Here is a 54,519-nt window from a genome sequence, read left to right as displayed (position 1 = left end):
TGTTCCCCGATCACCGCCGAGATCAGCCCGGCGGTCAGCATGCCATGGGCGATGCGCCCCTCGAATATCGTCTCGCGGGCATAGTCGTCATCCAGATGCACCGGGTTGCGGTCGGTCGAGACCTGCGCGAAAAGTTCGATATCCATATCGGTCACGACCTTGCGCAGATGGCGCGACATGCCGACTTCGATATCTTCGATGCAGATCGTCCCGCGTAGCATATTGTCCAACATGACGGCTCCCTGGTAACAAAGTGACGCTAGTCTGCGCCGAGTTGCAACTTTATTGCTTCGCAGCCGCAGAAAATCAACCTCTTTCTGGGTTAGCGCAGGAACCCGATGGCATAGGTCGGGGCCGATGCTTCGCGGTCGAGATAGGCGCGGAGTTTGGCTTCGTCTGGCTGCTCGGTCGTGGCGGTTTCCGCCGCGGCCAGCCCCCCGGTGATGAAGAGCGAATCGATTCCTTCGTCCATCGCGCCTTTGACATCTGTCTGAATGCCGTCGCCGATAGCGAGGATGCGACTGTCGGGGATGTCGACCTCAAGCGCGGCAAGGCGGCGGCGGGCGAGGTCATAGATCGGGGCGTGGGGCTTGCCGAAATAGAGGCTTTCGCCCCCCATTTCCGTATAGAGCTTGGCCAGCGCCCCGGCGCACCATTCGCGCACCTCGCCCCGGTCGACCACGATATCGGGGTTGGCGCAGAGCAGCTTCAGCCCGCGGGCGATGGCCTGCTCAAACTCGGGGCGCATAACCTCCGGATCGGCCATGGCATCGACGGGGCCGGTGCAGACGATGCCCTCGGCCTGCGCCAGCGGGACGGTCTCGATCTCGATCGGGTCTTTCAGAATGGTCAGCGGTTCGAAAAACTTGCGCTCTCCGGGATGGCCGATGAACCAGACCTTTTCGCCCACGGCCCCCCGGAACATCGCCGAGCGCGCGGAATCGCCGGAGGTGGCGATGCTGTCCCATGCGTCTTGCGGCACGCCGAATTGCTGCAACTGTTTCTCCACGCCCCCGCGGGGGCGGGGGGAGTTGGTGACCAAGACGACCTTGCCGCCGGTCTTGCGATAGGCCTGCAAGGCCGCCACCGCCGCGGGCAGCGCTTTGCGCCCGTCATGCACGCAGCCCCAAAGATCGACGAAAAGCGCGTCATATTGATCGGATACGTCGGGCAGGGCAGAGATAATGCGGGTCATGGGGCGGCCTTTCAAAAAGTGAGGGCGGGCACTTGGCCCGCCCGTTTGGCTTACATCTTGAGGTTCGGGATGATCTGCTTTTTGCGGCTCATCACACCGGGCAGCACGACCGTGTCGCCGGAGACCTCAGCGCCGAAGCTCTGCTCGGCGATGTGTTTGACCATGTCGTTGGGCACCAAAAGGGTCGCCTCTTCTTTCAGAATGTCGACGATGAACAAAAGCACCTGCGCGGCACCGTCGGCTTCGGCCACTTTGGGCATCTCGGCCATCAGCGCGTCCTTACGCTCCAACAGCGGCGCGGGGGAGGTGGTTTCCAACACACTCACGCGCAGGTTGGTGCCGTCAAGGTCGAAGCCCTTGCTGTCCATGCGCAGCAGTTCCGCTTCGCTGAAGGCAGAGACATCAGATTTCGCGGCGAACATTTCGGCCGCGTAATCCGTGATATCGACGCCGAGATCCTGCGCAATGTCATGGGCGATGGCGCGGTCTTCCTGGGTGGTGGTGGGGCTGCGGAACTCAAGCGTGTCCGACAGGATGCAGGACAGGGCCGCGGCCTTTACCCCGCGCGGGGCCTGCGCCCAATCCTTGCCGATCATCTTGTACATGATCGTCGCGGTGCAGGCGAGCGGCTGGATGTTGATCTCGATTGGGCCGCGTGTCTCAAGCCCTGCCACCAGACGGTGGTGGTCAATGATGCCGGTGATGTCGGCGTCATTGATGTTGTCGGGCAGTTCGGCGGGGTTGTTGGTGTCGACGATGACAACCTTGGTGTCGGCCTCAAGCTCAGTCAGGATTTCGGGCTTTTCGAGGTTCCATTTGTCGAGCACGAAGAGCGCTTCGGTATTCGGCTCGCCCAGCAGGACGGGTTTGGCGGGGATGCCTTTGATCTCATTGAGATACCATGCCCAAACGATCGGGCTGCCGGTGCTGTCGGTGTCGGGGGATTTATGGCCAAAAACAAGCGTTGTCATGGGGCGGTCCTGTCTGTTCGGGTGGATTTGCGCGCCTTATAGCAGGTTGAATAGGCTTGTCACCTGCGCGCGCTGCAATGCGGCATTGCGCGGGAGGGCAGGAGCCCCGGCCCGCGTGCGTTTCCTTGCGGATAGCGCGGCGTTTTCAAGCTGCGACGCCCTTTGCATAGCGCCGCGCGATGGGGCAAGTTGCGCGCCATGAGCAATCCGCGCGAAACCGATCTTTACCCGCCGATCAAAGCCTTCCTTGAAGATCAGGGCTATGTGGTGAAGGCCGAAGTCGGCGCGGCGGATGTGGTCGCGCTGCGCGGGGGGGAACCGCCGGTGGTGGTGGAACTGAAACTCGGCTTTTCGTTGGCGCTGTTCCATCAATGTCTGGCGCGGTTGAAAGTGGCGGATGATGTCTATCTGGCCGTGGCCCGTCAACCGGGCAAACGCTTTGCCAAGGCGGTGAAGGACAACGTCACGCTGGCGCGGCGGTTGGGGCTGGGGCTAATCACCGTGCGGCTGTCGGATGGGCTGGTCGAGGTGCATTGCGATCCCGGCCCCTATGCGCCGCGCAAGAATGCCAAACGGGCGGCGCTGCTCTTGCGCGAGTTTGCCCGGCGGCAGGGCGATCCGAACGACGGTGGCCAAATCCGCGCGGGGTTGGTGACGGCTTACCGACAGGATGCGCTGAAGCTCGCGCTCTACCTGTTTGAGGCGGGCGCCAGCAAAGGCGCGGATGTGGCCCGCGCGACCGGCGTCTCGGCGGCGACCCGCATGATGCGGGACGATCACTATGGTTGGTTTGAAAAGGTCGACAAAGGCATATACGGGCTGACCCCAAAGGGGGGCGAGGCCGTGGCGACTGCGGGGCGCGTTTTGGGGGCCGGGTAATGGTTCCAATGCGCTCAAAATTTTTCGACACCATTGTTGACAGGCCGCGGGCCGCTCCTTAGCTATGCATCGTTATCACTCACATGGGTCGAGTGCTAACGGCTGCACCCCTCGCCCGGAGGGGGTGGCTTGGAAGAGTAACTTTGAGCCTTAAGGAGCTGCAAAGATGGCATTGAAACCGCTTCATGACCGTGTGCTGGTCAAGCGCACAGAAAGCGAAGAGAAAACCGCCGGCGGGCTGATCATCCCCGATTCCGCCAAGGAAAAGCCTTCCGAAGGTGAAGTCGTGGCTGTCGGCACCGGCGCCCGTAAAGACAACGGCGAGCTGATCGAAATGGCCGTCGCACCCGGCGACAAAATCCTGTTCGGCAAATGGTCCGGCACAGAGGTCACCGTCGACGGCGAAGAAATGCTGATGATGAAAGAAAGCGACATCATGGGGATCATCGCGTAAGCCACCCGGCTTGCCGACCCTTTGAAAACGCTGACATCAATCCAAGATTTTAGGAGAAGACAACATGGCTGCTAAGGACGTCAAATTTGACACCGATGCCCGCAACCGGATGCTCAAGGGTGTTAACATCCTTGCCGACGCGGTGAAAGTCACCCTCGGCCCCAAGGGCCGGAACGTGGTTCTGGACAAATCCTTCGGCGCACCGCGCATCACCAAAGACGGTGTTTCCGTGGCGAAGGAAATCGAACTGGAAGACAAGTTCGAGAACATGGGCGCGCAGATGGTCAAGGAAGTCGCTTCCCGGACCAATGACGAAGCCGGTGACGGCACCACCACCGCGACCGTTCTGGCCCAGGCCATCGTGCGCGAAGGCATGAAATCGGTTGCCGCTGGCATGAACCCGATGGACCTCAAGCGCGGGATTGATCTGGCGACTGCCAAGGTCGTCGAGGCGATCAAAGCCGCTGCACGCGACGTGTCCGACAGCGACGAAGTCGCGCAGGTTGGCACCATCTCCGCCAACGGCGAGCGTGAAATCGGCCGCCAGATCGCGGATGCGATGCAGAAAGTCGGCAACGAAGGCGTGATCACCGTCGAAGAGAACAAAGGTCTGGAAACCGAGACCGATGTCGTCGAAGGCATGCAGTTCGACCGTGGCTACCTGAGCCCCTATTTCGTCACCAACTCCGACAAGATGACTGTCGAGCTGGAAGACGCGATCATCCTGCTGCACGAGAAGAAACTGTCGAGCCTTCAGCCGATGGTGCCGCTGCTCGAGCAGGTAATCCAGTCCCAGAAGCCGCTTCTGATCATCGCCGAAGACGTTGAGGGCGAAGCCCTGGCGACCCTCGTGGTGAACAAGCTGCGTGGCGGTCTGAAAATTGCTGCTGTGAAGGCGCCGGGCTTCGGTGACCGTCGCAAAGCGATGCTGCAAGACCTCGCGGTTCTGACCGGTGGTCAAGTGATCTCCGAAGACCTCGGCATGAAGCTCGAGTCCGTGACCATGGACATGCTGGGTTCGGCCAAGAAAGTGTCGATCACCAAGGACGAGACCACCGTTGTCGACGGCGCTGGCGAGAAGGCCGAGATCGAAGCACGTGTTGCTCAGATCCGCAACCAGATCGAAGAGACCACCTCCGACTACGACCGTGAGAAGCTGCAAGAGCGTGTTGCCAAACTGGCAGGCGGTGTTGCCGTGATCCGCGTTGGCGGCATGACCGAAGTCGAAGTGAAAGAGCGCAAAGACCGCGTTGACGACGCCCTGAACGCGACACGTGCCGCTGTTCAAGAAGGCATCGTCGTTGGCGGTGGTGTGGCTCTGGTGCAAGGCGCCAAGAAGCTGGAAGGCCTCACAGGCGACAACAACGACCAGAACGTCGGTATCTCCATCGTCCGCAAGGCGCTGGAAGCGCCGCTGCGTCAGATCGCTGAGAACGCTGGTGTGGACGGTTCGGTTGTTGCTGGCAAAATCCGCGAAAGCGACGACCTGAAGTTCGGCTTCAACGCCCAGACCGAAGAATATGGCGACATGTTCAAGTTCGGCGTCATCGACCCTGCGAAAGTGGTGCGCACCGCACTGCAAGACGCAGCTTCGATCGCAGGTCTGCTGATCACCACCGAAGCGATGGTTGCCGACAAGCCCGCCAAAGAGGGCGCAGCCCCCGCAGGCGGCATGCCCGACATGGGCGGCATGGGCGGCATGATGTAAGCCAGCCCTTTCGGCTGAAGTTTCGGAGGCGCGCCAGCAATGGCGCGCCTCTTTGCGTTCACCGGGGCTGCCATCTGTGGCTTGTCCGGTTCTGATCGGGTCAACTGGGCAGCTCTACGATCCGCGCATAGGTGTTCAGCATGTCGAGCGCATTGGCAAAGGTCTCTGACGGGTTCTCCTTCACGATATAGCCCGCGACATTTTTGCTATAGGCCGATTGCACGTCCGTGGGCATATCGGAGGTGGTGAAGACGAAAACCACCATACGCTCCAAGGCGGGATCGGCCCGGACGACTTCCAAAAATTCAAGCCCGCCCATGCGCGGCATATTCAGGTCGAGCGTGATGATATAGGGTGGCAAACGCCCATGCCGTTTCACTTCCTCTGCCAAAAACTCAAGCGCTTGTTGTCCGTCATGGCAAACCGCCGTCTCGTTAACGATCTTCAACTTGCGCATTGCGCGTTGCATGGCCATCACGCTGACTTTGTCATCATCGACGATAAGAAATTTCGCGGGCGTCGTTTTCATCCGATATTCCTTTCCGACTTCTTTCACGCGGCCGCCGCCACGGGCAGGGTTTGAGGCGGTGGTAAAACCAAGGGAAGTTCGACCACAAAGGTTGCGCCGCGCGCTTTGATGGGATTGGAAATTAGCGTGACCTTGCCTTTTTGGTGGGACGCGAGCTTGCTCACGATGGCAAGGCCCAGGCCGCTCCCCTCGACTTCATCGCGGGGTTTAAGGGTTTGGAACAGTTCGAATATTTTCCCCTGGTGTCGAAGCTCTATGCCCGGCCCATCATCGCGGATGGTCAAAACCAGACGGTCCCGCCTCTTTTCCGCACTGATATGGATCGTCCCATGATCCCGGTCATGGTGTTTGATCGCATTCGAGATGAGATTGCCCAAGATTTGCTGCAAGGGTGTGAGTTGCGCATCGACGACCTGCTCCGCCCCGGTAAAGGTGACTTTGAAACGGCCTTCGGTATCGATGTAGCGGGCGAGCTCGGCAACCAAACGGCCAAGATGCACGGGCTCCGGCGCAGGCTGGTCCTGCCCTGCGCGAGCGTAGTCCAAAAGATCGGCCAAAAGACGGTTTAGCCGGTCGATCCGTTGTTGAGACATCAGCAAATAACTTCGGCTATCGGCGCTTAGCGCGTTGTCCTCGTCCTCCAGCACCCAAAGGCTCAATTCATGCACAGCCCGGAGGGGTGAACGCAGGTCGTGCGCAGCGATATAGGCGAATTTCTCCAGTTCGATATTCGAGCGCCGCAGCTCCTCCGCCGTGGTGCGGAAGACGGTCAACGCGCGCGCCATCTCTCCAAGTTCGTCCCGGCCTCTCACGGTAATCGGATGGTCGAGGTTCCCCCGAGCGATCGCGGTCACTGACTCGGTCAAGCGTCTGATGCGCCGGTTAAACTGCCGTTCGATAACCAAGCCGTTGGTCAGAGCAATCACGAGGAAAGCAGCGGCGATGGTGAGGCCCACCGTCCAAATGACCCGGTTGATGGTATCCCGTAGAGCCGCCGTCGCAGCATCCACCCGTTCTAGGGTATTCTGGGTCAGATCGGAGGAAATATCGGAGATTTCCACGATCATGGGCAAGTGTTCCGCGCGCAGCGTTTCAAAGTTGTTGTGAAACTGCAGGCGGGCCTTTGTATGGGCGAAAAAACCGGTTTCGGGGCCAAGCAGTTCGTCGCGCAGGGCATCAATTTGGCGGGCTAGTGACTGCCTGCTGGCCGTATCGTGGATGCGTGGTAATCGAGTGATGGCATCCTGAAGATGTTCTTCGACAAGCAGTTTCGCACGCTCGAATTGAAAGGGTTGGTTTTCTAACCCCTGCGACATAACGACGTTGATGAGCGTATCGAGACTGAGCCGAATGTCATTCAAATTGACCGCACTTAACAGCAGGTCTGGAAAGCGGGACGTAGGATTTTGGATCTGGCCGGAGCTCGGAGGCCTAAAAGCTTCGGTTTGCCTTGAAAGCCGATAGGCCAGGTCATCAATCATGATGTGACTATGCTCTTGAATTTGCTCGACTAGATCGAGAGTCGATGCGATCTTTGCCTCCGCATGCCGCATCTCCTGAAGGCTGACAACCGTCGCATTCGTCGCGCGCCGCGCCATCTCCAGACGCTTTTCCAACCGGGCTGCCAAGGGGGGCGCGATCTCCGACCTCGACACGTCATCTAAGAGCTTGGAGATCTTGCTTATCTTTGCCCCGATTTCCCGGCTGAGAGCGGAGGATGAGGCGGCGTTACCTTGTTGATTTAACTGTTCTATTAAAAGAAATACGCCATTCAATGACCGCTCGATCTGTTGGGACACGGCCAACATCGGCAGCGCTGCTTGGCTTAGGTGAGCATGGCTGGCCAAGACAGCGCGCATTTGCCCTGTAGCAATCCAACCCGCCAGACCAATGATAGCGGCTACGAGAAGAAATGCCGCCCGGAGCCGGGTGCTGATGCGGCTGCCGAAAAGTTGTAGCAGTCGCCAAGGTAGATGCATCGTTTTCATGTCATCTGAATAGCGGGGACCGATTAACGCAATGTTAATCGCCTTGGCCTTAAACCAGCAGCTAGAGGGGACGATGTCCCGGCAGCGGATCGGAGGATTGAACCGTGTCATGCGGGCGCAGGTTAACAAGGCGAAAGTTTTCTATCGGTTTGGGAGCCGGAGTCAGCATGCTGATCGCCGCACCGGCGCTTGGGGAGGCAATCGATATAAAGGTGGCCGCGCAGGTCCGCAATTTGGGAGGTAGCGGCAAGACGCTTTCGGTTCTGTTGCCAGAAGGGTCGCGGGCCAATCTGGAGCCGGTCGCAAAGGTCTTTACAGAACGGACCGGGGTCGAGGTCGACTTGCAAGAAGTCCATGTCGATCAGATCAACGCGGAGCTGATGCTCAATAGTGTGCTTGGGGAGGCGCGATATGACGTGGCTTTGCCCGCGACTTTTGGTGTTGCAGACCTCGTGGCCGCAGGTGCGGTCCATGCTTTGGATGGCTTCGCCGCACGCTATGAACCGCCGGGGTTTCGCGATCCTATGCTGTACCAAGAAGGAGATAGGTTCGACGGTAAAACCTATGGTTTTCAAACAGATGGCGACGCCTATCTGATGTTCTACCATCGCGATATGCTTCGCGATCCAGAGGAACAAGCGCGTTACGCCGATCGTTTCGGCTATCCACTTGTTCAGCCAAAAACTTGGGAGGAATTGGACCGGCAAATCCGGTTTTTTCATGCACCAGAGGCCGGTCGATATGGTGGGCTGTTGTTCCGCACGCCGGGGTATCTCGCATGGGAATGGTGGGTGCGGTTTCACGCCAAAGGCTATTGGCCGCTGACCCCCGATATGACCCCGCAAATCGCAGATGACCCGGGTGTGGCGGCGCTGGAGGAGTTGATTGCGATTACGGACTGCCTTGCGCCCGAAACCTCAAGCCTTGGACTGTTTGGAAATTGGGCGCGCTACGCGAAGGGTGATGTCTTTTGCAACATTGGCTGGGGCGGAACACAGAAATTCCTTAACTCTCCTCGATCGTCGATGCGCGGACGGATGGTCTATGGGCCAACCCCCGGGGGGCAGTTGGGGGAGGAATTGCTCGAGATCCCCTATTTCAATTGGGGATGGAGCTTTGTCATCAGCGCGGCATCGACCCAAAAAGAACTCGCCTACCTATTCGCCCTCTTCGCGGTCACGCCGGCAATGTCGACACTCGCCGTTCGACAGCCGGATGGGTTTTTCGACCCTTTTCGTCATGAGCACTACAGTGACCTGGGGGTAGAGGCGGCCTATTCAAAATCCTTTCTTGAGGTGCATCGCGCGGCGCTTAAACGGGCGATTCCGGATTTTTATCTGAAAGGACAGTCTGAGTATTTCCAAACATTGGGGAGGGGATTGGATAAGGCGCTTCAGGGCGGGGTTTCGCCGAAAATGGCTCTGACCCGGGTGGCACAGCAATGGCAGCTGATCACCAGCCGGGTTGGTCGCGAAAGGCAAATACAAAGGTGGGCGCGTCTGCGTGCGAAATATCCGGCCGAGGCGCGTCGACTCCTGAGGGAGATCGCTTGATGGAGCCGCTAGTTTTAGTTCGCGCGCCCGGGGTAGTTCGCTCACGCGCCGATCGCTGGGAGATCGCGATATGACGCAGCGGCTGTTAAAGCTACCTGCAGGCCATAAGCTACCCTCGCGCGAACCGCCGCAGCCTCCCGGGGCGGATGCTGAGGAATTTATCCATTTGGTGAGCCACGATCTGCGCGGCTCCATTCGCGCGTTGTTGGAACTGCCTGAATGGATCGCCGAGGATATTGAGGACGCGGGGCTGGAGGTAAGCCCTGCGGTCCACAGTTCCATCGCCTTGATGATGCGGCATACGCGGCGGTTGGATCGGATGCTGGTCGACCTGCTTCAATACTCGCGCGCCGGAAGGGGCCGCAATGTGTCTGAGGTTGAGCTTCGGCAGGCCTTTGATGCCGCGGTAGAGGAAGTCGGGCTGCCGAAGGGTTTTGAGATTGACCACTACTTTGGGTGCGATTGTGTCCGCGTTGACGAACAGGACTTGCACAGTCTCTTCGCCGCATTGATTGGAAACGCGATCAAGCATCATGATCGGTGTTCCGGGCGGGTCGAGGTGGTTGTTAAAACCGAAGGGGCGGCCATGATAGTTACCGTTTCCGATGATGGGCCGGGAATACCGCCGCGATATCATGAGCGTGTCTTCCAGCCGATGACAACATTGCGATCGCGCGATGAAGTCGAGGGGTCGGGCTTGGGGCTGGCCTTGGTTCGCAAAATCGCGACGGCCTATAGGGGCCATGCCGGTTTGATATCCACGGGGGCCGGGCGTGGTACGACTGTATCCGTGCGTATGGAGGGGGTGGCAATGAAGTAGCAACCGCGGAGAGCCAAGACATTCCCACTGGCGCCATTAAAGTCATCCAAGGCTCGCACCACTCTATCCGTCCAAGCCAGCCGACGCGAAGGAGGAGATCATCACGACCCAGTTAGGGCACGATGCAAAATTCAATCCGCGCTTGGCGCGGCTGGTGAGGGCGGCTAAGCGATATGGCATGCAGCTTTTTCTTCTTTCCGCTCTCACCATGTGCGCTTTTGCGGCGAACTCGATTTTAACCCGGATGGCCGTCGACGGCGGGCATATCGATCCGGCGGGCTTTGCTCTTGTTCGGGTCGGGGCGGGGGCTTTGGTCTTGGCAGTGATGGTTGCGCTGCGGGGCGGGCGGCTGCCGCTTTTGCGACGCAACAGGATCGGTGGGGCCGTGAGCCTGGCTGTCTATATGATCGGGTTCAGTCTGGCGTATCTGACGTTGGACGCGGGGCTCGGGGCGCTCATTCTCTTCGGCGTGGTGCAGATCACCATGTTCACCTACGCCGCTTTGACTGGCGCGGCGCCCACCGCGCGGCAGATCACGGGTGCTGCGGCGGCTTTTGCGGGATTGGTTTTGGCCCTTTGGCCGGATGGGCAGGGTTCCACGAATCCAATCGGCGCCGGGCTGATGGTGCTAGCGGGGATCGGCTGGGCCGCCTATACGATCATCGGTCGCAGAACTGGCGATCCGCTGGCAGCGACTTCGGCGAACTTTTTGCTGTGCTTGCCGTTCATGCTCATCCTGCCTGCTTTTGCGGGGGCGCATTTCAGCGTGACGGGGCTTTTGTTGGGCGCGCTGTGTGGTGGGGTGACCTCGGGCCTCGGCTATGCCCTGTGGTATGCGGTGCTGACGCGGATCGACGGAGGCACGGCGGCGGTGGCGCAGCTGAGCGTGCCGATCATCGCGATTCTCGCCGGGGCGCTGCTGCTGGGGGAGCCGCTGAACTTGACGCTTGTCCTCGCAACGGCCTTGGTTTTGGGCGGGATCGCCTGGGCGATCAGCGCAAAATCGGCTCCAACGGATCGTAGGTGATTGCCGCCTCCTCGGGGCCAAAGGCGACCGTGCCGAGGCTATCGGGCTTGTGCGGGACTTGTGCCAGTTCCGCTTGAGTGACCCATTGATGCCGCGTGACGATGGCTTCCCGGTCTTGCCATTCGGGGGCGATTTGGGCGGATCCGAGGATGTGGCATCTGAAATAGATGTCCACCTGATGGAAATCGCCGCCGGGGTCGTGGAACTCATTAACCAGACAGGGCGCGCCGACCGAGATCGTGAGGCCCGTTTCCTCAAAAACCTCGCGGCGCAGGTTGTCGGGGAGGGAGGCACCGGCCTCTACCCCACCGCCGGGGGCGCACATCAGGCCGAGCCGATCATCGGCATAGGCGTTGACCAGCAGCAGCCGGCCTTCGTGCACCAGCACGGCGCGGGCGGCCAATCGAGGGCAAGGGCGGGGCATCGGCATACTTTCGTCAGGTAACGCGCCAAGACCATTTCACAGTCCGGGCAATCAGTCTATCTGGAGGGCATGATGAGAACTTTCACCCTGCTGATTGCCGCGATCTGTTTGGCAATCCCCCTGCCTGCCGCGGCCGAAAACGCGGCGGGGCGCTGTGTTGTTTTGCTGCATGGGCTGGCCCGGACTGAGATGTCTTTTGCCGTGATGGAAGCCGCCTTGGCCGCCGAAGGCTACCGCGTGGTGCGCCCGGGCTACCCTTCGACCGAGGCCAATATCGCGGAACTGGCCAAACAGACCCTGCCGCGCGCGATTGACGCCTGCGGCACCGCGCGGATTGATTTCGTGACCCATTCCATGGGCGGTATTCTGGTGCGCAAATGGGTGGCCGAGGCCGGGGCCGACCGGGTCGGGCGCGTGGTGATGCTGGGGCCGCCCAATCACGGAAGCGAGGTGGTGGACGAACTGGTCGAGAACCCCGCCTTCGAGTGGTTGAACGGCCCCGCGGGGGCCGAGATCGGCACCGATGCCGAGGCGCTGCCGAACCAATTGCCGCCGGTCCCTTTCGAGTTGGGCGTGATTGCCGGGTCACAGTCGCTCAACCCCTATTTTTCCAGCCTTTTGCCGGGGCCGGATGACGGGAAAGTCTCGGTCGCCTCGACCCGTGTGGCGGGGATGAAAGACCATATCGTTCTGCCGGTGACCCATACGTTCATGATGAACAACCCGCGCGTCATCGCGCAGACCATGGCCTTTCTGAAAACCGGCCGTTTCGACCGGTCGATGACCTTTATCGACGGGGTCTTGAATGCGATCGGCTGCCCCGAAGCGGGCTGCCTGCCTGGGTTGGGAGGGGACGATGCCAAACCTTGATCTCGTCAACGCAGAGGTGCTTCACCCCGAGGGGCTGAGCCGCGCGCCGCTGTCTTTTGCCGGTGGGGTGATTGCCGATGCCCCGGTGGGGCGGCCTGTCGATCTGACCGGCTTTCAGGTCTTGCCGGGGATCGTCGATCTGCATGGCGACGCGTTTGAGCGGCATCTGGCTCCGCGTCGCGGGGCGATGAAGCAACTGTCCGAAGGGTTGGTCGCGGCGGAGGCGGAGCTTGCGGCCAATGGCATGACCACCGCGGTCTTGGCCCAATTCGTCAGCTGGGAAGGTGGGCTGCGGGGGCTGGCGTTTGCCGATCAGGTCTTTAGCGGCATCCGCGACACCGCGCCGGAGTTGGTCACCGACATCCGCCCGCAGCTGCGGTTCGAGACCCATATGCTCGACCTCTACGACAGTCTGCCGCAGCGCATGGCGGAGTGGGGCGTGGGCTATGTGGTGTTCAACGATCACTTGGCGCATGACCGTTTGGCGGCCGGTAAGACCCCGAAACGGCTGGTCGGGCAGGCGCTAAAGGCCGGGCGCAGTCCGGAGAGCCATTTGGCGCAGATGCAGGAGATGCACGCGCGGCGCGACGAGGTGCCCGCGGCGCTGGACGGGCTCTGCGCGGAACTGGCGCAGCGGGGCGTCAAGATGGGCAGCCATGACGACCAGACCGCCGAGGGCCGCGCCCTTTGGCGGGCGCGGGGCGTGACGCTGGCGGAATTCCCCGAAACGCAGGAAGCCGCCGAGGCTGCGCATGGGGCGGGAGATGCGGTCATCATGGGCGCGCCCAATGTGGTGCGCGGCGGGTCGCACAACGGCAACCTTTCGGCGCTGGACCTGATCAGCATGGGGCTCTGTCATGCGCTGGCGTCGGATTATCATTACCCCTCGCCGCGCCGCGCCGCCCTGATGCTGGCGCAGAGCGGGTTGCTGGACCTTGCGGGCGCTTGGGCGCTGGTCTCATCCGGGCCGGCGCAGGTGCTGGGGCTTTCGGATCGCGGCACGCTGGCGCCCGGCAAACGCGCCGATATCGTCGTCTTGGACAAGGCCACGGGCCGCGTCGCCGCCACTTTCGCGGCGGGGCAGGTGAGCTTCATGTCCGGCGCAGTGGCGGAACGGTTCTTTGGCTGACCTCAGCCGCGGGTGATCTGGTTGACATGACCCATCTTGCGGCCCGGTTTGACCTCGGCCTTGCCGTAGAGATGCAGCGCCGTGTCGCGGGCGCGGGCGAGCTCTGGCACGCGGTCCATGTCATCGCCGATGAGGTTAGTCATCACCACATCCGCATAGCGCTGCCCGTCGCCCAAGGGCCACCCGGCCACGGCGCGAATATGCTGCTCGAACTGGTCGATGGTGCAGCCGTTCTGCGTCCAATGGCCAGAGTTATGCACCCGGGGGGCGATCTCATTCACGATCAGCCCCTGCGGCGTGACGAAAAGCTCGACCCCCATGACGCCGACGTAATCCAGCGCGTTCAGCACGCGACCGGCGAGCAGCACCGCGTCGGTGCGCTGTGCATTGCTGATCTTGGCGGGCACGGTGGTGGTGTGCAGGATGCCGTCGCGGTGGACATTTTCGCCGGGGTCAAAACAAGCGACCTCGCCCGTGGCACTGCGCGCGGCGATGACAGAAATCTCGGCGCTGAAGTTCACGAAACCTTCGAGCACGGAAGGCGCGCCGTTCATCTCGGCCCAGGCGGCGTCGAGGTCGGTATCGTCTTTCAGCCGCGCTTGGCCCTTGCCGTCATAGCCGAAACGCCGGGTCTTGAGGATCGCAGGCGTGCCGATCTGGGCCACGGCGGCCTTCAGGCTGGCGGCGTCGGTCACATCGGCGAAAGGGGCCACGCGCAGGCCAAGATCGCCGAGGAAGGTCTTCTCGGTCAGCCGGTCCTGGGAAATGCGCAGCGCCTCGCGGCCCGGGCGCAGCGGGGTGATCGCCTCGACCACGTCGAGCGCTTCGGTGGGGATGTTCTCAAACTCGAAGGTGACGATGTCACAGGCGCGGGCGAAAGCCTCCAGCGCCTCGTGGTCGTCATAGGGGGCGGTGGTCACCGCATGGGCAACATCGGCGGCGGGCGGGTTTGCGCCCGGCTCGAAGATATGGGTGCGAAAGCCAAGCCGTGCGGCGGCGACGGAAAGCATACGGCCCAATTGACCGCCGCCCAGAATGCCGATGATAGCGCCGGTTTGCAGGGGGTCAGTCATGCGGCACCTCGGGGATCGAAGCGCTGAGCGCGTCGCGCCAATCGTCCAGCCGCTTGGCCAGTTCGGCGTCCTGTAGCGCAAGGATGCCCGCCGCCATCAAAGCGGCATTGGCCGCGCCTGCGGCCCCGATGGCCATGGTCGCGACCGGAAAGCCGCGCGGCATTTGCAGGATGGAATAGAGCGAATCCACCCCCGACAGCGCCTTGGTCTGCACCGGCACACCGATCACCGGCACGCGGGTTTTGGAGGCCATCATGCCCGGCAAATGCGCCGCCCCGCCTGCGCCCGCGATGATAACTTGCAAACCCCGGTCCACCGCCGTCTTGCCATAATCCCAAAGCCGGTCCGGGGTGCGATGGGCGGAGACGATGCGCGCCTCGAAGGGGATGTTAAGCTCGTCCAGCAGGGCTGCTGCTTCGCGCATGGTGGCCCAGTCGGACTGGGACCCCATGATGATGCCAACCGGGGGCGTGGTCATTGCTGCGGGCCTTCTCTTGGTGGATCAGAGCGCGCACTATACCCATCACGGCCCATCTGGCAACGCCGATTGCCGCGGGCCATGGGGATAATGGGTCAGGCGATGATATCGGGCGTCAGCCGGTCTTCGATCTGGGCGATCAGATCCTTGAGGCGCAGTTTGCGTTTCTTGAGGCGTTGCAGGGTCAGTTGATCCCCGGTGCCGCGTTCGACCAGCGCATGGATGGCGTCATCCAGATCGCGATGTTCCCGTCGAAAGACCTCAAGCTCGACACGCAGCACTTCGTCCGTTTTCATCGACAGATCGGTAGGGGCATTCATGGGCAGGTGATTCCGTTGGGCATCTGAACCTTGAATATAAGCGGTTGAGATCATTTGGCATAGCCCTTGCGCCCTTGCCGAAGCCCCCCCATATTCAATGCAACGGGCTGCCGGTTGCGGGGCCTGTGAAACACTGTCGCTTGACCTGATAAGGACGTGTCGCATGACGAAATTAACGCTTGCCTCTTACCCGCATATGCTTGGGTTTGAACAATTGGAACGGGTGCTTGAACGCAGCGCCAAGGCCGGAAACGAAGGCTATCCGCCGTTCAACATCGAACAAACCTCAGATTACAGCTATCGCATCACGCTGGCGGTGGCGGGTTTTTCGGAACAGGATCTGTCGATAACCGTTGAGGATAGACAGCTCGTGATCCGTGGGCGTCAGTCCGACGATGGCGAAAACCGGGTGTTTCTGCACCGTGGAATCGCCGCGCGTCAATTCCAGCGCTCGTTCGTACTGGCCGATGGGGTCGATGTGGGCGAAGCGGTTATGGAGAATGGTCTGCTACATGTCGACCTGACCCGCGCCAAGCCTGAAACGGTGGTTCAAACCATCAAGATCAAGAAGGGGTAACATCATGCAAGACGCAATCACCCACGGAAACAACCGCATGGTCTATGTCAAAACCATCGCTGTCGCCGATCTGCCGCGCGAGGTGCGCGATCAGGCCGAGGGGCTTGAGCTTCTCTATGCCGTGCACGATGCCGAAGGGCAGCAATTGGCGCTGGTCGGTGATCAGAAACTCGCCTTCTCATTGGCGCGAGAGCATGACTACCGCCCGGTGATGGTGCATTGACGCCGCACGGCACGACGATACGCTAAGCCCGATGCAAGGCCGCAGTTCGCTGCGGCCTTTTTATTGGGAGCGGTCTTATGGATTTCGATTTCGACTGGGTGGATGCCTTCACCGACCAAGTCTTCGGCGGCAATGGCTGCGCCGTGGTGCATGGCGGGGCAGGGTTGTCGGATGAGCTATGCATGGCCTATGTGCGCGAGACATCTCTCGTGGAATGCACCTTTACCGGCCCGTCGGAGGTCGCGGATTTCAGGGTGAAATACTACCTCGCCAGTCGTGAGATACCCTTTGCAGGCCATCCCACCATCGCCACCGTCGCGGCGCTGCGCCATCGCGGGCTGATCGGCGAAGGGCCGCTGCGGTTGGAGACCGGCGCGGGGATCGTTGAGGTTGAGGTCCGCGGCTCCCAAATCGCCATGACCCAGATCGCGCCGGTTTTCGGGGAAGAAGTGCCTGCCGATCTCGTCGCCAAGGTGGGTGGCGTGGCCCCCGAGGATATCATCGCGCCGCCGCAGGTGGTCTCCACCGGGTTGCCGTTCTGTATCACCGTTCTGCGCAGCCGCGCCGCCTTGGAAGGGCTGAAGCTTAACCCCGAGGCGCTCGCGGCCTATGATGCCCATCTGGGGCAGGGCAGCGATATGATGGAGCCTTTCTGGGTCACCCTCGAAGGCGCGACCGCGGCGGGCGATACCTATGCGCGGCTGCTGCTGGCCCCACCCAGCCCCGCCGAAGACCCTTTCACCGGTTCGGCGACGGGTGCCATGGCGGCCTATCTCTGGGCGCGCGGATTGATCGACAGCCCGGCCTTCGTGGCTGAGCAAGGTCACCTCATGGGCCGCCCCGGTCGGGCAGGGGTTGAGGTGCTTGGCCCCCGCGATGCGATCACCGGTGTCCGTGTGGCGGGGCAGGGGCGTGTGGTGATGTCGGGCCAAGTCTTCATGCCAGAGACGGCCTGAGCCGAAACGCAAAACGCAGCCCCGAGGGGCTGCGTTTCCATCCTGCGGAGGCTCAGCGGATTACCCCGCGATCAGCCCCATGTTCTCAAGCTTCAGCAACACCTGATGGGCACAGTTGTCGACCTCAACATTCTCGGTCTCCAACACCAGTTCGGCGTTCTGCGGCACATCATAGGGGTCAGAAATGCCTGTGAACTCTTCGATCTTGCCTTCGCGCGCTAGCTTGTAGAGCCCCTTGCGGTCGCGGCGCTCGCACTCTTCGATAGAGGTCGCGACATGCACCTCGACAAAGGCGCCGAAGTTCTCCACATCTTCGCGCACCGCGCGACGGGTGGTGGCATAGGGCGCGATCGGCGCACAAATGGCGATGCCGCCGTTCTTGGTGATCTCAGACGCGACATAGCCGATGCGGCGGATGTTCAGATCGCGGTGCTCTTTGGAGAAGCCCAACTCAGAGGAAAGGTTCTTGCGCACGATATCGCCATCCAGCAGCGTCACGGGGCGGCCGCCCATCTCCATCAGCTTGACCATCAGTGCGTTGGCGATAGTGGATTTGCCCGAGCCGGAGAAACCGGTGAAGAACACGGTGAAGCCCTGCTTCGAGCGCGGCGGGGAGGTGCGGCGCAGTTCCTTGACGACTTCGGGGAAGGAGAACCACTCAGGAATCTCCAGCCCTTCGCGCAGGCGGCGGCGCAGCTCGGTGCCCGAGATGTTCAGGATGGTAACGCTGTCTTTGTCCTTGATCTCATCCATGGCCTCATATTGAGCGCGTTCCTGCACCCAGACCATATGTTTGAAATCGACCATTTCGATGCCCATTTCCTCCTGATGCGCGCGGAACAGGTCCTGCGCGTCATAGGGGCCATAGAAATCCTCACCGGCGGAGTTCTTGCCGGGGCCAGCGTGGTCGCGGCCCACGATGAAATGGGTGCAGCCGTGGTTTTTGCGGATCAGCCCGTGCCAGACGGCCTCACGCGGGCCAGCCATGCGCATGGCGAGGTTCAAGAGGCTCATCGAGGTGGTGGCGGCAGGGTATTTATCGAGCACCGCCTCATAGCAGCGCACGCGGGTGAAGTGGTCCACGTCGCCGGGTTTGGTCATGCCGACAACGGGGTGGATCAGCAGGTTGGCCTGCGCTTCACGCGCGGCGCGGAAGGTGAGTTCCTGATGCGCGCGGTGCAGCGGGTTGCGGGTTTGAAAGGCCACGACGCGGCGCCAGCCCAGCTTGCGGAAATAGGCGCGCAACTCGTTGGGCGTGTCGCGGCGGGCGCGGAAATCATAGTGCACGGGCTGCTGGATGCCGGTCACCGGACCACCGAGATAGACGTTGCCCGCTTGGTTGTGCAGGTAGTTCACCGCCGGATGCGCCTCGTCGTCCGCACCGAAAACTTTCTCGGCCTCGCGGGATTTGTTCGGGGTCCAGCGGTCGCTGACGGTCATGGTCGCTAGGATCACGCCCTCTTGGTCACGCAGGGCGATGTCCTGCCCCACTTCCAGCGTCTCGGCGAAAGCCTCGGTCACGTCGAGGGTGATCGGCATGGGCCAGAGGGAGCCGTCCGCCAGCCGCATATTCTCGACCACGCTGTCGTAGTCCTCTTCGCCTAAGAACCCTTTGAGCGGGTTGAAGCCGCCGTTCATCAGGAGTTCCAGATCGCAGATCTGGCGCGGGGTGAGGTCAAGGCTGACCAGATTGCCCGCCTCCACCTTCAGCTTTTGCGACGACTCGTAAGAGACGTAGAGTTCGGGGATCGGCGTGAGGTTGCTGGGCATCATGACTATCACTTTTCTTCAGGGAACAGGCGGCTTCGGTCCTGGCTGCCATAGCTGCAATGGCAGTGAAAAGTCTATAGTTCTAAGGGATGTCGCCCCGTTAAAGGCCGAAATCCCACGATCCGAGGGTGGCCTGCAATTCGGGTGCTGAGGGGCGGCGGAAACCAGAATTATCTCCGCCGCGCCTTCGTCTGACTTAAACGTCTTCCTTCACCTCGGCCCCGTAGCCGAGCGGGAGGGAGGTATCTTTGCCCTCGTCATCGCCCACTTCGGCAAGGAAACGCTCGGCCTCAAGTGCGGCCATGCAACCCATGCCGGCGCTGGTGACCGCTTGGCGGTACTTGTGGTCGGTCAGGTCACCGGCGGCAAAGACGCCGGGGATCGAGGTCTCGGTGCTGTCGGGTTTGGTCACGACATAGCCCCCCATATGGGTCTCCAGCGTGTCCTTGACCAACTCGTTGGCGGGCGCGTGGCCGATGGCGACAAAAACGCCCTTGGCGGGAATGTCGGTGATCTCGCCGGTTTTGGTGTGCTTGACCTTCACGCCTTCCACGCCGAGCGGGTTGTCGGTGCCGTAAACCTCGTGCAGCTCGTGGAACCACAGCGGCTCGATCTTGGGGTTTTTCATCAGGCGGTCGATCAGGATTTTCTCGGCGCGCAGCTCATCGCGGCGGTGGATCAGCGTGACCTTGGAGGCGAAATTGGTGAGGAACAGCGCCTCTTCCACGGCGGTGTTGCCGCCGCCGATCACGACGATCTCTTGGCCGCGGTAGAAGAACCCATCGCAGGTGGCACAGGCCGAGACGCCGAAACCCTTGAACTTCTCTTCGCTCTCCAGCCCGAGCCACTTGGCGCGGGCGCCGGTGGCGAGGATCACTGCATCGGCCACATAGGTGGTGCCGCTGTCGCCCTTGGCGTGGAACGGACGGCTCGACAGGTCGAGGTCGGTGATGATGTCGCCGATGATCTCGGTCCCCATCGCCTTTGCGTGTTCCTGCATCCGGATCATCAGGTCTGGGCCCTGCACCTCGCTGTCGCCGGGCCAGTTCTCGACCTCGGTGGTGGTGGTCAGCTGGCCGCCAGGCTCGATGCCTTGAACGAGGATCGGCTCCAGCATGGCGCGGCTTGCATAGACCCCGGCGGTGTAACCCGCAGGGCCGGAGCCGATGATCAGTACCTTGGTTTTACGTGTCTCGGCCATCTGGCGCCCCCGGGCTATCATTGATATTGCCCGCCTCATATAGCGATAGCCGTGCAGCCGTTAAACCCCTGCCGTCGCGGCCCCGTCATGACGCCTGCGTGAACGGGGGGCGGTTGACGTAAAGGGTCAGGGTAAAGAATATTGCGCTTGTGTGAAACTTTATTGCGCGCACCACGCAGGCTGCTATAAGAATCGAAAATTCACTGAGGATGTTATGGCGGGTACACGACTAGATCCGATAGACCGGATGATCTTGGCCGAGTTGCAATCTGATGGCCGGATGACGAATGTCGAACTGGCCAAACGCGTCGGTATCTCTGCACCGCCCTGTTTGCGCCGCGTGCGCACCTTGGAAGAGCAAGGCTATATCAAAGGCTATCATGCGGATGTCGACGCCCGCGAACTGGGCTTCGAGGTGCAGGTCTTTGCCATGGTCGGGCTGGCCTCTCAGGCCGAGGCCGATCTAAGCGCGTTCGAAGAGAAATGCCGTGGTTGGCCGCTGGTGCGCGAGTGCCATATGCTCAACGGTGAGGTCGATTTCATCCTAAAATGCGTGGCACCGGACCTGTCGAGCTTTCAAAGCTTCCTGACCGGGCAATTGCTGACCACGCCCAATGTGGAAAGCGTGAAGACCAGCCTCGTGATCCGAGGGGCCAAGGACGAGCCCGGCGTGCCCTTCGACGTGTTGGAAGCGCGGCTCTCGACCGCGCCTTGAGGTCAGCTGTCGGCGGGGTCTTTTGCCGTCTCAGGCGCGCGGGGATGGGCGAGGGGGCCGAAATCCCGCCCATGCGCGATCTGCGGAAACATGGATAGAAAGCGATCCCGCAGGCCGGGTGCCACCTCGCGCAGCGCTTGAGCGCCGGGGTGAAAGGTCTCTATCTCTAGCCCGCCTGCCTTGATGACCGCATGGCGCGACAGGCAGATGTGAAACAGGCGCACCGGGGTTGGCGGGGTGACCTCGATCACATTAACCCCATCCACGAATTCGCGCAGCGTGGTGAGCAGGCGATTGCCCTCCGCCGCGGCCCGCAGGTGGGGCGGCGTTTGAAGCACCCGCGCGGCGGGGCCGAGGGTAAGGAAGGCACTCGGGCGCCCCTCGCCGAAACTGTCGGGCATGATGCGGATGAGGGGCAGCCGTCCACTGTCCGCCGGGATGAAACGGCTCGACCCGATCCAGACCAGCGGCGCCGGTTCTGTGGTGCTTGTGTTGATCATGTCGCCGGGCTGGAGATCCTCGATGGCAATATCGCCCTGCACCGTTTGGATCGGCGTCCCGCGGGCAAAGGCCGCGAAAGCGGCTTCGAAAATCGGTGCGGCGGGGGCGGTGTCTTGGCCGATATAGAGCGACCCGTCGGCGCGGAGCGCGGCGACTTCGTAGCTGCGCATCGGCGCGGGCGGCGGGCCTTCGGATTTGGTGGCGGTCTCAGTCATGCAAAACCCTGTGTCGGCCCGGCGCAGCGGTGCCAGTGCGGCACGCACCGGCGCGGGCTGCTGGATACTGCGCCATGTTCTGCGGGATTTGTCAAAATATCCGGCCTGAGTGCTGCGCTTTGCGCGCCAATCTCGGCGGAATGCGGGGGGCTGTTTCCCCGTCTGGGGTAGGCGCGCCATATTCGGGCGAAAACGCCCCTCGCAACGAATCAACGTCACGAGGGGCGGTCTGCTATACCGGGCACGTGGCACCGGTACCGGGGGAAACTTTTCAGGCGGTCTTGCGGACCGGGGCGTTGCCGGAGCGTTTGGCGATGAATGCGGCGCGGCGCGCACCGCGGGCCCAAGGCATGACGGTGTCGGTCTTGGCCGCCGTCTCGACAACGGATTTGATGAAGCGCGGGTTCTTTTTCATGGCTCTGTTCCTCTTCGGGTCACGCGGGCATCGTTGCATCCACTATCGCAGTGCAATCGGGCCGGTTTTTGACCGTGGGCGAGAAACTTGTGGGAATTTGGCGGGTTCGAAGGGCGGTTTGGGGCACCCTTGCCTTACTTTAAAAACTGTTATTTTTCGGCAGTTTGCGGGGTTCGCGGGAAACAGTGGCGCTGTTTTAGCTGGATTGGCTCAAATTTTACAACAGCAATGCGGCGCGAAGCGGGCAGGCGTTGCCGCAATTCCGCCCCGTTCAGAGGGTGATCGCCGAGAGCAAGCGACCATAGTCCGCTTCCTTGGCATGGGTCGTGCGCCGGTAGGAATAGAATCGCGCGGCATCGGCGTAGGTGCAATGCCGCGTCCATTCCGCGTGGCCCACCCCCGCCGCGCGCAGCCGGTTCAGGCCAAAGCCGGGCAGGTCGAAGTGTAGCCGGTCGCCTTCGCCCTGGGCAAAGTAGCGGGCAAACTCGGGGTCGGCGTTCATGAAGTTGTCCAGAAACTCCGGCCCGACCTCATAGGCGCGCTGGCTGATGGAGGGGCCGATCACCGCGGTGATCTTTTCGCGGGTGGCGCCGAGATCGACCATCGCATCGACGGTCGCTTCGAGTATCCCGTCAAGCGCACCGCGCCAGCCAGCATGGGCCGCGCCGACCACGCCGGCTTGTGCATCGGCGAAGAGCACAGGCTGACAGTCAGCGGTCAGGATCGACAGGGCGATGCCGGGGGTCTTTGTCACCAAGGCATCGGCGCGGGGTTTGTCGTCCTGCGGCTCCGTCACGGTGACGACGGTGGCGGAATGCACCTGATGCACCCCGACAAGGTGATCGGCAGGCAGGCCCATTGCCTCGGCGGCGCGGGCGCGGTTGATGCGCACGATCTCGGACTGGTCCGAGCTGCCGCTGCCGCAGTTCAGCCCGGAAAACACCCCCGACGACGCGCCGCCACGGCGGGTGAAAAACCCGTGCCGCAAAGGGGCAAGCGCATCGGATGTCAGAATTTCGAGCGTCATATTTCTGTCCCCGGGGGCGGCGTCTGACCCTTTTGGTAGAGCCCCATCACTTTGAACAGGTTTCCCATTTCCGCCGGGTGCGTCAACCGTCGATGTGCGGCAATATGGTTGCCAAGCGCGTCACCGGTCAGCGCCTCGGCCAATCTCTGCGCGCGGGGGGTGATGCCCAACCGCTCCAGAAAAACGCCTTGGGTGACCACGCGGCTATGGGGGCAGGGGCAGGCGCGGGCCAGCGCCTCGAAATCGACATGGGCGGTCAGGTCGGCCTGCCCGGGATTGGCGAGCGGATCGGCAGGGCTGTGGTTTTCCAGCGCTTGCAGCGTGTCGCCCAAGGCGCGCCAATCGCCATAGTCGATGATCAGCCCCGCCCCGCCGTGGGCCGTGATGCGTTTGCCGATCTCTTGCATGATCTCTGCCGCCGGGGCGCAAAGCTCGATAAGGTCGCCGTCCTTGGTATCCTCTAGCCGATGGGCGAGGGCGGGCTGTGGGGTCACGGGGCCGAGGCCAAAGGTCAGCGCCCCCTCTGCCGCACCCACCCGGCGCTCGGCCCAGCCTGCGCCTTGGCGGAGGAATTGCCGGATTGGCAGCGCGTCGAAAAACTCATTGGCGATGAGGAATAGCGGCGCGTCCGGCAGGTCAGCGGCACTTTCGGCCCAAGTGACCTCGACCCCTTGCAGGGTCTCGCGCTGCGCGTCGCGTAAAGAAGGAGAGGCTTCGATAAGCGTGACCTGTGCCGCCGCCTGAAACCCCGGCACCCGCGCCGTGGCACGCAGGATATCGGCCATCAACGTCCCGCGCCCCGGCCCAAGCTCGGCCAGAGTGAAGGGGCAGGGCGCGCCCTGATCCAGCCAGCTTTGCGCCAGCGACAGGCCGATCAACTCGCCAAACATCTGGCTGATCTCGGGGGCGGTGATGAAGTCCCCCTCCGGGCCGAAAGGCGCGCGGGTGGTGTAGTACCCCCAGTCGGGATGCAGCAGGCAGGACTGCATATAGGCGTCCAGCCGCATCGGCCCTTCCAGCGCGATCCTTGTGAGCAGATGGTCCTTCAGGCTCATGCCTGCCGCCGCGCTCGGATGATCAGGAAGACGCCCACAGCGATCATCGGCAGCGATAGGATTTGCCCCATGGTCAGCCCCCAGCCGCCGATATGCCACGCCAGCCCCAGCGGGTTGCCGGGGGTGACGAATTGCGCGTCGGGCTGGCGCAGGAATTCCACCGCGAACCGCGCCGCGCCATAGCCCGCAAGGAAAGTGCCGCCAATCAGCCCCGGCATCTTGAGCGCGCCACGTTTCCACGCCATCCAGATCAGCACGCCGCCCAAGAGCAGCCCCTCCAGCAGCGCCTCATAGAGTTGCGAGGGGTGGCGCGCGCAGATGCCCGCCACATCGGGGCAGAACTGCGCCGCCTCGCCGGGGAATGTGACGCCCCAAGGCAGATCGGTCGGGCGGCCCCAAAGCTCGGCATTGATGAAATTCGCCAGCCGCCCCAGAAACAGCCCCGGCGCCAACCCCAGACAGACCATATCCCCGGTCGAGATCACCGGGATCCGGTGCCGCCATGTGTAGAAAAGACCGGCGAGAATGACCCCAAGCGCCCCGCCATGGAAGGACATGCCGCCCTCCCAAAGCTGCAAGATCGCGGCGGGGTTCGACAGGTAATAGGCCGGTTGGTAAAACAGCACATACCCTAAGCGCCCGCCGAGGATCACGCCAAGGATGACCCAAAAAAGCAGGTCCTCGACCTGACCGGGCTTCATCACCGGCGTGTCGTCCTTCCACAGATGGGGGCGCTTGACCGCTGCGGTGGCGATGCGCCAGCCCAGCAAAATGCCCACGATATAGGCCAGCGCATACCAGCGCAGCGCGAAGGTGGAACCAAACAGGGTCACCGAAAAGATTTCCGGCGCGATATCGGGGAAGGGGAGCATGGCTATCATGCTGCTGATTGAGCAAGGCCGCGCGGGGAAGTCAACCTTGCGAGCAAGGGCGTCGCGCCCCATATAGAGGCTAACAAACCTCCGGAGGCCAGACATGCAGACCCGTAACAAGTTTTTCGACGACGTTTCACAGATGATGACAAATGCGATGGGCGTCGCCCAAGGCGCCAAGGACGAGGCCGAGACCGCCTTCAAAGGCATGCTCGACCGTTGGCTTGCCGATCGTGATTTCGTCACCCGCGAGGAGTTCGACGCGGTGCGCGCCATGGCGCAGAAGGCCCGCGAAGAGAACGAAGCGCTGAAAGCGCGGCTCGACAAGCTCGAAGCCAAGGGCTGAGCCCGATAAAATTCGATCAGCCGCCCCGGCCCGGGGCGGCGATCCCCGGCGTGGACAGGGACCGTTTACGGCCCGTCGCGCCCACTCCCTCCAAATTATAGACGTTTTCCGCGATTTACCCACAAGTTATTGCGGTTATCCCCTATCAATTGTGGTTATCCCCAAGAAAAACCTTGCCAGACCGTTCCGCTGCAAGCACCATATCTTGTATAGGTGATGTGAACCTACACGCCTATTTGTGCAGGCTTCCATGCATGGTGGGCCAAGTCCCACCCCGTGGAACAGATTGAGAGGTGGCGAAATGGCCCTGTCCGAGCATTACCTTGAAGAAGACGTCCACCCCATTGATATCGTTGAGAATATCGCGGCCCACCATGATTGGGAGTTCGACCGCGTGGCGGATGACCAGATCGCCATGGCAGTCGAGGGGCAGTGGCGGACCTATTCGATCACGCTGGCATGGTCGGCCTATGACGAAACGCTGCGCCTGATCTGCACCTTCGAGATGGAGCCTCCGGCTGAAAAACTGCCGGAACTTTACGAATTGTTAAACCTCGTCAACGATCAATGCTGGGCGGGGGCCTTCAGCTTCTGGGCCGATCAGCAGCTGATGGTCTACCGCTACGGGCTGGTCTTGGCGGGCGGACAGGTCGCGGGGCCAGAGCAGATCGACACGATGATCGGCGCCGCCGTCATGGGCGCGGAACGCTACTATCCCGCGCTGCAATTGCTGGTCTGGGGCGATCAAACCCCCAAGGCCGCGATGGACGTCGCCATTGCAGAGGCTTACGGCCGGGCGTAACAAAGTCCCCGAACAACTTCGGGGGATAGGATGAAAGACGGGAGAGTGGCACGCGACGGTCTGGTTTTGCTGGGCTGTGGCAAAATGGGATCGGCCATGTTGGAGGGCTGGCTGGCGAAGGGTCTGCCTGCAAGCGCGGTCTGGGTCGTGGACCCGAAACCCTCCGATTGGCTGCAAGGGACGGGCGTGAACCTGAACGCCGTCCTGCCCGCCGCGCCGGCGGTGGTGCTGGTGGCGGTCAAACCGCAGATGATGGCGGACGCGCTGCCAACGCTTCAGGCGATGGGCAATGGCGAAACACTGTTCGTCAGCGTCGCGGCGGGCACGACCATCGGCTATTTCGAAAGCGTCCTCGGCGGCGACACGCCCATTGTGCGGGCCATGCCCAACACGCCTGCCGCCATCTCCAAAGGGATCACCGCCATTGTCGGCAACGCCAAGGCGGGCAGCCGGTCCTTGGATGAAGCCGAAACGCTGCTGAGCGCGGTGGGTGAGGTCGTCCGCCTGACCGAAGAGGCGCAGATCGACGCGGTCACCGGGGTCAGCGGCTCCGGCCCGGCCTATGTCTTTCACATGATCGAATGCATGGCCGCCGCCGGTGTGGCCCAAGGCTTGCCCGAGACATTGGCGATGCAATTGGCCAAGGCGACGGTCGCCGGGGCAGGGGCGCTGGCGATGCAAGCCGATGAAGACCCGGCGCAGCTGCGCGTCAACGTCACAAGCCCCAATGGCACAACCCAAGCGGCGCTTGAGGTTTTGATGGATGAGGCCGAAGGCTTCCCGCCCCTTCTCAAGCGCGCAGTCACCGCCGCGGCAGACAGATCGCGGGAGCTCGCAAATGGCTGAGATCACTTTCGACGATTTCCTGAAGGTCGACATTCGCGTCGGCACCGTGATCCGGGCCGAAGCCTTTCCGGAAGCGCGCAAACCGGCGATCAAACTCTGGGTGGATTTCGGCGCGGAGATTGGCGAGCGTAAGACCTCGGCCCAGATCACCGCGCATTATACGCCGGAGACGCTGGTGGGGCGGCAGGTCGTGGCCGTGGTCAATTTCCCCGCGCGCCAGATCGGGCCTTTCATGTCCGAGGTGCTGGTGCTCGGCCTGCCCGACAAGGACGGAGAGATCGTGCTTTTGTCGCCCGATCAAAAAGTGCCCGAAGGAGGGCGGATGCATTGAAAAAGATATTGATTGCCAGACCCTTGCCCAAGGAAGTCACCGAAGCGTTGAAGGGCTGCGAAGTGACGGTGCGCGAAGAAACCGCGCCGCTTTCGAGCGACGAAATGCGCGCCGCGCTGCGCGACTATGACGGGGTGATGCCGACCCTGGGGGATGCCTTCTCGGCCGAGGTTTTCGCCGATGTGCCCAAGCCGCGCTGCAAGATCCTTGCCAATTTCGGCGTTGGCTATAACCACATCGACGCCGCAGCGGCCCGCGCGGCGGGGGTGGAGGTGACCAACACGCCCGGCGCCGTCACCGATGCCACGGCGGATGTCGCCATGACGCTCATGCTGATGTCCGCCCGCCGCGCTGCCGAAGGGGAGCGGCTGGTCCGCTCAGGCGCATGGGCCGGTTGGCACCCGACGCAGATGCTGGGGCTGCACCTGACCGGCAAGCGGGTTGGCATCGTCGGCATGGGCCGGATCGGGCAGGCCATCGCGCGGCGCTGCCACTATGGTTTCGAAATGCAGGTCAGCTATTTCAACCGCAGTGAGAAAGACCTCGATTTTCGCGCCACCCGTGTCGAAAGCCTGACCGCGCTGGCCGAAGCCGTGGATGTGCTTGTCATCGCCGTGCCCGGCGGCGGCGAGACGCGGCATCTGATCGATGACAGCGTTCTCCGCGCGATGCAGCGCCATGCCCATCTGATCAACATCGCCCGCGGCGATGTGGTGCAGGAAGCCGCCTTGATCGAAGCCTTGCAAGCGGGGCGCATCGGCGGTGCGGGGCTGGATGTCTATGAGTTCGAGCCCAAAGTGCCGCAGGCGCTGCGTGATCTCGACAATGCTGTGCTGCTGCCCCATCTCGGCACCGCGGCGCATGAAGTCCGTGTCGATATGGGGCTGATGGCGGTGGCCAATCTGCAAGCCTTCATCGACGGAGAGACCCCGCCAAACCGGGTTTAACCGTCGCCTACGGCGGCGCGCCAGTGTTTGCGGCAGAGCGAGACATAGGTCTCGTTCCCGCCGATCTGCACCTGCGCGCCGTCGCGCATCGCTTGGCCTTCGGCATCGCGGCGCACGACCATCGTGGCCTTCTTGCCGCAATGGCAAATGGTGCGCACTTCGCGCATCTCATCGGCCAATGCCAGCAGGGTGGCGGAGCCGGGGAAAAGCTCACCCCGGAAATCGACCCGCAGCCCGAAGCACATGATCGGCACGCCCAGATCATCCACCGCACGGGCCAGTTGCCAGACCTGCTCGACCTCCAAAAACTGCGCCTCATCAACGAAGATACAGGCGCAGGGGCCTTGCTCCAGCTGGGCTTCGATCTTGGCCAGAAGGTCTTCGCCCGGGGCGAAAGTATCCGCCTCTTGCCCGATGCCAATGCGGGAGGCGATGCGCCCTTCGCCCGCGCGATTGTCGAACTGCGCGGTGAGCAAAAAGGGCACCATGCCGCGTTCCACATAGTTATGCGCCGCTTGAAGCAGCACCGTGGATTTACCGGCGTTCATGGTGGAGTAATTGAAGTAAAGCTTTGCCATGGGCAGGGTGTTACGCCGCCCATGACAGCGGATCAAGATGCAAACCCCGCCCCGATCTTAGGGCCGGGCGTTGCGCGTCAGCCGCGCTTTTTGACGATGACGGAGCCCACGGAATAGCCCGCCCCGAAAGAGCAGATCAGCCCGGTGTCGCCGTCTTCCAGATCGTCGGAGTTCTTGGCGAAAGCGATGATCGACCCGGCGGAGGAGGTATTGGCGTAGTCCTGCAGAATGTTGGGCTGTTCGCCCGGCTCAGGCGCACGCCCCAGCACTTTGCGCCCGATGAAATCATTCATCGACTTGTTCGCTTGATGCAGCCAAATGCGCTTGAGGTCGGCGGATTCCAACCCGTTGTCGGCCATATGCCCGCCGATATGGTCGGCCACCATGGGTAAAACTTCCTTAAACACTTTGCGCCCATTCTGCATGAACTGCATATCGCGCCGGTCGCTCAGCCCGTCCGGGCGGGAGCGGCGGAGGAAGCCGTTGTTGTTGCGGATGTTGTTGGAATATTCGGTCGCGCAGCGGGTCGAGATGACGTCGAAACAGGGGCCGTCGACATCTTCGGCGCGTTCCAGCAGCGTGGCGGTGGCCACGTCGCCAAAGATGAAGTGGCAATCGCGGTCACGCCATTCGAGGTGGGCGGAGCAAATCTCGGGGTTCACCACGAGGGCAGAACGGATGGAGCCGGAGCGGATCATATCCGCTGCCGCCTGGATGCCGAAAGTGGCCGAAGAACAGGCGACGTTCATGTCGAAGGCGAAGCCCTTCACGCCAAGAAGCTCCTGAATCTCGATGGCCACGGCGGGATAGGCACGCTCTAAGTTCGAAGCGGCGCAGATCACAGCGTCCACATCCGCCGCGGTTTTTCCCGCAGCGGCAAGCGCTTTTTGCGCGGCATCAATGGCCATTTCGGCCATGAGGGAAGGTTCCTCATCCGCGCGCTGGCGCAGCAAGGGGTGCATCACATTGGGGTCCAGCACGCCGGATTTATCCATGACATAGCGCTGTTCAATGCCGCTGGCTTTGACGATGAACTCTTCCGAGGAATGCGCCTTGGCCTCTAGGGTGCCCGCTTTGATCGCCTCGGCATTCTCGGCGTTGTAGAGGTCGGCATAGGCGTTGAAGGCTTCGACCAGTTCGGCGTTGGTGATGGTTTGCTGCGGCGTGAAAACGCCCGTACCGGTGATGGCGGCTTGATACATCGCTGTGATCCCTTTCTCTCCAACGGCATGGCTGGTCTAGTAAAGCTGAGCAGCCCCGGACGAATTGCAAGGGCCGTTGTCATGTCGGTGCACTTTGATGCAGGGGGCAGCAAGGTGCGGGTTCCATAGTTTAGCGAAACCGCACAGGACTTGCCATGGCTTTGACGGGGCAGACGTGTGAATGCCGCTACAGTCGGAAGGTTTGATCGCCCCGGCCCGCGCGCGCTGGCTTGACTATACAACCGGAAGCGCGCAGTGATCGGTCATTAGCAATTATTAATTGAACAAAAACAGACACGATTTTTACAGGCAGCGACCCCTCCGGCGCGTGATGTACAGGCCCACGATCCGCGGATGCCGCAGCCTAAAGCACAGAATGTGCTTGAGGATTCAACCTCCGAAAGAGAGAGGTGTCATGAGGCGCAGTATGATTGGTCGAATGTTTTGCGCGTGGGCAGAGCGTTTTCGCAAGGACGAGGCCGGCGGTATGCTGGTCCTCATGTTGCTCGTGTTTTTCGGGATCACGATCTTTGGCGGGCTGGCCGTGGATCTGGCCAACCACGAGCGGACGCGGACCACCTTTCAGACCCATCTCGACAATGCTGTACTGGCCGCGGCCAGCCTATCGCAAGACCTCGACCCGGAAGAGGTCGTGCGCAGCTATCTGACCTCAGCGGGGCTTGATGCCTCCGAGGTGGTGATCGCTTCGAGCGAAGAAAAGATCGGCGGCATTCTGGTGGGGCGCACCGTCGAAGCCTCGCTCCCCGCCGGGCTGAACACCTATTTCTTCCGGTTTTTCGACATCGATTCACTCGGGATGACGATCAGCTCCGAGGCGACCGAGCGGGTGGAGGATATCGAGATTTCGCTGGTGCTGGATGTCTCGGGGTCGATGGGGGAAAGAACCAGCGACCGTAGCCGGATGGTCAAACTTGACCTGCTCAAGAACGCGGCCAGCGATTTCGTTGAAACGATCCTAAGCGATTCCGAAGAGGGGCGGGTGTCGATTTCGATTGTCCCTTATTCGACCAAGGTGAACCCCGGCTCGGCGCTGCTTGGTCAGTATGCGGTGACGTCAGAGCATAATTATTCGCATTGCGTGGATTTCGATGCGGATGATTTCAGCCGTCTCGGGATCAGCACGAGCGCTGAGTTGCAACGGACAGGGCATTTCCTGATCGGGAATGAGTCGGCCTCATATCCGACTTCCGGTCAATGGGTCTGTCGCTTTGATGCCGGTTTCGCGATCACGCCCTTGTCGAGTTCGATCCAAGCGCTGAAAGCGCAGATTTCGGCGCTCACGGCTCTGGGGTCCACCTCGATCGATATGGGGGCGAAATGGGGCTTGGCGTTGCTTGACCCTTCGACGCAAAACCCGGTCTCCGGATTGATCGCCTCGGGGCAAATCGACGCGGCCTTCCGGGGCCGCCCCCATCCCTATGATGCCGACAACAGCATGAAGGTTCTGGTGCTGATGACTGACGGGGAGAACCGTGAGGAATATCGCCTAAGATCCCAATATGCCTCTGGGGAATCGGACCTGATCAAGACAACCTATCGCGGCAACACCTATTATTCGGTCATTTCCTCAGAAAGCTATTACGAGAATGACGATGACAGAGCCTACCCCGAATCCTACTTCTACGCAGAGCATCCATTCGGCAACCAACGGATGTGGAGCAACGATACCATCGCGAACAATTCCAGCTATCGCTATGGAAACAGGAGCGAGGAAGAACGCCTAGATTGGCCTGAGGTCTGGGCGGAAATGTCGCCTTATTACTATGGCTACAACATGTATGGGCGGCGCTACAATTGGAGCTGGTACTGGGGGTCGCGTGCGTCCTTGTTCCGCAACAGCATGCAATGGACCGTCGACGCCGGTGAAAAAGACCGCCGCCTGCGCCAGATTTGCGGCCTCGCCAATAGCGCAGGGGTTGTCATTTATTCCATTGGCATGGATGTCGATAACACCAACTCCCTCAACCTGTTGAAAGACTGCGCCTCTTCCGAGGCCCATTACTTCGACGTTCATGGTCTGGAGATCCAAACCGCATTTGACATGATCGCGGCGTCCATCTCCATGCTGAGGCTGACCAAATGATCCGCTTCGTCAAAGACCGCTTTCGCCGGTCCGAGGCGGGCGGCGTCACCATCGAGTTCGTCATTCTCTTGCCGCTCGTCTTTTACTTCTTCTTCCTCGCGCTGGAGACGGGGCTGTGGAGCGCGCGTGAGATCATGCTGCGCCGTGCCACGAATTTGGCGGTACGGGACGTGCGTTTGGCCACCGGTTCTGTGCCAGGCTATGACGCGATGAAGGCGCTAATTTGTGAGCGGTCGGTTTTCGATGCGGGCTGCATCGAGAATATCCGGATCGAGATGCGCGCCATGCCGATCGCCGATTGGGCCGACTTGGGCGGGCCTGCGCCCTGTGTTGACCGGGATGAGGATTTCGACCCGGCAAATGGCTTTCTGCCCGGCCAGCAGAACAACCTGATGATGATGCGGGTCTGCCGTCTGTTCGATCCGCTTTTGCCGGGGACCGGCTTGGGCCGGAAATTACCCGAAGGGTCGGATGGCACATATGGCGTGCGGGTCACCACTGCCTTCGTGACGGAGCCGCGCGGATGACGGGAATGGTGTTCAAACGTTTCATCCGGTCCGAAGAGGGCAGCCAGACGATTGCCTTTCTGGTTCTGCTGCCGCTGCTGGTCTGGTCGATCATGGCGATGCTGACTTTTACCGATGCCTTTCGGGTGCGCGGAATGGCGACCGATGCCACCGCCGTCATCGCCGACAGCCTGTCGCGGCAGACGACGCCGATCAACGCCGCTGACCTTTTGGGCCTGCAATCGGTGGCAAAGCAGCTCACCGGTTACGAAGTCTCTCTGCGCGTCACGCAGGTGCGCTGCATTCTGAATTGCGACAGTCTGACCCGCCGGATTTTGGCGGTGGATTTCTCTCAAGGCATCGGACTGGACAGCCTGCTTGACCTCGACTTCATCGCGGGGCTTTCGCGCGACCGGGTGCCGCTGATGGCCAATGGTGACCGTCTGGTGCTGGTCGAAACTTCTTTCATGCACGAGCCGATTGCGCAGATCGGTTTGGAGGGCACGGAGGTCAGCGTCTCGCATGCCACGCGGATGCGTTTCGCGCCTCAGCTTTGCTGGGTCAGGTGCATCATCAGCTAGGCGGGCATCATGCCCAGATGCGAAAGGGGCCGCCCGATGGGCAGCCCCTTTTTCTTATCCCTGAAGCGCTTTCACGCCGATCGCATCCTCGGCCTGCGCCTTGATCGCCAAGGCGGCGGCATGGGCGCCTGCGGCGGTGGTGAAATAGGGGATCTTGTCGTAAAGCGCGATGGAGCGGATCGACTTGCTGTCTTCGACCGCCTGCGCCCCTTCGGTGGTGTTCATCACCAGATGCACATCGCCGTTCTTCATCATATCGGTGATGTCGGGGCGTCCTTCGTAGACCTTGTTCACCACATCGCAGGAATGGCCATTGGCGGTGAGCCATTCCGCCGTGCCACGGGTGCCGATGAGGGTAAAGCCTTGGTCCAGCAGGATCTTCGCCGCCTCCAGCATGTTCTGGCCCTTATCCGCATCCTTGACTGACAGGAAGGCGCAGCCCATGCGCGGCAGCGGGTTGCCCGCGCCCATCTGCGCCTTGAGGAAGGCGCGGGGGAAGTCGCGGTCCCAGCCCATGACCTCACCGGTGGAGCGCATTTCCGGCCCCAGCAACGTGTCGACGCCGGGGAAGCGGGCAAAGGGCAGCACCGCCTCTTTGACCGAGAACCAAGGCATATCGGGGTCGGCCAGCGTCATCGGATCGCCCAGGGGCAGCGTGTCTTCATAAGCGGCCTGATCGGGGTAGGGCGGGCGCTGCGGGAAGTTCGACAGTGGCTCGCCGGCCATGATCCGCGCGGCGATGGAGGCGATGGCGCTGTCGGTCGCTTTGGCCACGAAGGGCACGGTCCGCGAGGCGCGGGGGTTGACCTCAATGAGATAGATCTCGCCGTCCTTCACCGCGAACTGGATGTTCATCAGGCCCACAACGTTGAGCGCCTTGGCCAGTGCGCGGGTCTGTTCTTCGACCTCTTCGATCACTTCGCGCGGGAGGGAGTAGGGCGGCAGCGAACAGGCGCTGTCGCCGGAGTGGACGCCCGCCTCTTCAATATGCTGCATGATGCCCGCGACATGGACATTCTCACCATCGCAGAGCGCGTCGACATCCAGCTCCACCGCGCCCGACAGGTAGCTGTCGAGCAGCACCGGGCTGTCGCCCGAGACCACCACGGCATTGGTGATGTAGCGCTCAAGGCTGGCCTGATCGCGGACGATTTCCATCGCACGGCCGCCCAGAACGTAGGAAGGGCGGATCACCAGCGGGAAGCCGATCTCCTTGGCGATTTCCATCGCCTCCGCATCGGAATGGGCGATGCCATTGCGCGGCTGTTTCAGGCCGAGGTTCAGCACAAGCTGCTGGAAGCGCTCACGGTCTTCGGCCAGGTCGATCATGTCGGGCGTGGTGCCGAGGATCGGAATACCCGCTTCTTGCAAACCATTGGCAAGCTTCAAGGGGGTCTGCCCGCCGAACTGAACGATGACGCCGTGCAGCGTGCCGTTCTCCTGCTCGACGCGCAGGATCTCCATCACGTGCTCAAAGGTCAGCGGCTCGAAATAGAGGCGGTCGGAGGTGTCATAGTCGGTCGAAACCGTCTCGGGGTTGCAATTGACCATGATGGTCTCATAGCCCGCATCCGTCAGCGCGTAGCAGGCGTGGCAGCAGCAATAGTCGAACTCGATGCCCTGACCGATCCGGTTCGGGCCGCCGCCGAGGATGACGACCTTCTTGCGGTCCGACGGCCGCGCTTCGCATTCCGCCTCATCCATCAGCGGGGTCTCATAGGTGGAATACATGTAAGGCGTCTGTGCCTCGAACTCGGCGGCGCAGGTGTCGATGCGTTTGAACACGGCCTTGACGCCAAGTGCCAGCCGCGCGTCGCGGACCTGTGCCTCACGGCTGTCAGTCAGCATGGCGAGGCGGGCATCGGTGAAGCCCATCATTTTCAACTCGCGGAAGGTATCGGCGTCGCTCGGCAGGCCATGCGCGCGAACGCCTTCCTCGGCCTCGATGATCTCGCGGATACGGGCAAGGAACCACGGGTCGAACATCGTATGCGCGTGCAGATCGTCGTCCGACATGCCGTGGCGCATCGCTTGGGCGATGGTGCGCATCCGGTCGGGCGTGGGCGCCGACACGGCTTTGATAAGTGCGGCCATATTCTCGGGCGCATCGCCGGGCAGGTCTCTGTTGAGACCGGCGATTTCCACCTCGTCAAAGCCTGTGAGACCCGATTCCATCGACGCCAGCGCCTTTTGCAGGCTCTCGTGAATGGTGCGGCCAATGGCCATGGTCTCACCCACCGATTTCATCGCGGTGGTGAGGTAAGGTTCGGCCCCGGGGAACTTCTCGAAAGCGAATTTCGGGATCTTGGTGACCACATAGTCGATGGTCGGCTCGAAGGACGCTGGCGTGACGCCGGTGATGTCGTTGTCGAGCTCATCCAACGTGAAGCCCACGGCGAGCTTGGCCGCGATCTTGGCAATGGGGAAACCCGTGGCCTTGGACGCCAGCGCCGAGGAGCGGCTGACGCGCGGGTTCATCTCAATCACCACCATGCGGCCATCGGCGGGGTTTACGGCCCATTGCACGTTGGAGCCGCCGGTCTCCACCCCGATCTCGCGCAGCACCGCGATGGAGTGGTTGCGCATGATCTGGTATTCTTTGTCCGTCAGCGTCAGCGCGGGGGCCACGGTGATGCTGTCGCCGGTGTGCACGCCCATCGGGTCGATATTCTCGATCGAGCAGACGATGATGGCGTTGTCGGCGGTGTCGCGCACGACCTCCATCTCGTATTCTTTCCAGCCCAGCAGGCTCTCGTCGACGAGGATCTGGCCCATCGGCGAGGCGTCCATGCCCGAGCGGCAGTAGAATTCGTAATCCTCGCGGTTGTAGGCCACGCCGCCGCCGGTGCCGCCCATGGTAAAGGCGGGGCGAATGATCGCCGGAAGGCCCACGTATTCCAGCGCCTCAAGGGCAAGGTTCACGCCTGCGGCGAGGTCTTTCTTACCGTCGTCGCGCTTGGGCGCGGTGACGATGGTGGCCTTGGGGTTTTCGATGCCCAGACGGTCCATCGCTTCGCGGAAGAGCTTGCGGTCTTCGGCCATCTCGATGGCTTCGCGCTTGGCGCCGATCATCTCGACACCGAATTTCTCCAGCACGCCCATCTCTTCGAGCGCCAGCGAGGTGTTCAGACCGGTCTGGCCGCCCATGGTGGGCAGCAGCGCATCGGGGCGCTCTTTCTCGATGATCTTGGCGACGATTTCGGGCGTGATGGGCTCGATATAGGTGGCATCGGCGAGCCCGGGATCGGTCATGATCGTGGCGGGGTTCGAGTTGACGAGGATGACGCGGTAGCCTTCCTCTTTCAGCGCTTTACAGGCTTGGGCGCCGGAATAGTCGAACTCGCAGGCTTGTCCGATGACAATCGGCCCCGCACCAATGATCATGATCGACTGGATGTCGGTACGTTTCGGCATGGCGGCCCCCTAATTTTGCAAATTGTCCTGCCTTATAGGGATGGCGGCACGGGCTGCAAGGGGGGAATGGCTTTGACGGCCCCATTAATAAGGGCGGGGGCGTCTGTTCAACCCTTGCGGGCGCTGTGCTGGGGCGATCTGACAGGGCCGAAGCGGTCAGCCCGCAGGCGCGGCGCCTTCGGCGTTTAGAAAGATGCGCAGCGTGGCTTCGAACTCGCGCGGTTTCTCTGCGTGCAGCCAATGCCCCGCGCCGGGGATTTTGGCAAAGCGCGCTTGTGGGAACAGCGCCTTGATCGGCTCGCGGTGTTCGGGCTGTACATAGTCCGAGGCGCCGCCCGACAGAAACAGGGTCGGCCCCGGGAACTGGCCGGTCACATCCTCGGGCCAGCCGACGATCTTGGGCATCTCCGCCTCAAGCGCGTCGAGGTTCAGCCGCCAGCGCTTGCCGGGCAGGTCGAGCGATTGGGTGAAAAAGCTCTGCAAAGCGCGCTCCACCCCCGCCTCGGCCAATTGCGCCTCGGCGTCCGAGCGGCGCTCGACCCCGCTTAGGTCCACGCCGCGCATGGCGTCGATGAACATCTGTTGCGTGTGGCCGTAAGCGACGGGCGCGATGTCGGCGACGATCACGCGGCGCAGCAGCTCGGGCCGGGTCAGCGCCAGCATCATCACCGCCTTGCCGCCCATGGAGTGGCCGCAAATGTCCACCGGGCCGCCCAGATGCGTGATCACCTCGGCCAGATCCTGCGCCATTTCGGGGTAGCTGTGGGTGTCGTGATGCGGGCTGCTGCCGTGGTTGCGCATGTCGACGGTGACGACATGACGCGCGTCCGCAAGCCGTTTGGCGATCACGCCCCAGTTGCGGCCAGAGCCATAGAGGCCATGGACGATAAGCAGGGTAGGGCGGTCGGTGGCGGCTTCGCCATATTCGGAGTAATTTAACATGTGGGCAAATTTAAGGGCATTGCAGCCCGGGGACCAGAGCGATTAGATGCGCCCATGATTGACCGCGAAGATTTCGACACCCGCGCCGAGGCGCTGCGCCCCCTGTTCGAGGACAGGCTGCGCATCAAGGCCCGCGATCTGCGTCAGGCGTTTCACCGCGCCGGGCCGGAACTGCCGCGCGGCATTCGCAGCGATGGGGTGTTGCTGAGCAAGACCGAGCATCTGGTCGCCAATCCCCATATCGCCCGCCAGTTGGAAGATGCCCCGGTCTGGGCCGCCTTCAATCGGGTTACGGCACATTTGAAAGAGATCGACCCCAAAGCGCGGCGGCGCGGCATCATCCTTGACCGTCTGGCCGGGGTGGCCTTCAACATTCTGGTGGTTTTCGCAGGCTTTGTGATCTGGCTTTGGTGGCGCGGCTACGTGTAAGCCGCCGCGCCCAAGGGCTTAGGCCGGGTCGTAATCCGCGTCCGACACCTTTTCCATCCATTCGACCGCCTCACCGACCTGTGCCTCTTGCAGGGCGATATGGGTCATGGCGCTGTCGGGCGCGGCGCCGTGCCAGTGTTTCTCTCCGGGGCCGAACCAGACGACATCGCCTTTGTTCAGCGTTTGCACCGGGCTGCCTTCGGTCTGGGCGCGGCCTGTGCCTTCGGTGACGATCAGGGTCTGGCCAAGAGGGTGGACATGCCACGCCGTGCGCGCGCCGGGCTGAAAGGTCACCGTCACGCCGCGCAAGCGGGCAGGCGCCGGGGCCGAGATCAGCGGGGCCATCTCGACCTCTCCGGTGAAATAATCGTCAGGGCCGGGTTCAGAGGGGCGGCTGCCCTTGGGGTGAATGATCATGCGGTTCTCCTTTGCGAGAGAATGTGGCGCGGGGAGGGGGATCGGCAAGGGGGGGTGCCTGGCGATGATCACCCGGAATCAAGGCGCTTTGCGCCGCCGGGCACATCATCTTGGCCGCACATCACGGTAGAGAAATAAAGGGGTAGGAACGCAGGTTGCGATGCCCACCCGCGGTCGGGCACCGCCCGGCCGGAAGGCGAAAAAGGCCCCCACATCGCTGCGAGGGCCAAATTGCTTACAGGTTCGGATACATCGGGAAACGCTGGCACAGCGCTTCGACCTCGGCTTTCACCTTGGCCTCGACCTCGGCATTGCCATCGGCACCATTGGCCGCCAGCCCGTCGACCACTTCGATAATCCAATCGGCGATCTGGCGGAACTCGGCCTCACCAAAGCCGCGTGTCGTACCGGCGGGCGAGCCGAGACGGATGCCGCTCGTCACCATCGGCTTTTCCGGGTCAAAGGGCACGCCGTTCTTGTTGCAGGTGATATGCGCCCGGCCCAGAGCCTTCTCGGTGTCATTGCCCTTCACGCCTTTGGGGCGCAGATCGACCAGCACCACATGGGTGTCGGTGCCATGGGTCACGGTATCAAGGCCGCCTTTGATCAATTGATCCGACAGCGCCTGCGCGTTGGCGATGACCTGTTTGGCATAGGCTTTGAACTCAGGCTGCTGCGCTTCGCCAAAGGCCACGGCCTTGGCTGCGATCACATGCATCAGTGGGCCGCCCTGAATGCCGGGGAAGATGGCGGAGTTAATCTTTTTCGAGATCGCCTCGTCATTGGTCAGGATCATGCCGCCGCGCGGGCCGCGCAGGGTCTTGTGGGTCGTGGTCGTCGCCACATGCGCATGAGGGAAGGGGGAGGGATGCTCGCCCGCCGCCACAAGCCCCGCGAAATGCGCCATGTCGACCAGCAGATAGGCGCCCACGCTGTCGGCAATCTCGCGCATCTTGGCAAAGTCGATCTGGCGCGGGATGGCAGAGCCACCGGCGATGATCATCTTGGGCTGATGCTCAGCCGCCAGTTCGGCGACCTGATCATAGTCCAGCAGGTTGTCTTGTTTGCGCACACCGTATTGTACGGCGTTGAACCATTTGCCCGACTGGTTCGGCTTGGCCCCGTGGGTCAGGTGGCCCCCGGCATCAAGGCTCATCCCCAAAATGGTGTCGCCCGGTTGCAGCAGCGCGGTGAAGACACCTTGGTTCGCTTGGCTGCCGGAGTTCGGCTGGACATTGGCGAATGCGCAGTCGAACAGCGCGCAGGCGCGTTCGATGGCAAGGTTCTCGGCCACGTCGACATGCTCGCACCCGCCATAGTAGCGGCGGCCCGGATAGCCTTCGGCGTATTTGTTGGTCATGATGCTGCCCTGCGCCTCAAGCACCGCAGCCGAAACGATGTTCTCGCTGGCGATCAACTCGATCTCGTCGCGCTGGCGGCCCAGTTCGGCATTGATCGCAGCGGCGAGGGCGGGGTCGGAATCAGCGAGAGATTTGGTGAAGAAATCGGACATCAGGGGATCCTCATTGGAGCTGGTTTCGCGTGTTGCCTATCGGAAACGCGGGCCGAGGTGAAGGCTGTAAACCGACAGGTTGCAAGATATGTGCGTCAACACTGGTGGCGCTCGGAATAATGTGATTGTTTTGGCCCCAAACGCCGATGATCGGAAACTTCGCCGGGATGAGCCTGCTGACATGTCCTTAAAGATCGCTTTTGTGGCCAGCCGGGCCAGCGTGGCACAGACGGCGCGGGCCGCCCTGATCGGGCGGTATGGCGATGTGCCATTGCGTCAGGCCGAGGTGATCGTGGCGCTTGGGGGCGACGGGTTCATGCTGCATACGCTGCACAGCACCCAAGACATGGACGCGCCGGTCTATGGGATGAACCGCGGCACCATCGGCTTTTTGATGAACGCCTACCGCGAGGGCGATCTGCAAGCGCGGTTGGCGGCGGCGGAAGAGGCGGTGATCAACCCGTTGGTCATGCGCGCCACGCATATTGACGGGACGATCTCGACCGCGCTGGCAATCAATGAGGTGTCTTTGCTGCGCGCGGGGCCGCAGGCGGCCAAGCTGCGCATCACGATAGACGGGCGCCAGCGGATGGAGGAACTGGTCTGCGACGGGGCGTTGGTGGCGACCCCTGCTGGCTCCACCGCCTATAACTACTCCGCCCATGGGCCGATCCTGCCCATTGGCTCGGATGTCTTGGCCCTGACCCCCATCGCTGCCTTCCGCCCGCGCCGCTGGCGGGGGGCGTTGCTGCCGAAACGGGCCACGGTGCGTTTCGATGTGCAAGAGCCGCAAAAGCGCCCCGTGATGGCCGATGCCGACGGCCAGTCGCACCGTGATGTAACGACGGTCGAAGTCTCGTCAGACCCCAATGTCAGCCACCGGATCCTCTTCGATCCCGGCCATGGGCTGGAAGAGCGGTTGATCTCGGAACAATTCAACTGACCCGGGGGGGGGGCGGCGCCTTTCCGCCGCACCTCGCGCCCTGCCGGAACCCAAACTTCGCGCCTGCGTTGAACATGCAAGAGCGGGATCCCCCCGCATCTTAACAGCCGAAGAAAGGAGACCTGAGATGAATTGGGACCGTATCGAAGGCAATTGGAAGCAGATGACCGGCGCGGTGAAATCGCAATGGGGCGATCTGACCGATGACGAAATCACCGAATCTCGTGGCAACCGCGAGCAGCTGGTGGGCAAAATCCAAGAACGCTATGGCATCGCCAAAGACGAGGCCGAGCGTCAAGTCGATGACTTCGCCGCGAAATACTGATATTCGTCGGCAGACTTAAAAAAGGCGACCCCGTGCGGGTCGCCTTTTGCGTTTCAGGAGAGGCTCAAGCCTCGTGCCAAGCGCGGTCGCCCTTGTCGTCTTTGACGCGGGTGGGCAGACCGATATCATCCAGCAAGGCGAACAGGGGCTTGGGGTCCAGCTCTTCGACATTGACCATGGTGGCGGTGTCATAGGTGCCATCGGCGATCAGCATCGCAAAGGCCACCGGCGGCACGCCCGCGGTGTAGGAAATGCCTTGGCTGCCCACTTCGTTATAGGCGTCCTTGTGATCGGCCACGTTATAGACGAAGACCTCGACCTCTTCGCCGTCCTTCACGCCTTTCACCAAGTCACCGATACAGGTCTTGCCGGTGTAGTTGGGCGCAAGGCTCGACGGGTCGGGCAGCACGGCTTTCACCACCTTCAGCGGCACAACCTCAAGCCCCTCGGCAGTGGTCACCGGCTGTTCGGAGAGCAGCCCGAGATTTTGCAGCACGGTGAAGACGTTGATGTAATGATCGCCAAACCCCATCCAGAAGCGCACGTCGGCCTGCGGGTAGTTGGCCGAGAGCGAATGCACCTCGTCATGGCCCGACAGATAGGCTTTCTGCTTGCCGACCACGGGCAAGTCCCATTCGCGGCCCACTTCGAACATCTTGTTCTCTTGCCACGCGCCCTCTTGCCAGCTGTAGACCGTGCCGGTGAACTCGCGGAAGTTGATCTCAGGGTCGAAGTTGGTCGAGAAATACTTGCCGTGGTTGCCGGCGTTGATGTCGACGATGTCGATGGATTTGACCTCATCCATGAACTCATCGACGGCGAAACGCGCAAAGGCGTTGACCATGCCCGGATCGAAGCCAGCGCCGAGGATCGCGGTCACGCCCGCTTCGGCACAGGCCTCGCGGCGCTTCCACTCGTAGTTGCCGTACCACGGCGGGGTCTCGCAAATCTTGGTCGGGTCTTCGTGGATCGCCGTGTCGATATAGGCGGCCCCGGTGTCGATGCAGGCCTGCAGCACGGTCATGTTCACGAAGGGAGAGCCCACGTTGATCACGATCTGGCAGCCGGTCTCCTTGATCAGGGCGGCCACGGCATTGCTGTCCATCCCGTCGACGGCATGCGCCTTGAAGACGCCATCCTGCTTCATCGCCTTTTTCTCATGCACGCTGGCGATGATCGCCTCGCATTTGGCAACCGTGCGGCTGGCGATATGCAAGTCACCCAAACGGTCATTATTCTGCGCGCATTTATGCGCCACGACCTGTGCGACGCCGCCCGCGCCGATGATAAGAACATTGCGTTTCATAGTGTTGACCTCTTTCCTTGTCACGACAGGGCGGCGGCGAAATCGTCATAGTCGAAATCGCGCACCATTCGGGTGGTTCCGTCCAACTCGCGGATGGCGATGCCAGGCATCTTGACGCCGTTGAACCAGTTTTTCTTGACCATCGTGTAACCGGCAGCGTCCTGAAACGAGAGCCGGTCGCCTGCCTTCAGCGGCGCGTCGAAGCGAAATTCACCGAAGATATCGCCCGCAAGGCAGGACTTGCCGCAGATCATCCACTCGTGCTCGCCCGCGTTAGGGCTGACCTTCGCCGGCTCGCGGTAGATCAGCAGATCCAGCATATGCGCCTCGATGGAACTGTCGACGATGGCGAGGTTCTTGCCGTTGTACATCGTGTCGAGCACGGTGACCTCCAGCGTCGCCGCGCCGGTGATCGCGGCCTCGCCGGGCTCCAGATAGACCTGCACGCCAAAGCGGTCGGCAAAGGCCTTGAGCCGCAGCGCCAGATCGTCGAGCGGATAGCCCTCGCCGGTGAAATGGATGCCGCCGCCAAGGCTGATCCACTCCATCTTATGCAGCACCGTGCCGAAGCGGTCTTCGATCAGGGTCAGCATCTCGTCGAAACGGGCGAAGTCGTCGTTCTCGCAGTTGTTGTGGAACATCAGCCCGCTGATCCGGTCGGCAACCGCGTCGATCGCCGCAGGCTCATGCTCGCCCAGACGGCTGAACGGACGGGCCGGGTCGGCGAGATCAAAGTCCGAGGTGGAAACGCCGGGGTTCACCCGCAGGCCGCGGACATGGCCCGCGGATTGCGCATCGAACTTGTCGAGCTGGCCGATGGAGTTGAAGATGATCTTGTCGGCATGGCTTAGCACTTCGTCGATCTCATGTTCGGCATAGGCAACGGAATAGGCATGGGTCTCGCCGGGGAATTTCTCGGCCCCCAGTCGCACCTCATAGAGCGACGAGGAAGTCGAGCCGTCCATATATTCGGACATGAACTCAAAGACCGACCATGTGGCGAAGCATTTCAGCGCCAGCAGGCAACGCGCACCGGAAAGCGCGCGGAGGCGGGCGATCTTCTCCATATTGTCGCGGAGATTGGCCTTGTCGATCAGGTAATAGGGTGTCTGCACGTCGAAAACCTTTCTGCGCGGCCGGAGGGCAAGCTCCGGGAGGGAAAAGACCCACTGAATGTGCTGTCGTGGTTGGCCCCGCCAGGGGGCATTTCCGGGGGCGCTTCGCATATTTTGCGCAAGCAACGCAATTGTAAAAAACGCGCGGGCTGGTCTGCGCGCGCGTTTCTGTGGGGTAACTGTAGCGCCGGACAGGCAAAGGTCCATCGCCATGTGGTTCTTGGTTAGCCCTGCGGGTAGCCGATACCCTCAAGCGCTGTGCGGATTTCGTCCAAAATCGCCGGATCGTCGATGGTGGCGGGGGTCTTGAAATCCTCCCCATCGGCGATCTTCACCATCGTCGCGCGCAGGATCTTGCCTGAGCGGGTCTTGGGCAGACGGTCCACCACCACGGCCTGTTTAAAGGCGGCGACGGGGCCGATCTGGTCGCGCATCCGGGTGACGCATTCGGCGACGATTTCCTCATGCGGGCGGTCGACACCCTTGGTCAGGCAGAGGAAACCGACGGGCATCTGCCCTTTAAGCTCATCGCTCACCCCCACAACGGCGCATTCTGCCACATCGGGGTGACCGACCAAGACCTCTTCCATCGCGCCGGTCGAGAGGCGGTGCCCCGCGACGTTGATCACATCATCGGTGCGCGCCATGATCCAGACATAGCCGTCCTCGTCGATCCGGCCCGCATCGCCAGTCTCGTAATAGCCGGGGAAGGTGCTGAGGTAGGATTTGCGAAAGCGGTCTTCGGCGTTCCAGAGCCCCGGCAGGGTGCCGGGGGGCAGGGGCAGTTTGATGGCGATGGCGCCCAACTCTCCGGCGGGCAGGGGATCGCCGCGCTCATCCAGAATTTGCACGTCATAGCCGGGCATCGGCACGGTAGGAGAGCCGACCTTGACCGGCAGCGCTTCAAGCCCTGCCGGGTTGCCGACGATGGTATAGCCGGTCTCGGTCTGCCACCAATGGTCGTAGACCGGCTTGCCCAGTTTCTCCTGCGCCCATTCGACAGTATCGGGATCGGCCCGCTCCCCCGCGAGATAGAGCGCACGCAGGCTCGACAGGTCGTATTTCTTGATCTCCTTGCCCTCGGGGTCTTCGCGTTTCACGGCGCGGATGGCGGTGGGGGCGGTAAAGAAGCTTGCCACGCCATGTTCCTCGATCACCCGCCAGAAGGTGCCCGCATCGGGGGTGCCCACGGGCTTGCCTTCGAATACGATGGTGGTGTTGCCCGCGATCAGCGGCGCGTAGCAGATATAGCTGTGCCCCACGACCCATCCCACGTCCGAGGCGGCCCAAAAGACCTCTCCCGGCTCGACGTTATAGACGTTTTTCATGGTCCAGTTCAGCGCCACCAGATGCCCCGCCGTGGGCCGCACCACGCCCTTGGGCGCGCCGGTGGTGCCGGATGTATAGAGGATATAGGCCGGGTGGTTCCCCTCCACGGGCACGCAAGGAGCCGGGCGCACGCCGTCTTGGGCGGCGTACCAATCAATGTCCCGCTCGGGGTTCAATTCGCAGGGTTTCTGGCCGCGTTGCAGGATGATGCAGGTGTCTGGCTTGTGGCTGGCCTGTTCGATGGCCCCGTCGAGCAGGGGTTTGTAATCCACCACCCGCGACGGCTCCACCCCGCAAGAGGCGGCGATGATCACCTTGGGTTTGCAATCGTCGATCCGCACCGCCAACTCGCTTGAGGCAAAACCGCCAAAGACCACCGAATGGATCGCGCCGATGCGTGCGCAGGCCAGCATCGCCTCCACCGCTTCGGGGACCATGGGCATATAGATCACCACGCGGTCGCCTTTTTCGACCCCTTGGGCCACGAGCGCCCCGGCGAGCGAGGCGACATGGGCCTGCAATTCCCCATAGGTCAGGGTGGAGTTGCTGCCGGTGATCGGGCTGTCATGGATGATCGCCACGCGGCTGCCATTGCCTTGATCGACATGGCGGTCCACGGCGTTGTAGCAGGTGTTCACACTGGCATCCGCGAACCATTCGTAGATATGGTCGCCCCGATCAAACAGCGCGCGCGTCGGCGCGATGTCCCAGTCGATCGCCTCGGCTTGTTCAAGCCAATAGGCTTCCGGGTCGGCCTTCCAGCGGTCGTAGGTGTCGCGATATCCCATGGTGTTCCTCCTCCTGTTGCGCTGTGCGGCAAACCCACAGGACGGGTATAGCTGTGGTGACGCGCAATTATTTCCAGTCACTCTGGCCGCTTAGGAAGATTTCGGCAAGCGGATCGCTATTGTTCCTGTCAGTCGCGGCGCGTCATGCTAGATTGCGCAGAAATTCAACGCTTTTTCCGGAGCCTGCCCCTATGCGCCTCGCCCTTTCCCTGCCTCTTGCCTCCTGCCTTGCCATTGCTGCCGCACTGCCCGCGGTGGCGCAGGATCGTTCGTTCAACTTCGCCCTGCGCGGCGGTGTCGGGGCGGCGCCGGATTATCCGGGCGCCAGCAGCTATCGCGCGACGCCGGATTTGGCCTTTACCTTTGGTTCGCTGGAATGGGGCGGGCGCAGGATCGGCACCAACATCGGCGAAGCGCCCAAGACCGGTTTCGGCTTTACCGGCGCGTTCCGCTATCTGGGCGAGCGTGACAGTTCCGATCACGCGGAGCTTGCGGGGCTTGAGGATATCGACGCGGCGGTCGAACTGGGCTTTGGCGTGGTCTACCGCGAGGTGAACTGGCAGGTCTTCGGCAAGGTGCGCCGTGGCTTTGGTGGCCATGAAGGCGTGACCGGCGACATCGGTGCCGATGTGATCTTCCGCCCGGATGAGCGCTGGACCATCACCGCAGGCCCGCGTTTCAGCCTTGGCAACGACACCTACGCCGACACCTATTACGGCGTCGACACCGCCACCACGAACTTCGCCGCCTATGAGGCCGGTGGCGGTCTGCTGGGCGCGGGGGTCGAGGTCGAGGCGACCTACCGTTTGGATGACGCATGGGCGCTGGAAGGGGCCGTGGCCTATCAACGTCTGCTGAATGACGCCGCCGACAGCCCGATCACACAGGCCGGGTCAGAGGATCAATGGACCATGCGCATCGGCGTCAGCCGCGCCTTCACCTGGCGGTTCTAAGCGGCTTCGCGCCGCCTTTCGGGGCGGCGCGATATTTGCGACATCTTGGTCGAAAACGGATCAGCGCCGAAACACGACTTTGCCATGATGCCCATAGGCGCGGCATGATGCCAGCGCCGCTTGCATGCAAAGGGCCCGACCATGGGTGACAAAATCGGCAATAAGAAGAAGCAAGCCAAGGCCGCGGCAAAACCCGCCGCCAAGGCCCCGTCCTCCGTCGCGGACATCAAGCCCGCCACGTCCCGCAAATAACCCTAAATTCGACCATGTAACGCCGTCCCCGAAAGGGGGCGGCGTTTTGCGCAGGCCTTAGCCGTAATGGGCGACCGGCGTGCCCGCGATGGCGCCCACGTTCAGCAGGCCGCGCGCGGTGATCGAGGGCGACACGATATGCGCCCGGTTGCCCATCCCCATCAGGATCGGACCGACCTCAAGCCCGTCACCCTTCATTTTCAGGATGTTGCGTACGCCCGAGGCGGCATCGGCATGGGCGAAGACCAGCACATTGGCGGCCCCTTCCATCCGGTTGCAGGGCAGCAGCCGCGCGCGCAACTCGGCATCCAGCGCGGTGTCGATGTTCATCTCGCCTTCGTAGACGAAATCATGGTTTCCCGCGTCGAGGAGTTGCAGCGCCGCGCGCAGACGTTTGCCCGACCCTTCGCCCTGATTGCCGAACTGGCTTTGTGAGCAGAGCGCCACTTTCGGCTCGATTCCAAAGCGCCGGACGTGGCGGGCGGCCCCGATGGCGATCTCGGCGATCTGTTCGGGGGTGGGGTGCAGGTTCACTTGGGTATCCGCGATGAAGAGCGGCCCGTCTTCGAGGATCATCATCGAAAGCGCGCCATGCGGGCGGAAACCGTCGCGGCCCAGCACTTGGTTGACGTAATTGAGGTGCCAGCCAAATTCGCCAAAGGTGCCGCAGATCAGGCTGTCGGCCTCTCCGCGGTGAACCATGACCGCGCCGATGGCGGTGGTGTTGGTGCGCATGATCGCCCGCGCGATGTCAGGGCTGACGCCGCGGCGGCACATCAGGCTGTGGTAGGTCTCCCAATAATCGCGGTAACGGGGGTCGTTCTCGGGGTTCACCAGATCGACGTTTTGGCCCAGTTGCAGGTTCAGACCCGCTTTTTCGATGCGCCGTTCGATCACCTCGGGGCGGCCAATGAGGATGGGCCGCTCCACCGTCTCTTCGATGATCGCTTGGGCTGCGCGCAGCACCCGTTCGTCTTCACCCTCGGCAAAGACCAGACGGCGGGGGGAGGAGCGGGCGGATTCGAAGACCGGGCGCATGATCAGCGCCGATTTGAAAACCGACCCGTCGAGTTTGCGTTTATAGGCGTCGAGGTCTTCGATGGGCCGCGCGGCCACGCCCGTCTCCATCGCGGCCTTCGCCACGGCGGAAGAGACCACGCCGATGAGGCGCGGATCGAAGGGTTTCGGGATCAGATATTCCGCGCCAAAGGTCAGCTGCTCGCCCTGATAGGCCGCTGCCGCCTCCGCGCTCGTCGTGGCGCGGGCGAGGGCGGCGATACCGTCGATACAGGCGATCTTCATCTCATCGTTGATCGTGGTCGCACCCACATCGAGCGCGCCCCGGAAGATGAAGGGGAAGCAAAGCACGTTGTTGACCTGATTGGGAAAATCGCTGCGCCCTGTAGCGATGATCGCATCCGGTGCCACGGCGCGGGCGACATCGGGCAGAATTTCCGGTGTGGGGTTCGCCAGCGCAAAGATGATCGGGCGCTTGGCCATCTTCGCCACCATCTCGGGCGAGAGCACGCTGGGGCCGGAGAGGCCGAGGAAGAGATCGGCCCCGTCGATCACATCGTCCAACGTGCGCAGGTCGGATGTCTGCGCATATTCGGCCTTGCTGGGGTTCATGTCCTCGGTCCGGCCTTCATAAACCAGCCCGTTGATGTCGCAGAGCCAGACGTTCTCGCGCTTCACGCCGAGTTTCAGTAGCATGTTGAGGCAGGCGATGCCCGCAGCCCCGCCGCCGGTGGAGACGATCTTGATGTCCTCAAAACGCTTGCCCGCCACATGCAGCGCGTTCTTGACCGCCGCACCGACGACGATGGCGGTGCCGTGCTGATCATCATGGAAAACGGGGATGTTCATGCGCTCGCGGCAAATCTTTTCGACCACGAAACAATCGGGCGCCTTGATGTCTTCGAGGTTGATCGCACCAAAGCTCGGCTCCATCGCGCAGACGATCTCGGCCAGTTTCTCGGGGTCGGATTGATCGAGTTCGATGTCGAAACAGTCGATATTGGCGAATTTCTTGAAGAGCACGGCCTTGCCCTCCATCACCGGTTTCGAGGCCAGCGCGCCGATATTGCCCAGCCCCAGCACCGCGGTGCCATTGCTGACCACGGCCACCAGATTGCCGCGCGAGGTATAGCGCGCGGCGGCGTCGGGGTCGTTCTTGATTTCGATGCAGGCTTCGGCCACGCCCGGTGAATAGGCCCGCGCCAGATCGCGGCCATTGGCCAGCGGTTTGGTCGCGCGGATCTCCAGTTTCCCGGGCCGGGGGTGTTCGTGGTAATCCAATGCAGCTTGGCGCAGGTTGGGGGTGTCGGACATCGTTTATGCTTCTCCCAAATAATGGTTTAGCGTTAAACTAATTTTCGCGCGCAAGCAAAGCGGCTTTTGGTGGCGGGCGGTCTGGGTGCCGGATGGCTTTGCCCCAGCGTCGCCCTTGCAGGTCATTTTGCAAGGGTTTTAAGAGGCGATTGACGTGACATGTGGTTTTGCATCGCACAGGGCGGGGCAATTTTCTATAGTCCGAAAAAAGGGAGAGCCTAATGACTGATTTGCGCGACGCGGCTGTGTTGGTGCGGGAAAACGCCCATGCGCCCTATTCGAATTTCAAGGTCGGCGCGGCGATCCGCACCGCCTCGGGGGCGGTGTTCAGTGGCTGCAATGTCGAAAACGTCGCTTACCCGCAGGGCACCTGCGCCGAGGCGGGCGCGATTGCCGCCATGGTGGCGGCAGGCGAGCGTGAGATCGCCGAGGTCTATGTCGTGGCGGGCAGCGATATGCCGGTGACGCCCTGCGGCGGCTGCCGACAGAAATTGGCGGAATTCTCCGGCGGGGATGTACCCGTGACCATGGCCACCGTGGCGGGCAAGGAACAGCAGACGACCATGGGCGACCTGCTGCCGGGGGCCTTTGGCGTCGCCCATATGCAGGGTTAACCGCATGAGCGCGCGGGACATTCTGGCGCGGCTGCGCCATGGTGAGGCATTGGATGCAGAGGCGCTGACCTGGATGGCCGGGGCGCTGGCCGATGGCCGTGTCAGTGACGCGCAGGCCGGGGCTTTTGCCATGGGCATCTGCCTCAATGGCTTGGACCAGCCGGGCCGCGTGGCCCTGACCCTTGCAATGCGCGATTCGGGGCAGGTGTTGGACTGGGATTTGGACGGCCCCGTGCTCGACAAACACTCCACCGGCGGGGTGGGCGATTGCGTCTCGCTGATCCTTGCCCCGGCGCTTGCGGCTTGCGGCGCTTACGTGCCGATGATCTCGGGCCGGGGGCTGGGGCATACGGGCGGCACGCTGGATAAGCTTGAGGCGATCCCCGGCGTCAGCACGCAGTTGGATGAGGCGCGGTTTCGCGCGGTCGTGCGGGATGTGGGCTGCGCCATCGTCAGCGCCAGCGGTGACATCGCCCCGGCGGACCGGCGGCTTTACGCGGTGCGGGATGTGACCTCGACCGTGGATTCGCTCGATCTGATCACCGCGTCGATCCTGTCGAAAAAGCTCGCCGCCGGGCTGGATGGTCTGGTGCTCGATGTGAAGGTCGGCTCGGGCGCTTTCATGAAAGAGCTTGCACAGGCGCGCGCCTTGGCCGAAGCGCTGAGCGGCACCGCCACGGCGGCGGGTTGCCCGACGACGGCGGTGATCAGCGACATGAACCAGCCGCTGGTGCCGAGCATTGGCAACGCACTGGAAGTGGCCGAGGTGATGCGGGTGCTCACTGGGGCGGTGACGGGGCCGATCCTTGATGTGGCGGCTGAATTGGGCGGCGGGCTTATTGCCAATGGCGGTCTGGCCGCGACCGCTGAGGCGGGGGCCGACGCCCTGCGCGCGGCGGTCGCCGATGGCCGCGCGTTGGAGCGTTTCACCCGGATGCTCAGCGCCATGGGCGCGCCCGCCGATTTCGCCGAAAACTGGGAGCGCCTTCTGCCCAAAGCCCCGGTGATCCGAACGGTACCCGCGCCGCGCGGCGGCTACGTGAGCACGATCGACGGCGCGGCGCTTGGCATGGCGGTCGTCAATCTCGGCGGGGGACGGGTGGTTGAGGCGGACCAGATCGACCCGGCGGTGGGCCTGTCGCAGGTGCGGCGCTTGGGCGAAGAGATCTGCGCGGGCGCGCCTTTGGCCACGATCCACGCGGCGGGAGACGCGGCTGCGGATAGGGCAGAGGCGGCGGTTCTGGCGGCGATCACGCTTGGGGACAGGACGGTTGAAGCGCCGGATTTGATCTTGGAAAGGATCGGCTGATGGGACGTGCATTCTTGGTCGTGATCGATTCCGTCGGCATCGGCGGCGCGCCGGACGCGGGGGATTTCTTTAACGGTGATCTGCCCGATACCGGGGCTAATACGCTGGGCCATATCGCGCAGGCCTGTGCGGCGGGAGAGGCCGAAGAGGGGCGCAGCGGGCCGCTGGCCCTGCCCAATCTCGACCGGTTGGGTCTGGGGGCCGCGCTGAAGCTTGCCAGCGGGATGGAGGGGCCGGGGCTGGGTGCTGCGCCCGAAGGCCGCTGGGGCGCCGCGACGGAGGTTTCGCAGGGCAAAGACACCCCCTCGGGCCATTGGGAATTGGCCGGGCTGCCGGTGCCTTGGGCATGGCATTATTTCCCGGATGAGACGCCTGCCTTTCCCGCAGACCTGATCGCAGAGGTCGCGCGGCTGGCGGGCACCGATGGCATCTTGGGCAATTGTCACGCCTCTGGGACGGCGATCATCGAACGGCTTGGGGCGGAGCATTGCGAAAGCGGCTGGCCGATCTGCTATACCTCTGCCGACAGCGTGTTCCAGATCGCCGCGCATGAAGAGACCTTTGGCCTCGACCGCCTTTTGAAGCTTTGCCAAGACATCGCGCCGCGCTTGCATGAGATGAAGGTGGGCCGTGTCATCGTGCGGCCCTTCACTGGCGAACCGGGCGCATTCCAGCGCACCGCGAACCGGCGCGACTATGCCATCACCCCGCCGAAACCAGTGCTCACCAATTGGGTGCAGAACGCCGGAGGGCGGGTCTATGCGGTGGGAAAGATCGGCGATATCTTTACCATGCAGGGCATCGACGAGCTGCGCAAAGGGCCGGATGCCAAGCTGATGGACCATCTGCATGATCTGGTGGATGAAGCCGAAGACGGCAGCCTGACCTTCGCCAATTTCGTGGAGTTCGACAGCCTTTACGGCCACCGCCGCGATGTCTCGGGCTATGCCCGCGCGTTGGAGTGGTTCGACGCCGAGATCGGCAAGGTGATCGCCGCGCTGCGGACGGGCGACATGTTGGTCGTGACGGCGGACCATGGCAATGATCCGACATGGGCAGGCAGCGATCACACCCGCGAAAGGGTGCCGGTGCTGGTTGCGGGGACCGGGGCAGGGGCATTGGGGCAGATCGGCTTTACCGATGTCGCAGCCTTCGTCGCCGGGCATCTGGGGGTAGAATTGCCACGCTAGCCGCGCAGCCTTTGCTTGCGAGCGAGGCGCTTGTGCGGCTAGAAGCAGGGCAAATAAAGGAGCCTGCCGCATGACCGATACCCCCAATCACCTGACGATCGTCGACCATCCGTTGGTGCAGCACAAGCTGACCATCATGCGCGACAAAGCCACCTCGACCGCCGCCTTCCGGCAGTTGCTACGCGAGATCAGCCAGCTTCTGGCCTATGAGGTGACGCGCGGCCTGCCGATGACGACCAAACGGGTCGAGACCCCGATGCAAGAGATGGACGCGCCAACGCTCGACGGCAAGAAACTGGCGCTGATCTCGATCCTGCGGGCGGGCAACGGGCTGATGGATGGGGTGCTCGAATTGATCCCCTCGGCGCGGGTCGGCTTTGTCGGTCTCTACCGTGACGAAGAGACCCTCCAGCCGGTGCAGTATTACTTCAAAGTGCCCGAGGCGATGGAAGACCGTTTGGTCATCGCCGTGGACCCGATGCTGGCCACCGGCAACTCCTCGGTCGCGGCGATCAATCTGCTGAAAGAGGCAGGCGCCACCAATATCATCTTCCTTTGCCTGCTGGCTTCGCCCGAGGGGGTCGCCACGATGAAAGCCGCGCATCCGGATGTGCGCATCGTCACGGCCTCGCTGGATGAGGCGCTGAACGAAAAGGGCTATATCATCCCCGGTCTGGGCGATGCGGGCGACCGGATGTTCGGCACCAAGTGATCGGGTAAGTTTCGCTAATCGGCGCGCGGTGCTTTACTCAGGCCGCGCGCTGATGCATCGTTCTACCAGATAGTGTGGGGGCATTAGATGACACTTACCAGAAGTATTGCCATGGCGATGATCGTCGCGGCCTTGGGTATCGGCGGATCGCAGACCCAAGCGCAGGACAGCCGCAGCCAACCGGCAGAGTTTCCGCCGTCCTCTTACAAGGGCAAGCAATATGTCGACAGCGCGGGATGTGTGTTCATCCGCGCGGGCATCGACGGCAATGTGTCATGGGTGCCCCGGATGAGCCGCGCGCGCCAGCAAATCTGCGGGTTCCAGCCCACGAATGGCGTGACAGTGACAGAGGCCAAGGTCGAGGCGGCGCAGCCCAAGGTCGACCCCGCCCCGGCCAAGAGGCCCCCCGCCCGTGTCGCCGAAGCGCCCGCGCCGAAGGCGAAACCGAAAGCCCCCGTGGCCCGGCCCGCGCCGCAGAAGGTGGTGCGCCGTGTCGCGCCAGCCCCGGCCCGGAGCACTGTCCCCAAGGTCGTGCGCGAGACCGCGCCGCGCCCCGTGCCCGTGGTGCCCAGCAAACCCGTCGCACTGGCCGCCCCGGCACCGGCTGGCTTCGTCACCGCGTGTCCCGGCGCGTCGCCCCTGTCGCAGCGCTACATGCGGCGCGGGGATGGCTATAGCGTGCGCTGCGGTCCGCAGGCGGAGCCGATTGTAACTGGGCGTCTTGCCCCTTCGAGCCCGCAGCGCGGCACCGCACCGCAGCCCTACCGCAGCGCGGGCGTGATGCCCGGCGTTGCCGCCGCACCCGCGCGGATCGTGGCCCCTGCCGCCGTGGCCGCCCCGGTGGTCAGCGCCAAACCCGCCCGCGCGGTGGGCACGCAGACGCGGATCGTGCCGAAACATGTGGCGATCAACCGGGTGAACACCACCAATGTGAAAGTCCCGAAAGGATACCGAAAGGTTTGGGAAGACGACCGTCTGAACCCGCACCGGGCCGAGCAAACCTTGGAAGGCCGCGCCGACATGCTATTGGTCTGGACCCAGACCGTGCCGCGCCGTTTGGTGAACAAGGCCACCGGCGAAGACGTGACCGCCAAAGTGCCGCTGATCTATCCTTATCTCGATATCGAGACACAGCGCCGTAAACTGGGGCGGGTCAAGATTGTCGAGCGGGATGGCCAAGTGGTAAAACGGGTGCTGCGCTACCGCAATGCCGCGCCGATCCACCGGGATGCCCGTCCGATCAAGACAGCGCCCGTCTATTCCAGCCGCTCGGCCCCGGCGGCGCAGCCCAGCACCAAGGCGGGCTATGTGCAGGTCGGTGTCTTCGGCAGCCCCGCCAATGCGAAGCGCGCGGCGCGGCAGATCGCGGCCTTAGGCTCAGGACTCATAGCCAGTAGATGACAGTGGCGGCGAGAGCGATGGCTGAGAGGAAGACCTTTGGGCATCGGT

General features: G+C 62.4%; 56 protein-coding genes (1 of these 56 only partly in view). 30 read left to right on the top strand and 26 right to left on the bottom strand.

Going from position 1 to position 54,519, the window contains the following annotated elements:
* The 3 genes from ACGYK7_RS10165 to ACGYK7_RS10155 form a co-directional block, all read right to left on the bottom strand.
* On the bottom strand, positions 1-233 hold the 5' portion of the coding sequence (locus tag ACGYK7_RS10165; RefSeq protein ID WP_394401776.1) for a MaoC family dehydratase. The gene continues 211 nt to the left of window position 1, outside the view; only the first 233 of its 444 coding nucleotides appear in the window; the start codon lies at positions 231-233; its stop codon lies off the left edge, out of view.
* A gap of 89 nt (positions 234-322) precedes the next feature.
* Positions 323-1,195: a TIGR01459 family HAD-type hydrolase gene (locus tag ACGYK7_RS10160; RefSeq protein ID WP_394401774.1), complete on the bottom strand. Its 873-nt coding sequence runs from the start codon at positions 1,193-1,195 to the stop codon at positions 323-325.
* 50 nt (positions 1,196-1,245) lie between these two features.
* Positions 1,246-2,166 (bottom strand): manganese-dependent inorganic pyrophosphatase, encoded by a 921-nt coding sequence (locus ACGYK7_RS10155; protein ID WP_394401772.1) that lies wholly within the window; start codon positions 2,164-2,166, stop codon positions 1,246-1,248.
* A 198-nt stretch (positions 2,167-2,364) separates the two neighbouring features.
* On the opposite strand from ACGYK7_RS10155, the gene ACGYK7_RS10150 reads away from it, so the two are divergent.
* From ACGYK7_RS10150 to groL, 3 genes are all read left to right on the top strand, one after another.
* A complete protein-coding gene (locus tag ACGYK7_RS10150) occupies positions 2,365-3,045 on the top strand; it encodes a DUF2161 domain-containing phosphodiesterase (RefSeq protein WP_394401769.1) in 681 nt (226 codons plus the stop codon).
* A gap of 166 nt (positions 3,046-3,211) precedes the next feature.
* Entirely contained in the window at positions 3,212-3,499 is a 288-nt protein-coding gene (gene groES / locus ACGYK7_RS10145; RefSeq protein WP_067267338.1) for a co-chaperone GroES, read from the top strand.
* A gap of 64 nt (positions 3,500-3,563) precedes the next feature.
* Entirely contained in the window at positions 3,564-5,207 is a 1,644-nt protein-coding gene (gene groL / locus ACGYK7_RS10140; RefSeq protein WP_394401766.1) for a chaperonin GroEL, read from the top strand.
* 100 nt (positions 5,208-5,307) lie between these two features.
* Here the strand turns inward: groL and ACGYK7_RS10135 are convergent, their stop codons facing one another.
* Complete coding sequence (locus ACGYK7_RS10135; RefSeq protein ID WP_067267334.1) at positions 5,308-5,736, bottom strand: response regulator; 429 nt, start codon at positions 5,734-5,736, stop codon at positions 5,308-5,310.
* 23 nt (positions 5,737-5,759) lie between these two features.
* The gene (locus tag ACGYK7_RS10130; RefSeq protein WP_394401765.1) at positions 5,760-7,835 is read right to left on the bottom strand and encodes an ATP-binding protein; all 2,076 of its coding nucleotides are present in this window, start codon (positions 7,833-7,835) and stop codon (positions 5,760-5,762) included.
* Between the two features lie 56 nt (positions 7,836-7,891).
* Here ACGYK7_RS10130 and ACGYK7_RS10125 point away from each other — a divergent pair, with 56 nt between their 5' ends.
* From ACGYK7_RS10125 to ACGYK7_RS10115, 3 genes are all read left to right on the top strand, one after another.
* Positions 7,892-9,277, top strand: a complete 1,386-nt coding sequence (locus tag ACGYK7_RS10125) for an ABC transporter substrate-binding protein (protein ID WP_394401763.1) — start codon at positions 7,892-7,894, stop codon at positions 9,275-9,277.
* A gap of 70 nt (positions 9,278-9,347) precedes the next feature.
* Positions 9,348-10,097, top strand: coding sequence for an ATP-binding protein (locus ACGYK7_RS10120; RefSeq protein ID WP_394401760.1), 750 nt, complete (start codon positions 9,348-9,350; stop codon positions 10,095-10,097).
* Positions 10,098-10,275: 178 nt separating this feature from the next.
* On the top strand, positions 10,276-11,124 hold the full coding sequence (locus ACGYK7_RS10115; protein ID WP_394401758.1) for a DMT family transporter: 849 nt from the start codon (positions 10,276-10,278) through the stop codon (positions 11,122-11,124).
* On the opposite strand, the gene ACGYK7_RS10110 is transcribed toward ACGYK7_RS10115, so the two are convergent.
* The gene (locus tag ACGYK7_RS10110) at positions 11,090-11,554 is read right to left on the bottom strand and encodes an NUDIX domain-containing protein (protein ID WP_394401755.1); all 465 of its coding nucleotides are present in this window, start codon (positions 11,552-11,554) and stop codon (positions 11,090-11,092) included. The genes ACGYK7_RS10115 and ACGYK7_RS10110 overlap by 35 nt on opposite strands.
* A 66-nt stretch (positions 11,555-11,620) precedes the next feature.
* Here ACGYK7_RS10110 and ACGYK7_RS10105 point away from each other — a divergent pair, with 66 nt between their 5' ends.
* Positions 11,621-12,418, top strand: coding sequence for an esterase/lipase family protein (locus ACGYK7_RS10105; RefSeq protein ID WP_394401752.1), 798 nt, complete (start codon positions 11,621-11,623; stop codon positions 12,416-12,418).
* On the top strand, positions 12,405-13,547 hold the full coding sequence (locus ACGYK7_RS10100; protein WP_394401749.1) for an alpha-D-ribose 1-methylphosphonate 5-triphosphate diphosphatase: 1,143 nt from the start codon (positions 12,405-12,407) through the stop codon (positions 13,545-13,547). The genes ACGYK7_RS10105 and ACGYK7_RS10100 overlap by 14 nt, the downstream gene beginning before the upstream one ends.
* A gap of 2 nt (positions 13,548-13,549) precedes the next feature.
* Here the strand turns inward: ACGYK7_RS10100 and ACGYK7_RS10095 are convergent, their stop codons facing one another.
* From ACGYK7_RS10095 to ACGYK7_RS10085, 3 genes are all read right to left on the bottom strand, one after another.
* Complete coding sequence (locus tag ACGYK7_RS10095; protein WP_394401746.1) at positions 13,550-14,620, bottom strand: 5-(carboxyamino)imidazole ribonucleotide synthase; 1,071 nt, start codon at positions 14,618-14,620, stop codon at positions 13,550-13,552.
* Entirely contained in the window at positions 14,613-15,098 is a 486-nt protein-coding gene (gene purE / locus ACGYK7_RS10090) for a 5-(carboxyamino)imidazole ribonucleotide mutase (RefSeq protein WP_394401744.1), read from the bottom strand. The genes ACGYK7_RS10095 and purE overlap by 8 nt, the downstream gene beginning before the upstream one ends.
* A gap of 95 nt (positions 15,099-15,193) precedes the next feature.
* A complete protein-coding gene (locus ACGYK7_RS10085; protein WP_067267347.1) occupies positions 15,194-15,418 on the bottom strand; it encodes a YdcH family protein in 225 nt (74 codons plus the stop codon).
* A gap of 163 nt (positions 15,419-15,581) precedes the next feature.
* Here ACGYK7_RS10085 and ACGYK7_RS10080 point away from each other — a divergent pair, with 163 nt between their 5' ends.
* The 3 genes from ACGYK7_RS10080 to ACGYK7_RS10070 all read left to right on the top strand — a co-directional run bounded on the left by ACGYK7_RS10080 (position 15,582) and on the right by ACGYK7_RS10070 (position 17,174).
* Positions 15,582-15,995, top strand: a complete 414-nt coding sequence (locus ACGYK7_RS10080) for an Hsp20 family protein (protein WP_394401741.1) — start codon at positions 15,582-15,584, stop codon at positions 15,993-15,995.
* Positions 15,996-15,999: 4 nt separating this feature from the next.
* Positions 16,000-16,218, top strand: coding sequence for a DUF1150 family protein (locus ACGYK7_RS10075; RefSeq protein WP_394401738.1), 219 nt, complete (start codon positions 16,000-16,002; stop codon positions 16,216-16,218).
* Between the two features lie 77 nt (positions 16,219-16,295).
* Positions 16,296-17,174, top strand: coding sequence for a PhzF family phenazine biosynthesis protein (locus ACGYK7_RS10070; RefSeq protein WP_394401735.1), 879 nt, complete (start codon positions 16,296-16,298; stop codon positions 17,172-17,174).
* 60 nt (positions 17,175-17,234) lie between these two features.
* On the opposite strand, the gene ACGYK7_RS10065 is transcribed toward ACGYK7_RS10070, so the two are convergent.
* On the bottom strand, positions 17,235-18,947 hold the full coding sequence (locus ACGYK7_RS10065) for a bifunctional sulfate adenylyltransferase/adenylylsulfate kinase (protein WP_394401732.1): 1,713 nt from the start codon (positions 18,945-18,947) through the stop codon (positions 17,235-17,237).
* A gap of 193 nt (positions 18,948-19,140) precedes the next feature.
* Entirely contained in the window at positions 19,141-20,145 is a 1,005-nt protein-coding gene (gene trxB / locus ACGYK7_RS10060; RefSeq protein WP_394401730.1) for a thioredoxin-disulfide reductase, read from the bottom strand.
* Between the two features lie 214 nt (positions 20,146-20,359).
* Between trxB and ACGYK7_RS10055 the strand changes: the two genes are divergently transcribed.
* The gene (locus tag ACGYK7_RS10055) at positions 20,360-20,860 is read left to right on the top strand and encodes an Lrp/AsnC family transcriptional regulator (RefSeq protein ID WP_067267317.1); all 501 of its coding nucleotides are present in this window, start codon (positions 20,360-20,362) and stop codon (positions 20,858-20,860) included.
* Between the two features lie 2 nt (positions 20,861-20,862).
* Here the strand turns inward: ACGYK7_RS10055 and ACGYK7_RS10050 are convergent, their stop codons facing one another.
* The 5 genes from ACGYK7_RS10050 to lgt all read right to left on the bottom strand — a co-directional run bounded on the left by ACGYK7_RS10050 (position 20,863) and on the right by lgt (position 24,954).
* Positions 20,863-21,576: a Hint domain-containing protein gene (locus ACGYK7_RS10050; protein ID WP_394401727.1), complete on the bottom strand. Its 714-nt coding sequence runs from the start codon at positions 21,574-21,576 to the stop codon at positions 20,863-20,865.
* Positions 21,577-21,847: 271 nt separating this feature from the next.
* Positions 21,848-21,991, bottom strand: coding sequence for a hypothetical protein (locus tag ACGYK7_RS10045; RefSeq protein WP_169306083.1), 144 nt, complete (start codon positions 21,989-21,991; stop codon positions 21,848-21,850).
* 271 nt (positions 21,992-22,262) lie between these two features.
* Positions 22,263-23,018: a peptidoglycan editing factor PgeF gene (pgeF, locus tag ACGYK7_RS10040; protein ID WP_209218251.1), complete on the bottom strand. Its 756-nt coding sequence runs from the start codon at positions 23,016-23,018 to the stop codon at positions 22,263-22,265.
* The gene (locus tag ACGYK7_RS10035; RefSeq protein ID WP_394401725.1) at positions 23,015-24,073 is read right to left on the bottom strand and encodes a class I SAM-dependent methyltransferase; all 1,059 of its coding nucleotides are present in this window, start codon (positions 24,071-24,073) and stop codon (positions 23,015-23,017) included. The genes pgeF and ACGYK7_RS10035 overlap by 4 nt, the downstream gene beginning before the upstream one ends.
* Positions 24,070-24,954: a prolipoprotein diacylglyceryl transferase gene (gene lgt / locus ACGYK7_RS10030; RefSeq protein WP_394401722.1), complete on the bottom strand. Its 885-nt coding sequence runs from the start codon at positions 24,952-24,954 to the stop codon at positions 24,070-24,072. The genes ACGYK7_RS10035 and lgt overlap by 4 nt, the downstream gene beginning before the upstream one ends.
* Before the next feature lie 94 nt (positions 24,955-25,048).
* Here lgt and ACGYK7_RS10025 point away from each other — a divergent pair, with 94 nt between their 5' ends.
* The 5 genes from ACGYK7_RS10025 (at position 25,049) to ACGYK7_RS10005 (ending at position 28,217) form a co-directional block, all read left to right on the top strand.
* The gene (locus tag ACGYK7_RS10025) at positions 25,049-25,291 is read left to right on the top strand and encodes an accessory factor UbiK family protein (RefSeq protein WP_394401720.1); all 243 of its coding nucleotides are present in this window, start codon (positions 25,049-25,051) and stop codon (positions 25,289-25,291) included.
* Positions 25,292-25,592: 301 nt separating this feature from the next.
* On the top strand, positions 25,593-26,093 hold the full coding sequence (locus tag ACGYK7_RS10020) for a YbjN domain-containing protein (RefSeq protein WP_394401717.1): 501 nt from the start codon (positions 25,593-25,595) through the stop codon (positions 26,091-26,093).
* Between the two features lie 30 nt (positions 26,094-26,123).
* Positions 26,124-26,939: a pyrroline-5-carboxylate reductase gene (gene proC / locus ACGYK7_RS10015; RefSeq protein ID WP_394401715.1), complete on the top strand. Its 816-nt coding sequence runs from the start codon at positions 26,124-26,126 to the stop codon at positions 26,937-26,939.
* On the top strand, positions 26,932-27,270 hold the full coding sequence (locus ACGYK7_RS10010; protein WP_394401713.1) for a tRNA-binding protein: 339 nt from the start codon (positions 26,932-26,934) through the stop codon (positions 27,268-27,270). Before proC ends, ACGYK7_RS10010 begins: the two co-directional genes overlap by 8 nt.
* A complete protein-coding gene (locus ACGYK7_RS10005) occupies positions 27,267-28,217 on the top strand; it encodes a 2-hydroxyacid dehydrogenase (protein ID WP_394401711.1) in 951 nt (316 codons plus the stop codon). The genes ACGYK7_RS10010 and ACGYK7_RS10005 overlap by 4 nt, the downstream gene beginning before the upstream one ends.
* On the opposite strand, the gene ACGYK7_RS10000 is transcribed toward ACGYK7_RS10005, so the two are convergent.
* Complete coding sequence (locus ACGYK7_RS10000) at positions 28,214-28,795, bottom strand: thymidine kinase (protein ID WP_394401709.1); 582 nt, start codon at positions 28,793-28,795, stop codon at positions 28,214-28,216. The two genes, ACGYK7_RS10005 and ACGYK7_RS10000, sit on opposite strands and share 4 nt — an antisense overlap.
* 77 nt (positions 28,796-28,872) lie before the next feature.
* Positions 28,873-29,997, bottom strand: coding sequence for a beta-ketoacyl-ACP synthase III (locus tag ACGYK7_RS09995; protein WP_394401707.1), 1,125 nt, complete (start codon positions 29,995-29,997; stop codon positions 28,873-28,875).
* A 487-nt stretch (positions 29,998-30,484) separates the two neighbouring features.
* Here ACGYK7_RS09995 and ACGYK7_RS09990 point away from each other — a divergent pair, with 487 nt between their 5' ends.
* From ACGYK7_RS09990 to ACGYK7_RS09980, 3 genes are read left to right on the top strand one after another with little or no spacing between them, the layout of a single operon-like run.
* Positions 30,485-32,101, top strand: a complete 1,617-nt coding sequence (locus ACGYK7_RS09990; protein ID WP_394401704.1) for a pilus assembly protein TadG-related protein — start codon at positions 30,485-30,487, stop codon at positions 32,099-32,101.
* Complete coding sequence (locus ACGYK7_RS09985; RefSeq protein WP_394401702.1) at positions 32,098-32,628, top strand: TadE/TadG family type IV pilus assembly protein; 531 nt, start codon at positions 32,098-32,100, stop codon at positions 32,626-32,628. The genes ACGYK7_RS09990 and ACGYK7_RS09985 overlap by 4 nt, the downstream gene beginning before the upstream one ends.
* Positions 32,625-33,188 (top strand): TadE/TadG family type IV pilus assembly protein, encoded by a 564-nt coding sequence (locus ACGYK7_RS09980; RefSeq protein ID WP_394401699.1) that lies wholly within the window; start codon positions 32,625-32,627, stop codon positions 33,186-33,188. The genes ACGYK7_RS09985 and ACGYK7_RS09980 overlap by 4 nt, the downstream gene beginning before the upstream one ends.
* Before the next feature lie 54 nt (positions 33,189-33,242).
* Here ACGYK7_RS09980 and carB read toward each other — a convergent pair whose 3' ends face one another.
* Both carB and ACGYK7_RS09970 read right to left on the bottom strand, forming a co-directional pair.
* The gene (carB, locus tag ACGYK7_RS09975) at positions 33,243-36,602 is read right to left on the bottom strand and encodes a carbamoyl-phosphate synthase large subunit (RefSeq protein ID WP_394401697.1); all 3,360 of its coding nucleotides are present in this window, start codon (positions 36,600-36,602) and stop codon (positions 33,243-33,245) included.
* Positions 36,603-36,758: 156 nt separating this feature from the next.
* Positions 36,759-37,544 carry an alpha/beta fold hydrolase gene (locus tag ACGYK7_RS09970; protein ID WP_394401695.1) on the bottom strand — a complete coding sequence of 262 codons (786 nt, stop codon included), beginning with the start codon at positions 37,542-37,544 and terminating at the stop codon, positions 36,759-36,761.
* 54 nt (positions 37,545-37,598) lie between these two features.
* Between ACGYK7_RS09970 and ACGYK7_RS09965 the strand changes: the two genes are divergently transcribed.
* Entirely contained in the window at positions 37,599-37,973 is a 375-nt protein-coding gene (locus tag ACGYK7_RS09965; RefSeq protein WP_394401693.1) for a hypothetical protein, read from the top strand.
* An 18-nt stretch (positions 37,974-37,991) separates the two neighbouring features.
* On the opposite strand, the gene ACGYK7_RS09960 is transcribed toward ACGYK7_RS09965, so the two are convergent.
* Both ACGYK7_RS09960 and glyA read right to left on the bottom strand, forming a co-directional pair.
* Positions 37,992-38,390 carry a cupin domain-containing protein gene (locus tag ACGYK7_RS09960; protein ID WP_394401691.1) on the bottom strand — a complete coding sequence of 133 codons (399 nt, stop codon included), beginning with the start codon at positions 38,388-38,390 and terminating at the stop codon, positions 37,992-37,994.
* Between the two features lie 235 nt (positions 38,391-38,625).
* On the bottom strand, positions 38,626-39,903 hold the full coding sequence (glyA, locus tag ACGYK7_RS09955; protein ID WP_394401689.1) for a serine hydroxymethyltransferase: 1,278 nt from the start codon (positions 39,901-39,903) through the stop codon (positions 38,626-38,628).
* Between the two features lie 181 nt (positions 39,904-40,084).
* On the opposite strand from glyA, the gene ACGYK7_RS09950 reads away from it, so the two are divergent.
* The gene (locus ACGYK7_RS09950) at positions 40,085-40,846 is read left to right on the top strand and encodes an NAD kinase (RefSeq protein WP_394401686.1); all 762 of its coding nucleotides are present in this window, start codon (positions 40,085-40,087) and stop codon (positions 40,844-40,846) included.
* A gap of 127 nt (positions 40,847-40,973) precedes the next feature.
* Positions 40,974-41,171 carry a CsbD family protein gene (locus tag ACGYK7_RS09945; RefSeq protein WP_394401683.1) on the top strand — a complete coding sequence of 66 codons (198 nt, stop codon included), beginning with the start codon at positions 40,974-40,976 and terminating at the stop codon, positions 41,169-41,171.
* A 64-nt stretch (positions 41,172-41,235) separates the two neighbouring features.
* On the opposite strand, the gene ACGYK7_RS09940 is transcribed toward ACGYK7_RS09945, so the two are convergent.
* The 3 genes from ACGYK7_RS09940 to ACGYK7_RS09930 form a co-directional block, all read right to left on the bottom strand.
* Complete coding sequence (locus tag ACGYK7_RS09940) at positions 41,236-42,477, bottom strand: saccharopine dehydrogenase NADP-binding domain-containing protein (RefSeq protein WP_394401680.1); 1,242 nt, start codon at positions 42,475-42,477, stop codon at positions 41,236-41,238.
* Positions 42,478-42,497: 20 nt separating this feature from the next.
* On the bottom strand, positions 42,498-43,592 hold the full coding sequence (locus ACGYK7_RS09935) for a carboxynorspermidine decarboxylase (RefSeq protein WP_394401677.1): 1,095 nt from the start codon (positions 43,590-43,592) through the stop codon (positions 42,498-42,500).
* Between the two features lie 224 nt (positions 43,593-43,816).
* Positions 43,817-45,709 (bottom strand): propionyl-CoA synthetase, encoded by a 1,893-nt coding sequence (locus ACGYK7_RS09930; protein WP_394401674.1) that lies wholly within the window; start codon positions 45,707-45,709, stop codon positions 43,817-43,819.
* A gap of 191 nt (positions 45,710-45,900) precedes the next feature.
* Between ACGYK7_RS09930 and ACGYK7_RS09925 the strand changes: the two genes are divergently transcribed.
* The gene (locus ACGYK7_RS09925; RefSeq protein WP_394401671.1) at positions 45,901-46,662 is read left to right on the top strand and encodes a MipA/OmpV family protein; all 762 of its coding nucleotides are present in this window, start codon (positions 45,901-45,903) and stop codon (positions 46,660-46,662) included.
* 141 nt (positions 46,663-46,803) lie between these two features.
* Positions 46,804-46,914: a malic enzyme gene (locus ACGYK7_RS09920; protein ID WP_394401669.1), complete on the top strand. Its 111-nt coding sequence runs from the start codon at positions 46,804-46,806 to the stop codon at positions 46,912-46,914.
* Between the two features lie 57 nt (positions 46,915-46,971).
* Here the strand turns inward: ACGYK7_RS09920 and ACGYK7_RS09915 are convergent, their stop codons facing one another.
* Positions 46,972-49,245, bottom strand: a complete 2,274-nt coding sequence (locus ACGYK7_RS09915; RefSeq protein WP_394401667.1) for an NADP-dependent malic enzyme — start codon at positions 49,243-49,245, stop codon at positions 46,972-46,974.
* Positions 49,246-49,466: 221 nt separating this feature from the next.
* Between ACGYK7_RS09915 and ACGYK7_RS09910 the strand changes: the two genes are divergently transcribed.
* The 5 genes from ACGYK7_RS09910 (at position 49,467) to ACGYK7_RS09890 (ending at position 54,471) form a co-directional block, all read left to right on the top strand.
* A complete protein-coding gene (locus ACGYK7_RS09910; protein WP_394401665.1) occupies positions 49,467-49,859 on the top strand; it encodes a cytidine deaminase in 393 nt (130 codons plus the stop codon).
* 4 nt (positions 49,860-49,863) lie between these two features.
* Positions 49,864-51,168, top strand: a complete 1,305-nt coding sequence (locus ACGYK7_RS09905; RefSeq protein WP_394401662.1) for a thymidine phosphorylase — start codon at positions 49,864-49,866, stop codon at positions 51,166-51,168.
* The gene (locus ACGYK7_RS09900) at positions 51,168-52,358 is read left to right on the top strand and encodes a phosphopentomutase (RefSeq protein ID WP_394401661.1); all 1,191 of its coding nucleotides are present in this window, start codon (positions 51,168-51,170) and stop codon (positions 52,356-52,358) included. Before ACGYK7_RS09905 ends, ACGYK7_RS09900 begins: the two co-directional genes overlap by 1 nt.
* 70 nt (positions 52,359-52,428) lie before the next feature.
* On the top strand, positions 52,429-53,070 hold the full coding sequence (gene upp / locus ACGYK7_RS09895) for a uracil phosphoribosyltransferase (RefSeq protein WP_394401659.1): 642 nt from the start codon (positions 52,429-52,431) through the stop codon (positions 53,068-53,070).
* A gap of 87 nt (positions 53,071-53,157) precedes the next feature.
* Positions 53,158-54,471 carry an SPOR domain-containing protein gene (locus tag ACGYK7_RS09890; RefSeq protein WP_394401657.1) on the top strand — a complete coding sequence of 438 codons (1,314 nt, stop codon included), beginning with the start codon at positions 53,158-53,160 and terminating at the stop codon, positions 54,469-54,471.
* The last annotated feature ends 48 nt before the right edge of the window (positions 54,472-54,519 follow it).

It is taken from the genome of Sulfitobacter sp. 1A15299, from assembly GCF_043556915.1.
In the GTDB taxonomy this organism is placed as follows: domain Bacteria; phylum Pseudomonadota; class Alphaproteobacteria; order Rhodobacterales; family Rhodobacteraceae; genus Sulfitobacter.
The sequence above is the reverse complement of the archived record's forward strand: the minus strand, read 5'-3'. Positions and strand labels throughout refer to the sequence as shown.

Bases quoted from the DNA above. Each gene is read 5' to 3' on its own strand.
- ACGYK7_RS10020 (WP_394401717.1), top strand. From the start codon at position 25,593: ATGGCCCTGTCCGAGCATTACCTTGAAGAAGACGTCCACCCCATTGAT.
- ACGYK7_RS10075 (WP_394401738.1), top strand. From the start codon at position 16,000: ATGCAAGACGCAATCACCCACGGAAACAACCGCATGGTCTATGTCAAA.
- ACGYK7_RS10120 (WP_394401760.1), top strand. From the start codon at position 9,348: ATGACGCAGCGGCTGTTAAAGCTACCTGCAGGCCATAAGCTACCCTCG.
- groL (WP_394401766.1), top strand. From the start codon at position 3,564: ATGGCTGCTAAGGACGTCAAATTTGACACCGATGCCCGCAACCGGATG.
- ACGYK7_RS09970 (WP_394401695.1), bottom strand. From the start codon at position 37,544: ATGTTAAATTACTCCGAATATGGCGAAGCCGCCACCGACCGCCCTACC.
- ACGYK7_RS10105 (WP_394401752.1), top strand. From the start codon at position 11,621: ATGAGAACTTTCACCCTGCTGATTGCCGCGATCTGTTTGGCAATCCCC.
- ACGYK7_RS09910 (WP_394401665.1), top strand. From the start codon at position 49,467: ATGACTGATTTGCGCGACGCGGCTGTGTTGGTGCGGGAAAACGCCCAT.
- carB (WP_394401697.1), bottom strand. From the start codon at position 36,602: ATGCCGAAACGTACCGACATCCAGTCGATCATGATCATTGGTGCGGGG.
- ACGYK7_RS10125 (WP_394401763.1), top strand. From the start codon at position 7,892: ATGCTGATCGCCGCACCGGCGCTTGGGGAGGCAATCGATATAAAGGTG.
- ACGYK7_RS10080 (WP_394401741.1), top strand. From the start codon at position 15,582: ATGACGAAATTAACGCTTGCCTCTTACCCGCATATGCTTGGGTTTGAA.
- ACGYK7_RS10065 (WP_394401732.1), bottom strand. From the start codon at position 18,947: ATGATGCCCAGCAACCTCACGCCGATCCCCGAACTCTACGTCTCTTAC.
- glyA (WP_394401689.1), bottom strand. From the start codon at position 39,903: ATGTCCGATTTCTTCACCAAATCTCTCGCTGATTCCGACCCCGCCCTC.
- ACGYK7_RS09950 (WP_394401686.1), top strand. From the start codon at position 40,085: ATGTCCTTAAAGATCGCTTTTGTGGCCAGCCGGGCCAGCGTGGCACAG.
- ACGYK7_RS09990 (WP_394401704.1), top strand. From the start codon at position 30,485: ATGCTGGTCCTCATGTTGCTCGTGTTTTTCGGGATCACGATCTTTGGC.
- ACGYK7_RS10160 (WP_394401774.1), bottom strand. From the start codon at position 1,195: ATGACCCGCATTATCTCTGCCCTGCCCGACGTATCCGATCAATATGAC.
- ACGYK7_RS10070 (WP_394401735.1), top strand. From the start codon at position 16,296: ATGGATTTCGATTTCGACTGGGTGGATGCCTTCACCGACCAAGTCTTC.
- ACGYK7_RS09920 (WP_394401669.1), top strand. From the start codon at position 46,804: ATGGGTGACAAAATCGGCAATAAGAAGAAGCAAGCCAAGGCCGCGGCA.
- ACGYK7_RS10035 (WP_394401725.1), bottom strand. From the start codon at position 24,073: ATGAGCCTGAAGGACCATCTGCTCACAAGGATCGCGCTGGAAGGGCCG.
- ACGYK7_RS10095 (WP_394401746.1), bottom strand. From the start codon at position 14,620: ATGACTGACCCCCTGCAAACCGGCGCTATCATCGGCATTCTGGGCGGC.
- ACGYK7_RS10045 (WP_169306083.1), bottom strand. From the start codon at position 21,991: ATGAAAAAGAACCCGCGCTTCATCAAATCCGTTGTCGAGACGGCGGCC.
- ACGYK7_RS09940 (WP_394401680.1), bottom strand. From the start codon at position 42,477: ATGAAACGCAATGTTCTTATCATCGGCGCGGGCGGCGTCGCACAGGTC.
- ACGYK7_RS10055 (WP_067267317.1), top strand. From the start codon at position 20,360: ATGGCGGGTACACGACTAGATCCGATAGACCGGATGATCTTGGCCGAG.
- ACGYK7_RS09930 (WP_394401674.1), bottom strand. From the start codon at position 45,709: ATGGGATATCGCGACACCTACGACCGCTGGAAGGCCGACCCGGAAGCC.
- groES (WP_067267338.1), top strand. From the start codon at position 3,212: ATGGCATTGAAACCGCTTCATGACCGTGTGCTGGTCAAGCGCACAGAA.
- pgeF (WP_209218251.1), bottom strand. From the start codon at position 23,018: ATGACGCTCGAAATTCTGACATCCGATGCGCTTGCCCCTTTGCGGCAC.
- ACGYK7_RS10000 (WP_394401709.1), bottom strand. From the start codon at position 28,795: ATGGCAAAGCTTTACTTCAATTACTCCACCATGAACGCCGGTAAATCC.
- ACGYK7_RS10025 (WP_394401720.1), top strand. From the start codon at position 25,049: ATGCAGACCCGTAACAAGTTTTTCGACGACGTTTCACAGATGATGACA.
- proC (WP_394401715.1), top strand. From the start codon at position 26,124: ATGAAAGACGGGAGAGTGGCACGCGACGGTCTGGTTTTGCTGGGCTGT.
- ACGYK7_RS10110 (WP_394401755.1), bottom strand. From the start codon at position 11,554: ATGCCGATGCCCCGCCCTTGCCCTCGATTGGCCGCCCGCGCCGTGCTG.
- ACGYK7_RS09900 (WP_394401661.1), top strand. From the start codon at position 51,168: ATGGGACGTGCATTCTTGGTCGTGATCGATTCCGTCGGCATCGGCGGC.
- ACGYK7_RS10135 (WP_067267334.1), bottom strand. From the start codon at position 5,736: ATGAAAACGACGCCCGCGAAATTTCTTATCGTCGATGATGACAAAGTC.
- ACGYK7_RS10130 (WP_394401765.1), bottom strand. From the start codon at position 7,835: ATGACACGGTTCAATCCTCCGATCCGCTGCCGGGACATCGTCCCCTCT.
- ACGYK7_RS09945 (WP_394401683.1), top strand. From the start codon at position 40,974: ATGAATTGGGACCGTATCGAAGGCAATTGGAAGCAGATGACCGGCGCG.
- ACGYK7_RS10085 (WP_067267347.1), bottom strand. From the start codon at position 15,418: ATGAATGCCCCTACCGATCTGTCGATGAAAACGGACGAAGTGCTGCGT.
- ACGYK7_RS10050 (WP_394401727.1), bottom strand. From the start codon at position 21,576: ATGACTGAGACCGCCACCAAATCCGAAGGCCCGCCGCCCGCGCCGATG.
- ACGYK7_RS10010 (WP_394401713.1), top strand. From the start codon at position 26,932: ATGGCTGAGATCACTTTCGACGATTTCCTGAAGGTCGACATTCGCGTC.
- ACGYK7_RS09905 (WP_394401662.1), top strand. From the start codon at position 49,864: ATGAGCGCGCGGGACATTCTGGCGCGGCTGCGCCATGGTGAGGCATTG.
- ACGYK7_RS09915 (WP_394401667.1), bottom strand. From the start codon at position 49,245: ATGTCCGACACCCCCAACCTGCGCCAAGCTGCATTGGATTACCACGAA.
- ACGYK7_RS09980 (WP_394401699.1), top strand. From the start codon at position 32,625: ATGACGGGAATGGTGTTCAAACGTTTCATCCGGTCCGAAGAGGGCAGC.
- purE (WP_394401744.1), bottom strand. From the start codon at position 15,098: ATGACCACGCCCCCGGTTGGCATCATCATGGGGTCCCAGTCCGACTGG.
- ACGYK7_RS09995 (WP_394401707.1), bottom strand. From the start codon at position 29,997: ATGTATCAAGCCGCCATCACCGGTACGGGCGTTTTCACGCCGCAGCAA.
- ACGYK7_RS10100 (WP_394401749.1), top strand. From the start codon at position 12,405: ATGCCAAACCTTGATCTCGTCAACGCAGAGGTGCTTCACCCCGAGGGG.
- ACGYK7_RS10150 (WP_394401769.1), top strand. From the start codon at position 2,365: ATGAGCAATCCGCGCGAAACCGATCTTTACCCGCCGATCAAAGCCTTC.
- ACGYK7_RS09985 (WP_394401702.1), top strand. From the start codon at position 32,098: ATGATCCGCTTCGTCAAAGACCGCTTTCGCCGGTCCGAGGCGGGCGGC.
- lgt (WP_394401722.1), bottom strand. From the start codon at position 24,954: ATGATAGCCATGCTCCCCTTCCCCGATATCGCGCCGGAAATCTTTTCG.
- upp (WP_394401659.1), top strand. From the start codon at position 52,429: ATGACCGATACCCCCAATCACCTGACGATCGTCGACCATCCGTTGGTG.
- ACGYK7_RS09890 (WP_394401657.1), top strand. From the start codon at position 53,158: ATGACACTTACCAGAAGTATTGCCATGGCGATGATCGTCGCGGCCTTG.
- ACGYK7_RS09925 (WP_394401671.1), top strand. From the start codon at position 45,901: ATGCGCCTCGCCCTTTCCCTGCCTCTTGCCTCCTGCCTTGCCATTGCT.
- ACGYK7_RS09965 (WP_394401693.1), top strand. From the start codon at position 37,599: ATGATTGACCGCGAAGATTTCGACACCCGCGCCGAGGCGCTGCGCCCC.
- ACGYK7_RS10115 (WP_394401758.1), top strand. From the start codon at position 10,276: ATGCAGCTTTTTCTTCTTTCCGCTCTCACCATGTGCGCTTTTGCGGCG.
- trxB (WP_394401730.1), bottom strand. From the start codon at position 20,145: ATGGCCGAGACACGTAAAACCAAGGTACTGATCATCGGCTCCGGCCCT.
- ACGYK7_RS10155 (WP_394401772.1), bottom strand. From the start codon at position 2,166: ATGACAACGCTTGTTTTTGGCCATAAATCCCCCGACACCGACAGCACC.
- ACGYK7_RS09960 (WP_394401691.1), bottom strand. From the start codon at position 38,390: ATGATCATTCACCCCAAGGGCAGCCGCCCCTCTGAACCCGGCCCTGAC.